Origin of the sequence: Confluentibacter sediminis (genome assembly GCF_003258355.1) — a bacterium.
Taxonomy (GTDB): Bacteria; Bacteroidota; Bacteroidia; order Flavobacteriales; family Flavobacteriaceae; genus Confluentibacter; species Confluentibacter sediminis.
Genome location: NZ_QKPO01000027.1, coordinates 1 through 50,289, shown reverse-complemented (window position 1 = coordinate 50,289; position 50,289 = coordinate 1). Strand labels below are relative to the sequence as shown.

42 protein-coding genes, 1 tRNA gene and 1 pseudogene are annotated in these 50,289 nt (G+C 32.4%); 22 read left to right on the top strand and 22 right to left on the bottom strand.

The annotated features are described in order from the left end of the window. The first annotated feature begins 64 nt into the window (after window positions 1-64). On the top strand, window positions 65-589 hold the full coding sequence (locus DKT72_RS17220) for a hypothetical protein (protein WP_162623357.1): 525 nt from the start codon (window positions 65-67) through the stop codon (window positions 587-589). 41 nt (window positions 590-630) lie between these two features. Further along, the gene (locus DKT72_RS17215) at window positions 631-948 is read left to right on the top strand and encodes an ABC transporter permease (protein ID WP_162623356.1); all 318 of its coding nucleotides are present in this window, start codon (window positions 631-633) and stop codon (window positions 946-948) included. Window positions 949-1,225: 277 nt separating this feature from the next. Here the strand turns inward: DKT72_RS17215 and DKT72_RS18890 are convergent. From DKT72_RS18890 to DKT72_RS17185, 5 genes and pseudogenes are all read right to left on the bottom strand, one after another. Further along, a pseudogene (locus DKT72_RS18890) lies at window positions 1,226-2,024 on the bottom strand (IS982 family transposase); the annotation flags it as partial. Between the two features lie 133 nt (window positions 2,025-2,157). Beyond that, on the bottom strand, window positions 2,158-3,435 hold the full coding sequence (locus DKT72_RS17200; RefSeq protein ID WP_111309986.1) for a glycosyltransferase family 4 protein: 1,278 nt from the start codon (window positions 3,433-3,435) through the stop codon (window positions 2,158-2,160). Then, the gene (locus DKT72_RS17195) at window positions 3,422-5,275 is read right to left on the bottom strand and encodes an ABC transporter ATP-binding protein (RefSeq protein ID WP_111309985.1); all 1,854 of its coding nucleotides are present in this window, start codon (window positions 5,273-5,275) and stop codon (window positions 3,422-3,424) included. The genes DKT72_RS17200 and DKT72_RS17195 overlap by 14 nt, the downstream gene beginning before the upstream one ends. A gap of 30 nt (window positions 5,276-5,305) precedes the next feature. Next, a complete protein-coding gene (locus DKT72_RS17190) occupies window positions 5,306-6,415 on the bottom strand; it encodes a glycosyltransferase family 4 protein (protein ID WP_111309984.1) in 1,110 nt (369 codons plus the stop codon). Between the two features lie 415 nt (window positions 6,416-6,830). After that, window positions 6,831-6,904, bottom strand: a tRNA-Arg gene (locus tag DKT72_RS17185). 475 nt (window positions 6,905-7,379) lie between these two features. On the opposite strand from DKT72_RS17185, the gene DKT72_RS17180 reads away from it, so the two are divergent. From DKT72_RS17180 to DKT72_RS17135, 10 genes are all read left to right on the top strand, one after another. Then, a complete protein-coding gene (locus DKT72_RS17180) occupies window positions 7,380-7,790 on the top strand; it encodes a response regulator (protein WP_111309983.1) in 411 nt (136 codons plus the stop codon). Window position 7,791: 1 nt separating this feature from the next. After that, the gene (locus DKT72_RS17175; protein ID WP_111309982.1) at window positions 7,792-8,331 is read left to right on the top strand and encodes a heme NO-binding domain-containing protein; all 540 of its coding nucleotides are present in this window, start codon (window positions 7,792-7,794) and stop codon (window positions 8,329-8,331) included. Beyond that, window positions 8,331-10,307, top strand: coding sequence for a PAS domain S-box protein (locus DKT72_RS17170; RefSeq protein WP_111309981.1), 1,977 nt, complete (start codon window positions 8,331-8,333; stop codon window positions 10,305-10,307). The genes DKT72_RS17175 and DKT72_RS17170 overlap by 1 nt, the downstream gene beginning before the upstream one ends. A 2-nt stretch (window positions 10,308-10,309) precedes the next feature. Then, a complete protein-coding gene (locus tag DKT72_RS17165) occupies window positions 10,310-11,443 on the top strand; it encodes an FIST signal transduction protein (protein ID WP_111309980.1) in 1,134 nt (377 codons plus the stop codon). Then, on the top strand, window positions 11,443-12,504 hold the full coding sequence (locus tag DKT72_RS17160) for a sensor histidine kinase (RefSeq protein WP_111309979.1): 1,062 nt from the start codon (window positions 11,443-11,445) through the stop codon (window positions 12,502-12,504). Before DKT72_RS17165 ends, DKT72_RS17160 begins: the two co-directional genes overlap by 1 nt. Next, window positions 12,488-12,811, top strand: a complete 324-nt coding sequence (locus DKT72_RS17155; RefSeq protein ID WP_111309978.1) for an Hpt domain-containing protein — start codon at window positions 12,488-12,490, stop codon at window positions 12,809-12,811. The genes DKT72_RS17160 and DKT72_RS17155 overlap by 17 nt, the downstream gene beginning before the upstream one ends. Window positions 12,812-12,817: 6 nt before the next feature. Continuing rightward, window positions 12,818-13,531, top strand: a complete 714-nt coding sequence (locus DKT72_RS17150; protein ID WP_111309977.1) for a LytR/AlgR family response regulator transcription factor — start codon at window positions 12,818-12,820, stop codon at window positions 13,529-13,531. A gap of 108 nt (window positions 13,532-13,639) precedes the next feature. Further along, window positions 13,640-16,408, top strand: a complete 2,769-nt coding sequence (locus DKT72_RS17145; protein WP_111309976.1) for a T9SS type A sorting domain-containing protein — start codon at window positions 13,640-13,642, stop codon at window positions 16,406-16,408. A gap of 227 nt (window positions 16,409-16,635) precedes the next feature. Next, complete coding sequence (locus DKT72_RS17140) at window positions 16,636-17,103, top strand: DinB family protein (RefSeq protein ID WP_111309975.1); 468 nt, start codon at window positions 16,636-16,638, stop codon at window positions 17,101-17,103. Window positions 17,104-17,352: 249 nt separating this feature from the next. Further along, the gene (locus DKT72_RS17135; protein WP_111309974.1) at window positions 17,353-18,336 is read left to right on the top strand and encodes an NADP-dependent oxidoreductase; all 984 of its coding nucleotides are present in this window, start codon (window positions 17,353-17,355) and stop codon (window positions 18,334-18,336) included. Window positions 18,337-18,432: 96 nt separating this feature from the next. Here DKT72_RS17135 and DKT72_RS18625 read toward each other — a convergent pair whose 3' ends face one another. Further along, window positions 18,433-18,561 (bottom strand): hypothetical protein, encoded by a 129-nt coding sequence (locus tag DKT72_RS18625; RefSeq protein ID WP_262510084.1) that lies wholly within the window; start codon window positions 18,559-18,561, stop codon window positions 18,433-18,435. A 248-nt stretch (window positions 18,562-18,809) separates the two neighbouring features. Here DKT72_RS18625 and DKT72_RS17130 point away from each other — a divergent pair, with 248 nt between their 5' ends. The 4 genes from DKT72_RS17130 to DKT72_RS17120 all read left to right on the top strand — a co-directional run bounded on the left by DKT72_RS17130 (window position 18,810) and on the right by DKT72_RS17120 (window position 23,391). Then, the gene (locus DKT72_RS17130; protein WP_111309973.1) at window positions 18,810-21,950 is read left to right on the top strand and encodes a PAS domain S-box protein; all 3,141 of its coding nucleotides are present in this window, start codon (window positions 18,810-18,812) and stop codon (window positions 21,948-21,950) included. Beyond that, on the top strand, window positions 21,947-22,108 hold the full coding sequence (locus tag DKT72_RS18415) for a response regulator (RefSeq protein WP_220628149.1): 162 nt from the start codon (window positions 21,947-21,949) through the stop codon (window positions 22,106-22,108). Before DKT72_RS17130 ends, DKT72_RS18415 begins: the two co-directional genes overlap by 4 nt. Before the next feature lie 33 nt (window positions 22,109-22,141). Next, window positions 22,142-22,348 carry a hypothetical protein gene (locus DKT72_RS18760; protein ID WP_220628148.1) on the top strand — a complete coding sequence of 69 codons (207 nt, stop codon included), beginning with the start codon at window positions 22,142-22,144 and terminating at the stop codon, window positions 22,346-22,348. Between the two features lie 122 nt (window positions 22,349-22,470). After that, complete coding sequence (locus DKT72_RS17120; protein WP_111309972.1) at window positions 22,471-23,391, top strand: leucine-rich repeat domain-containing protein; 921 nt, start codon at window positions 22,471-22,473, stop codon at window positions 23,389-23,391. A 176-nt stretch (window positions 23,392-23,567) separates the two neighbouring features. Here DKT72_RS17120 and DKT72_RS18910 read toward each other — a convergent pair whose 3' ends face one another. Next, complete coding sequence (locus DKT72_RS18910; protein WP_502243704.1) at window positions 23,568-23,828, bottom strand: hypothetical protein; 261 nt, start codon at window positions 23,826-23,828, stop codon at window positions 23,568-23,570. A gap of 172 nt (window positions 23,829-24,000) precedes the next feature. Continuing rightward, the gene (locus tag DKT72_RS17115) at window positions 24,001-26,052 is read right to left on the bottom strand and encodes a tetratricopeptide repeat protein (RefSeq protein WP_235841754.1); all 2,052 of its coding nucleotides are present in this window, start codon (window positions 26,050-26,052) and stop codon (window positions 24,001-24,003) included. Between the two features lie 154 nt (window positions 26,053-26,206). Here DKT72_RS17115 and DKT72_RS17110 point away from each other — a divergent pair, with 154 nt between their 5' ends. The 3 genes from DKT72_RS17110 (at window position 26,207) to DKT72_RS17100 (ending at window position 29,107) form a co-directional block, all read left to right on the top strand. Continuing rightward, complete coding sequence (locus DKT72_RS17110; protein ID WP_111309971.1) at window positions 26,207-26,485, top strand: STAS domain-containing protein; 279 nt, start codon at window positions 26,207-26,209, stop codon at window positions 26,483-26,485. A gap of 31 nt (window positions 26,486-26,516) precedes the next feature. Then, window positions 26,517-27,767: an oligosaccharide flippase family protein gene (locus DKT72_RS17105; protein WP_111309970.1), complete on the top strand. Its 1,251-nt coding sequence runs from the start codon at window positions 26,517-26,519 to the stop codon at window positions 27,765-27,767. A 122-nt stretch (window positions 27,768-27,889) separates the two neighbouring features. Then, the gene (locus tag DKT72_RS17100) at window positions 27,890-29,107 is read left to right on the top strand and encodes a glycosyltransferase (RefSeq protein WP_111309969.1); all 1,218 of its coding nucleotides are present in this window, start codon (window positions 27,890-27,892) and stop codon (window positions 29,105-29,107) included. Here the strand turns inward: DKT72_RS17100 and DKT72_RS17095 are convergent. Genes DKT72_RS17095 through DKT72_RS17085 form a run of 3 tightly spaced genes read right to left on the bottom strand, consistent with a single transcriptional unit; the run spans window position 29,097 to window position 34,899 of the window. Further along, on the bottom strand, window positions 29,097-30,614 hold the full coding sequence (locus DKT72_RS17095; protein ID WP_111309968.1) for a cellulase family glycosylhydrolase: 1,518 nt from the start codon (window positions 30,612-30,614) through the stop codon (window positions 29,097-29,099). The genes DKT72_RS17100 and DKT72_RS17095 overlap by 11 nt on opposite strands. Beyond that, a complete protein-coding gene (locus DKT72_RS17090) occupies window positions 30,611-31,810 on the bottom strand; it encodes a hypothetical protein (protein ID WP_111309967.1) in 1,200 nt (399 codons plus the stop codon). The genes DKT72_RS17095 and DKT72_RS17090 overlap by 4 nt, the downstream gene beginning before the upstream one ends. Then, complete coding sequence (locus DKT72_RS17085; RefSeq protein ID WP_111309966.1) at window positions 31,810-34,899, bottom strand: putative glycosyltransferase family protein; 3,090 nt, start codon at window positions 34,897-34,899, stop codon at window positions 31,810-31,812. The genes DKT72_RS17090 and DKT72_RS17085 overlap by 1 nt, the downstream gene beginning before the upstream one ends. Window positions 34,900-35,078: 179 nt before the next feature. Between DKT72_RS17085 and DKT72_RS17080 the strand changes: the two genes are divergently transcribed. Continuing rightward, the gene (locus DKT72_RS17080; protein WP_111309965.1) at window positions 35,079-36,281 is read left to right on the top strand and encodes a response regulator; all 1,203 of its coding nucleotides are present in this window, start codon (window positions 35,079-35,081) and stop codon (window positions 36,279-36,281) included. A gap of 410 nt (window positions 36,282-36,691) precedes the next feature. On the opposite strand, the gene DKT72_RS17075 is transcribed toward DKT72_RS17080, so the two are convergent. The 11 genes from DKT72_RS17075 to DKT72_RS17025 all read right to left on the bottom strand — a co-directional run bounded on the left by DKT72_RS17075 (window position 36,692) and on the right by DKT72_RS17025 (window position 46,351). After that, window positions 36,692-36,928 (bottom strand): Arm DNA-binding domain-containing protein, encoded by a 237-nt coding sequence (locus DKT72_RS17075; RefSeq protein WP_111309964.1) that lies wholly within the window; start codon window positions 36,926-36,928, stop codon window positions 36,692-36,694. 557 nt (window positions 36,929-37,485) lie between these two features. Beyond that, window positions 37,486-38,349, bottom strand: a complete 864-nt coding sequence (locus DKT72_RS17070) for a hypothetical protein (RefSeq protein WP_111309963.1) — start codon at window positions 38,347-38,349, stop codon at window positions 37,486-37,488. A gap of 133 nt (window positions 38,350-38,482) precedes the next feature. Beyond that, window positions 38,483-38,974, bottom strand: coding sequence for a DUF3592 domain-containing protein (locus DKT72_RS17065; protein WP_111309962.1), 492 nt, complete (start codon window positions 38,972-38,974; stop codon window positions 38,483-38,485). 9 nt (window positions 38,975-38,983) lie between these two features. Beyond that, window positions 38,984-42,049, bottom strand: coding sequence for a hypothetical protein (locus tag DKT72_RS17060; protein ID WP_111309961.1), 3,066 nt, complete (start codon window positions 42,047-42,049; stop codon window positions 38,984-38,986). Window positions 42,050-42,060: 11 nt separating this feature from the next. Next, window positions 42,061-42,627 carry a hypothetical protein gene (locus DKT72_RS17055; protein WP_162623355.1) on the bottom strand — a complete coding sequence of 189 codons (567 nt, stop codon included), beginning with the start codon at window positions 42,625-42,627 and terminating at the stop codon, window positions 42,061-42,063. A gap of 11 nt (window positions 42,628-42,638) precedes the next feature. Next, complete coding sequence (locus DKT72_RS17050; RefSeq protein ID WP_111309959.1) at window positions 42,639-43,001, bottom strand: DUF4870 domain-containing protein; 363 nt, start codon at window positions 42,999-43,001, stop codon at window positions 42,639-42,641. A 15-nt stretch (window positions 43,002-43,016) separates the two neighbouring features. Continuing rightward, window positions 43,017-43,634: a hypothetical protein gene (locus DKT72_RS17045; RefSeq protein ID WP_111309958.1), complete on the bottom strand. Its 618-nt coding sequence runs from the start codon at window positions 43,632-43,634 to the stop codon at window positions 43,017-43,019. A gap of 3 nt (window positions 43,635-43,637) precedes the next feature. Beyond that, window positions 43,638-44,162, bottom strand: a complete 525-nt coding sequence (locus DKT72_RS17040) for a hypothetical protein (protein WP_111309957.1) — start codon at window positions 44,160-44,162, stop codon at window positions 43,638-43,640. Between the two features lie 68 nt (window positions 44,163-44,230). Further along, window positions 44,231-44,965, bottom strand: a complete 735-nt coding sequence (locus tag DKT72_RS17035) for a hypothetical protein (protein WP_111309956.1) — start codon at window positions 44,963-44,965, stop codon at window positions 44,231-44,233. Window positions 44,966-44,970: 5 nt separating this feature from the next. Then, window positions 44,971-45,531 carry a hypothetical protein gene (locus tag DKT72_RS17030; protein ID WP_111309955.1) on the bottom strand — a complete coding sequence of 187 codons (561 nt, stop codon included), beginning with the start codon at window positions 45,529-45,531 and terminating at the stop codon, window positions 44,971-44,973. A gap of 13 nt (window positions 45,532-45,544) precedes the next feature. Continuing rightward, window positions 45,545-46,351 carry a DUF4412 domain-containing protein gene (locus tag DKT72_RS17025; protein ID WP_111309954.1) on the bottom strand — a complete coding sequence of 269 codons (807 nt, stop codon included), beginning with the start codon at window positions 46,349-46,351 and terminating at the stop codon, window positions 45,545-45,547. 232 nt (window positions 46,352-46,583) lie between these two features. Here DKT72_RS17025 and DKT72_RS17020 point away from each other — a divergent pair, with 232 nt between their 5' ends. Further along, on the top strand, window positions 46,584-48,611 hold the full coding sequence (locus DKT72_RS17020; RefSeq protein WP_111309953.1) for a histidine kinase: 2,028 nt from the start codon (window positions 46,584-46,586) through the stop codon (window positions 48,609-48,611). Window positions 48,612-48,614: 3 nt separating this feature from the next. Next, entirely contained in the window at window positions 48,615-49,373 is a 759-nt protein-coding gene (locus DKT72_RS17015; RefSeq protein ID WP_111309952.1) for a LytR/AlgR family response regulator transcription factor, read from the top strand. Window positions 49,374-50,289: the final 916 nt, after the last annotated feature.

Here is a 50,289-nt window from a genome sequence, read left to right as displayed (position 1 = left end):
TTTATGAGCTCATATGTCATTAATTTGTAGAAAATCTATAGATTTATAGAAATAAATGGGGTTTGTGAGCAAACTCCCGTTGGGTGTAATTAAATTATTTGATTTTTATGAAATTAAAATAAAAGAAGACCGAAACTTTTCTGAGATTTATGCAACCGATGCTAAAGAAGCTGTTATTTTAAACGAAACGGCCGTTAAGGTTTTGGAATTAGAAAACCCTATAGGTAAAAAAACAAATTTGGGAACTATTATTGGCATTGTTAAAGATTTTAATTTTGAAACACTGCAAAATTCTATAAGACCCATAATCTTTAAAGTTTATAAAGAAGAAGAAGGCAACTCTATAATAATTTCATATGATTCTAATAAAAAGGATAAAGCAACATTAATAGTCAAAACCTTACTTGGCAATCAAAATGAAGGTTTAGCAAATATTTTTGATCCTACTTATAGTGATTTGGAAATGATAAATTTTATGGGCAGCATGGAGAATGCTCGCAAACGATATTTTGATCCGGATTATTTAGAGACTGTAAAAGACACTTTTTATGGGAAAGAAAAAACATTTCAAAAAACCATCTTTTACTAACCGCTATAGCTATATTAATTACAGTGCTTGGTTTAATTGGCATGTCACTATTTAAAACCCAGCAGCAAACTAAAGAAATTGGTATTCGCAAAGTAAATGGAGGAACCATTAAAGAAATTTTAATGATGCTAAATTTAGATATTATTAAATGGGCTGTTATTGCATTTATTATTGCCTGCCCAATGGCTTATTATGCGATTAAAAAGTGGTTAGAGAATTTTGTCTACAAGACCAGTATAGATTGGTGGGTTTTTGCCATTGCTGTCATTATCTCATTAATTATCGCCTTACTAACGGTTAGCTGGCAAACCTATAAAGCGGCTATTAGTAACCCAGTTGAAAGCTTAAGAGATGAATAAATAATTAAGAATATGTTTTACAATATAAAATCAGTCTACAAAAATTCAATCAATTAAAAGCCCTATAGTTTTTTAAAAATTTTCCGTTAAATCCCAGGACATAGCTTAAATATTCCTTTCATAGCTTTCAGTTTCTGATATTAATTTCACTATTATTTAAATAAAATAAACTTTTTATTTATTCTTCTATAGAGGTCTTAAAATTAGATACATTTACCTATAAAAGTATAGATAAAAAGAAGGATTTTAAATGATTTTTTTGTTTTTCTTAATAGCGATTTATTAAATTAACGTGAATAATGTTTAAGCTGCCCCGATGTATAGTATGCTCTATTTTACAGATGTTCTCAAGTTCGTCGTTTAAAGATTCTACCAAATCCCTCTTCCTTAATAGGATAGAATCCACATCAGAAAGGTTTTGCTTTTTCATGTTCTTCCTTACTTTAGTAATAAGCTGAATACCTTCTTGAAATAAAAGCTCAGAAAGGACTTGTGATATATAGCCTTTATCCCCAAACAATTTACCAAAGACTTCTTTTGCCATGGCGGTCATAAGCTCAATGTTCCTGTCATCCACATTACCCTTGGTAAGGTAAAAGGATAAAAGTTCTCCTTTGTCGTTAATGATCAAATGGAGTTTGAAGCCGAAGAACCAGCTCATTGTGAATTTTCCTTTTTCTGCTATATTCTTGAATACTCTGCTCTGTTTCTCTCTTTTGATATGGCATACCCTGATAAGGGTAGAATCAATATAATTGACCCCTCTTGATTTGCCCAACCCCTCAGCAGCACTCCTTCTTGGCGCTCCATAAAACGTTCATAGCTCACCAGATTAAGGAACAGCCCATTTAAATGCTCGCAAACATATTGCAGGTAAAATGTTTAAAGTTTGTAAACTGCCCAAAATAAAAAAGCAGATAGATACTTATCATCTCAGAATCTGATAATTTGCCCTTTCTATTTCGCCTTTTAACCTGTGTGTCCACTAATTTTGGATGATTTTCCATGTTTTGATTGGATTCTCGCTGAAAATCGTCCAAGTTCACAAAGAATTCTGTAACTTTGCCCCTAAACATTTAAGCATTTTACACTATTAAAATGATGAATATCAGATATTAATACAAATTAAAACACTCTTTTTCTTATCCATTATTCCATTATTCACGTTAAATTATCAAAAAAAATCCGGACGTATGTTTTTTGACACATTCATTCAACAAACCATTTTACCTTTTTTAGGTTTCTAATGTTATCTTTTAAAAATAGGATCATTCTGATAAGTATGTTTTTTTTCATTCTTCTAATTTCTCTTTGAAGATGTTTGATATCTATTGTGGCGAGTTGCAACTGATTTAATAAGTATTCTTTTTGCTTTTCATTAACTTCCAATCCTTCACAATTCTCATAAATATGATTTATCCGCTCTTTCATTATAGCGCCCACAGAATAAAATGATAATTTTTCTCGAACAGAGAGCCTAGCATTTATGGCTTTCTCTTTTCTTAAATCTGCATTATAATAAACCTCTTTTAATGTATCAACTGCAGATAGAATATCAGGATGGGCCCAAATGGTGTTTGAGGAAAAATTACTATCAGGGTTTTTAATCATTCCAAGTTCATAATCCACCAAAAAACTATTACTGTCATCCATGAATTCTGTATTCCCTGAATAATTAGTGGCTATGGTAGGTTTGCCTAAATACATAGCTTCAGCCAAAGTCAGTCCAAACCCTTCAGAGTGGTGCATTGAAACATAACAATCACAATCATTTATTAAGTGATTTAAGCTATTTTTATCTAGTTCCTTATCAATAATCTTAATATTATCGTGACCAGAAATAGATTGATGTAATTTCTTCTTAGTCGATTTGAATTGCTGGCCTCCAACGGTTTTTATGATGAGTTCCACATGATCATTCGTGCCAAAAGCTTTTATAAAAGCCTCAATTAAAAAGAAGGGGTTTTTTCTTTCCATAGAACTATGATAGCTAAAAACAAATAAAAAGCTAAACCTTTTCTCATCAAAAACAATATAGGCTTTTTCGCTTTGTTTAGGTTTAAGACTTAATTCCACTGGATGGGGAACGATTAGTATCGGCCCCTGATATACCTTTTTAAAAATATCTTTACAATAGGTGGAAGCTGTCCATATTTCATTGAACAGATTTATAGTTGCTTTAAATTTTGAAGGTATATTTTCTGATTCCCACATTAAAAAAAGAATGGAATACGAATTGTTAAAAAATTCGGGATCAATGACCCTGAAAAATGTATCAAGATCATTCATGCCTACTTGTACTAAATTAACAGCATAATTGAAGTTGTAATCATAATTAACACCCTTCTTAATTTTTTCATAATTTATAATATTAACAGGTATATCGAGTTTTTTAGCGGCTTTAATATTCAATTTTACAGCTTCTCCTAAACCAAATATGCTCTCTGTATAGCCAACTATATTAAGTCCTTTTTCAGATGTTTTCATGGTATACCTGATTTACTTCTAAAGATTGTAATGAAACCAAATGTGCATAAGTTCCATTCATGTTCAATAATTCTTCATGAGTACCTTGTTCCACAATGCGACCTCTCTTCATAACCACAATAAGATCGGCATTCTGAATAGTAGAAAGTCTATGGGCAATTACTAAAGACGTCCGGTTTTCCATCATATTCTCGAGTGCATTTTGTACCAATTTCTCGGATTCTGTATCTAAGGCTGAAGTTGCTTCATCTAGAATCATAATCGGAGGGTTTTTCATGACGGCTCTAGCTATGGCTATGCGTTGGCGTTGCCCTCCAGATAGCAAAGAGCCTCCATCACCTACATTATTTTGGTATTTGTTGGGAAATTCAGAAATAAAATTATGAGCATTTGCTACTTTTGCGGCAGCTATAATTTTTTCTTCCTTAGGTTCATCTATACCTAAGGATATATTGTTGGCTAGAGTATCATTAAATAAAATGGAGTCTTGAGCCACGATACCCATTTGTGCTCTTAAGGACTTGGTAGTAACATCTTTTATATTAATACCGTCAAACGTAATACTGCCTTCATGCACATCGTAAAAACGGGTCATTAAATTTGCTAAAGTAGATTTTCCACTTCCAGATTCACCCACTAAAGCTATAGTTTTTCCTTTAGGAATAGTAAGGTTAAAATCTTTCAAAACATAATCTTCCTTGTATTTAAAGGATACATTAGTAAACTTTATTTCTTGTTTAAATTCATTAATTACTTGAGCATTTTCTTTATCTTTTAAGGGATTTTCTGCATCTAAAATAAACGCAACGCGTTCATAAGCAGCATTCCCTCCCTGCAAGGCATGATTGGCTTTAGTTATAGCTTTGGCAGGGGTTAAAATTTGATATGCAAGACCCATATAAGCTATAAAAGCACCGCCACTCAAAGAGCCATCAATGAGCACTAACGAGCCTCCGTAAACCAACAATACTGAAATGACTAGAATCCCTAGAAACTCACTTGCAGGAGCAGAGAGGCTCATTTTTTTACCGATTGAGTTATTGAGCATATTAATGTTTTCCGTAAAATCCTTGAACTTTTTTGAAAAATAGCTCTCTGAAGTGAAATTTTTAATGATTTTTATACCTCCCAATGTTTCTTCTATATTGGACAATAAATGTCCTTCCATAGCAAAAATATCTCCAGATTGACTTTTAATATTTTTACTTACTTTAGAAATTAAGAATCCAGAAATTGGAATAAAAAAGAGTACAAAAAGGGTTAATTTCCAACTGATTGCAAACATACCTCCCAGAGTGAAAAGAATGGTTAAAGGTTCTCTAACCATCATTAAAACACCCATGAACGAGACTTTTATTGTATTGATATCCGAAGTCATACGAGCAATAAGGTCTCCCTTACGTTCATTGGCAAAAAAACCTACATTCAAACTTATAATTTTGTCGTAAACATCTTGTCTCAAATCTTTTAAAATACCATTATTCAAATAAGTCATGTATAATATGGATAGATAACTAAAAATATTTTTAAGTAAAAATGTACTCAAGACGAAGCAGACAACAATTATTAATGTGATTAAAGGACCTTGAGAATCATTTTTGGTTGTTATAAAATAATTAAGGTAATCTTCGAAATAACTTAAATCAAAATCTTTAATACCATGAAAAACGGGCTTTTCTTTTAATTTTTCCCCTTCATCGAACAGAATTTTTATCATGGGCAAAAGGGAAAGCATGGAAATTGAGGAAAAAAGGGCATACAAAATATTAAACAGGATGCTTAACATTTGATATTTTTTATAGGGTATAAGGTATTTAAAAAACCTTTTGAAGTTTTTCATCTATTAAGTATTGATTATAATAAATTGGTATTATTTTTCTAAAATGTTTTCATAAACACGTACATAATCTTTGGCCGCTTTTTCCCATGTGAACTGTTGGGAGCGATTGACATACGCCGATTTGAACACATCTTTATTGTCTTCAAATTTGGACATCCCTGCTTCAAAAACATGGGCCATATCTTCCGCATCGAAATTATCCCAATAAAAAGAATGAGGTCCCCCTATCTCTGGCAAAGACGTTTTATTTGAAAGGAATATGGGTTTACCAAAAGTCATAGCCTCTAGCACAGGAAGCCCAAAACCTTCTCGTAAAGAGGGAAAAGCAAAGGCAACGCAATTTTTATAATAGAATATTTTATCCCATTCTGCAATATTTCCTAATAAAACAACTCTATTTTCTAACTTATAATGCTGTATTTTTTCTTTGAGAATCTCAGTATACGTGGTTTTCAATTTGCCCGCTATAATGAGAACTACATCCTTTAAAAACCTCAACATTTCTATTAATGTATGGAAGTTCTTTTTTTCAACTATTTGTCCAATTGAAAAAATAAATGGTTTATTTGGAATATACTTAGGATGATTATTCTCTAAGTTATTTATCAAACTATTATTAAAATTATTTCCATTATATATCACATATTCAGGGATGTCAGGAATATGAAAATGAGCATGTGTCTGTTGCTTGGCATATTCTGAAACATATACAATAGAAGCGCTCCTTTGAATTTTGCTTTTAAGCTGATTTATCCTAAAATCCAGTCGTTTTCCTGACTCTTCTTCTAAAAAATTCACATCATGTACTGTTAATAAATATGGGATTTCCTTTGAAGCAGGTTCTATTTTTGTATTCTGATTTACAGAATGCCACAGACTGAAATTTTTCCTTATTCTAAAAAGAGGATATCTTGTTATAGGCAAATACTTATTAAAGGAGATTTGGCTTCTTAACTCGTCTTTGACTTGATTATTATTACAATTTAGAATGATGTCATGGTCTTTTAAAAATTCAGTTTCATGACTTAAGGCTTTTGCCAAATTAAAATTGAATTGTCCAAAACCACTGTGTAAGTTTTTTAAATTGTGTGTTTCTAGAAAAATGGTTTTAGAGGAACTTGTTTTTTTTGTAGATATCATTTTTTTCTTTTTTCATAGGTTTTACTAATAAGTTTCAAGTGTTTGGATCATTTTAATTTACCTAACATTGAAAATATTAATATACATTGTAGATGAAAAAAAGAAAAAAGGTTGCTTTCTTTATTTTGAAATTATTGAAGACTTTGAATAATTAACGGTCGTTAAAATATGTTTGATTCTGATAAGACTGGAATAAAATTTTATATACCATTTAAAAACAGACTAAAAATAATGAATCAAAAAGTGGAAATCCAAAACTTAATTTTTACCTCTGGGCTATACTATACAAAATAAATGGCAAAGTCCAAGACCAATAAAATAAATTCTATTTTCTCTAAGATTCCTCTAATATCACAGTATCTATCGAAAATAAAAAGCGGAGAACCGATTAATATTAATCAATTCTCCGCTTGTGTGAGCCCTAAAGGATTCGAACCTTTGACCGCCTCCTTAGAAGGGAGGTGCTCTATCCAACTGAGCTAAGAGCCCCTAACTCAAAAAATGTGGGTGTGGCAGATAGCCCTCACAAAACATATATTTTTAACAATCAGATAGTTACAAAATCATTTGCTTTTTGGCAACCGAATAAGTAACTTATTTGTTAAGAACTTTTGTTTTTATTTGCCCTTATTTTAAGAACGGTGCAAATATAATTTAGTATTATTTATAAAACAAGATAAATTAATATGAATTGCAACATAATTTTATATCTAAATTATTTTTTAAATAAATCTTAGAATTAAGTAGTTTTATATCAGCACGGAATGGTTAAAATTATTCTCATTATTCTCAAACTAAATTATTTTTTTTAGAGGTTTTATAAATATTTGTCTCGCCCATTACTATTGGTCTATACTTTCCTACCACTCGACTACACATAAAGTACAATCAACCGAAATAGAAATTTCAAATTAAGTATATATTGCTAATTTTAAATGATATTTTGCACAAATGCTGTATTGAAATGAAAACACTGACCATATTATTGATTGAAGACGATATGATTGAAGTAATGAAATTAAATAGAACAATTTCGTCACTTCAACTTAACCATAAAATTATTGAGGCGATTAATGGCGAAGAAGCGTTAAAAATTTTAGAAAAAAAAGATGAATTACCTGACATAATTTTACTAGATTTAAACATGCCAAAAATTAATGGCATTGAGTTTTTAGGTATTTTAAAAAATGACCCTATTTTAAAATACATACCAACCATCATTTTAACAACTTCAAATAATCAAAGAGATTTGTTGGAGTGTTATAAAATAGGAATTGCTGGATATGTTTTAAAACCTTTAAAATATGAAGAGTATGTTTCTAAAATTGAAAAACTTTTAGCTTATTGGAGCATCAACGAACTAAAACAAATTTAACATGAAAGGTATTGTTTTTACTGAATTTTTAGATTTAGTTGAAGATAAATTTGGTTTGGAAATGGTTGATAAAATCATTAACCAGTCCAAATTAGAATCCCATGGGGCATATACCTCCATTGGTACTTACAAATTTTCAGAAATGCTTCAACTGCTACAGCATTTAAGTGAAAACACTTCCATATCAATTGATGATCTATTACTTGTGTATGCAGAACATTTTTTTCATGTTTTAGAAAAAAGCTACCCTGGGCTTTTCGCTATTTACCACGACCCTATTGAGATGCTTTCTTCCATAGAAAACCATATTCATGTTGAAGTTAGGAAAATTTATCCAGATGCAGAATTACCAACTTTTGAAGTTCTTGAAAAAACGCACAATTCATTAATTATGATTTACAAATCGAGCAGAGCCATGCATCATTTTGGATTGGGATTAATGAACAAAACGTTTGAACATTTTAATTGTACAGCCACAATAAAATTGGAAAAAATCAAAGAAGATGGCACAGAAGTGAGGTTTATAATTCATAAAAATTAATGAGTCAACATAAAATTGACATATTAGAACGTGCACTAGCTCGCGAAAAAGCGGCTAGAAAACAAGCTGAAAAAATATTGGAAGATAAAGCTGCTGAATTATATGATACTAAACATAAGTTAGAAAAATCGTATTCAGAACTACAAGCTTTATTAAACAAAACAGATTCCCAACTACAAGGTGTTTTTGAAAACATTGTAGATGCCTATGTCATCATCGATCTTTTTGGATACATCCTTAAAATGAATGACGCAGCCGTTTCCCTCCTTGGTTTCAAACATAATAAAGAGAATTTCAACTTGATGAATATGGTTCCCCCTAATGAGGTTGAACGTGTTCAAGAAACCTTCAAAAAACTTTTCAAAGAAGGTGCTGTAACAAATTTCCATGTTAATATTATAACTAAAACCAATCAAAACTTGTTGGTTCACATCAATGCCAGTGTTATTTACGATCAAGGTATAGCTGTAGCAGCGCAAGGCATCGTAAGAGACATCACAAAAGAGAAAGAAGCCGAAAGACAATTAATTGAATCTGAAAACAGATTAGCAATTTTAATTCAAAATTTAGAAAGCGGTGTACTATTAGAAGATGAAAATCGAAAAATAGTACTGACCAACACTAAATTTTGTGAACTATTTAATATCCCTGTAAGTCCGGATTTTTTAGTTGGACAAGATTGCTCTCATTCTGCCGAACAAAGTAAATCACTTTTTGAAGACCCAGAGGGTTTTGTTAGTAGAATTAATGACATTGTGAAAATCAAAAAAAAGGTTTTAAGTGATGAGGTAAAAATGGTTAATGGTACTATTTTAGAACGCGATTATATCCCTATTTATGAAAAAAACACATACAAAGGACATTTATGGAAATATACAGATGTAACCCTTAATAGAAACTATAGAAAAAGTTTAGAGACACAAAAAGAAAAATACGGTAACATTATTGCCAACATGGATTTGGGTTTGATTGAGGTTGACAATGATAATAAGATATTATTGACAAACCAAAGTTTTTGTGAAATGTCTGGATACTCGGAAAAAGAACTGATAGGCAAAATTGGGAGTGACTTATTCCCTATCGAAGAAGATCGTGGAAAGTTAAATGATGAAATGGAAAATCGTAAAAAAGGTCAATCAAACTCATACGAAATAAAAATAAAAACAAAAAAAGGTGAGATTCGCCATTGGCTCATCAGTGTTGCTCCAAATTATAATCTTAAAGGTGAGATGGTAGGAGCCATAGCTATCAGTTTAGATATTACAGACATTAAAAATCTGGAGCTTCAAAAAGAAAGATTATTAGGGCAACTAGCTAAAAGTAATGATGAATTACAAGAATATGCTCATATTGTTTCACATGATTTAAAATCACCTTTGCGAAGTATTAATGCCTTGGTGAGCTGGCTAAAGGAAGATAATAAAGATAAATTAGATAAGACTAGCCTGCAAAATTTCAACCTTATTGAGGAAACCGTTGAAAAAATGGAACAACTCATATCCGATATTTTAATGTATTCCAGTATTAGTTCTGATGAAAATAATAAAGAGGCTGTTAATTTAAATGAGGTTGTGACAGACTTAATTAAAATGCTATATACACCGGAATTTATAACAATAAACATCATTAAACCTTTGCCGGAAATTAACGGCTATAAAACAAAATTACAGCAGGTATTTCAAAACTTGATATGCAACGCTATCAAGTTTATGGATAAAGAAAATGGTATTATAAATATTTCCGTTGAAGACTTTGATGATTATTATCAATTCTCCATTCAAGATAATGGCATAGGCATTGAAGAACAATTTCACGATAAAATATTTAAAGTGTTTCATTCACTTAAAAAAAGTAAGGATTCCACAGGAATAGGCTTATCTATTGTTCAAAAAATTGTTCAATTGCATGAAGGAAAAATATGGTTGGAAAGTAAAATAAATCAAGGAACTACTTTTTATTTTACATTAAAAAAATAATTATGAAAACAGTACAGTTAACAAAGAAGAAAGGTGGAAATTGGCACTATATTGGTGATAATATCACGTTAGAGAAACCTTTAGTATTAGTTTTTGGCAACCGATATTTACTGGAAGACACTTCTATTTTCGAAGAAGTTAAAGATTTATTCCCAGATGGTCATTTAGTTTTTGGCTCATCCTGTGCCGACATTACCTCAAAATCGGTTTATGAAGATAGTATTACCATTACTGCCATTGAATTTGAAAAAAGCAGTTTTTTAATAAAAACCAGAAACGTTTTAAACGCTGATTGTAATAGCTTTAAAACTGGTAACGACTTAATAAAACAATTTCCGAGTGAAGGTTTAAAATATGTTTTTGTGGTTTCTGAAGGTAGTTTTATTAATGGTAGCCAATTAACCAAAGGTATGAATAATGCTACTACGGATAATTTATTAATAACAGGTGCTTTATGTGGTGATTCTGAACGCTTTGAAAAAACGCTAGCATCTTATAACGAAAACCCCAAACAGGGTGAAATTGTAGCTATTGGTTTTTATGGCGACTCATTGGAAATCACGTTTTCCATTTATGGTGGTTGGACGCCTTTTGGACCTGAACGTATTGTAACAAAATCTGAAGGAAATGTGCTGCATGAATTGGATAACCTTCCTGCCTTAGATATTTATAAAAAATATTTAGGTGATAAATCCAAAGAATTACCAGGCGCAGCCCTTTTGTATCCATTAAATGTGAAAAACATTAATGAAGAACAATCTATAGTACGCTCAATTTTAAATATAGATGAAGCTCATAATACCATGATTTTAGCTGGTGATATTCCAGAAAATTCAAAAGTACAATTAATGATGACCAATGTGGATAATATTGCTAATGCTTCTGAAAGAGCCGCAAAACAAGCATTGGAATTAAGAGAAAACAAACCCCAACTGGCCATGCTAGTGAGTTGTATTGGAAGAAAATTGGTTTTGGACCAGCGTGTAGAAGAAGAAATAGAGGAAGTTATTGAAGTTATTGGAAAAGACACTACGGTAAGCGGTTTTTATTCATATGGTGAGATAGCACCCTTTCATGGCGAAATATCCTGTCAATTACACAACCAAACCATGACTGTAACATTGATAAGCGAATAATGAATTCATTATTAAAAAGACAAATCCGCAAATACTTAAAAGAAAATGCGATTCCTCCTGAATTAGAGCCTTTTATTGATGCTGTAAATAGATCTTATGACAATTATGACGAACAATTTATTATGCTTCAACGAGCCATGTCAATTAGTTCTGAAGAATTATCGATCGCCAATGAAAAACTTCAAATGGAAGCTAAAGAACAGCAACAGCTTATTGACAAATTAAAAAGCGTGGTAAATACTTTAAAGATATATGATTTATCAGAAAAAAAACAAACTGATATTAAAGAACTAAGTAGCTTACACTTGGTCAATTTATTAGACAGTCAGACTAAAGATATTCTAGAAATAAATGTACAACAAGAGAAGGTCTTAAATAAACTAGCCCAACAAAACCAAGAGTTAAGTGATTATGCCCACATGGTGTCGCATGATTTAAAATCACCTTTACGAAGTATCGATGCTTTAACAATATGGCTTAAAGAAGATTACAATAACATCTTTGATGAAAGAGGACAAGAGAATATCAAACTCATTCGGAATAACGTTGAAAAAATGGATACCTTAATTAATGGCATTCTAGAATATTCTACCATCAATGAAAATGATTCTGAATATTACGAAGTTGACTTAGATAGACTAACAGATGAATTATTGAAAATAATGCATATTCCATCTCATATTTCTGTAATTAAACATGAAAAATTACCAACCGTAATGGGTAATAAACACCGATTACAACAACTTTTTCAAAACATTATAGACAACGCCATAAAATATAATGACAAAGAAAAAGGAATTATTGAGATTGGTTTTAAAAACAACACCGATTTATGGGAATTCTATATAAAAGACAATGGCAAGGGCATTGAAAAAGTTTATTTTGATAAGATTTTTCAAACCTTTCAAAAATTAGAAAACAATCCAAACTCTTCAGGTATAGGATTATCCATCGTAAAAAAAATAGTCACTTTATACGGTGGCACTATTTGGTTGGAATCTGAAATAAACCAAGGTTCCACATTCTATTTTACACTTAAAAACAATGATCGAACAACCTAACTTATCCTATATCCATAGCCTTTCAGGAGGTGATAAAACCTTTGAAGACAAGCTAATCGCCATCATAAAAACGGAGTTTCCTGAAGAAAAAATGGCTTATGAAAAAAGTATTCAATCTAATGATTTTAAGAATGCAGCAGAAAATATACACAAACTTAAACATAAAATTAGTATTTTAGGGCTTGAGAAGAGTTATGAAGTGGCAACAGAATTTGAAAATAACCTTAACGACAACAACGATTGTTCGCTTAAAGGTGATTTTGATGCCATTATGCAAAGCATAACCAATTATTTAAACACGCTTTAAAAATTTATGAATTGTATTATAATAGACGATGAATCAACTGCAAGAACAATTATTTCCCAACTTTGTTCCCAAATCCCAAGTTTGAATGTTGTTGCCGAATTCCCTAATGCCATACAAGCTATTAAATATCTGAATCAAAACAGTGTGGATCTTATTTTTTTGGACATACACATGCCCGATTTTACAGGTTTTGATTTTATTCAAACCCTATCCAATCCACCAAAAACCATTCTCACTACTTCAGACGCCAACTTCGCCATCGAGGCTTTTGAATACGATTGCATTGTAGACTATTTGGTAAAACCGATTCTGTTACCCCGATTTGAAAAGGCTATTCAAAAAGCAGAAAAAAGTGATTTAAAAATAACGTCTTCAACAAGCAATTCCGAAAAAGAAGTGTCATCATCAGGAAACTATTTATATGTAAATATTGACAGACGATTAATAAAAATAGATATTCCCAGTATTTATTTAGTGGAAGCCAAAGGCGATTATATTCTTATAAAAACCGAAGATAAAAACCATACGGTACATTCCACCTTAAAAAAAATTGAAGACAAATTACCTGACCATTTGTTTTTAAAAGTACACCGTTCCTTCATCATTAATATTCAAAAAATTATTGATATTGAAGACAATAGCGTATTAATCAAAAAAGATGTGATTCCTGTAAGTCGCTCTAACCGACCAGAACTTATGAAACGTTTAAACTTATTGTAAACGTTCAACATTCTTAGAATTCCATTGGTCTACAGTTAATTTTCATCTATCGAAAATTAAAATTCAAGCTCTTATCGTATCATATTTTTGTGGTATAAATAATGTACCATGAGTAAAATTATACGTTTTATAGCCCTTATAATAGCATTACATAGTGGAGCACAAAACCAATCCATAGTGCTAAAAGCTCCAGATAACTGGTCATCTCTTATCAAACTTAATGGATTTGATCCTAATGATGATCAACAATCCAATGCTGATACTGATTTTGTAGGCAACGCAACCTATGCTTTAATGGAAACCCAAAAGCAAACAGTAAATTTTACTGATGGCATCACAGACGATGTCTATTATTTTAGAGTTCGTATGGGACAAAGCAATCCCAACACCTCATTTTATTTTGGTATTGATATTTCTGGTGACTTAATTGCAGATATTTTTATTGAAGCAAACGTTAAAGCCCAAACGCCCTTCGTGTCTCTTCATATGAGAGATTATTCCAAATCCGGTATAACTCCATCTCAGACTGCCTGGTTGAATGGTGCTCAGAATAACGAATTAATTTTAACAGCCAGACATGCTACAATTTCAGATTACAGTGCTGGAACAGATATTGATGGTGGCAATAGTGGAATCGATTATTGGATTGAATTTGGATTTACTGAAGATATCTTAAAAACCTTTGTGCTAAATAATTTTGGCTTATCTGTAGATGGCGATTCTATAATTGCTTTATATGCTTTTACATCTACCAGTCAAACATCCAATGGAGATGTTGCTGGTATTAATGATGCCATAGCTGGCGAATTAGATAAAACATGGGAAGAATTAGGTGTCATTATCCAAGGCTCGTTAAATCATATAGTTTCAGGAGTTATTGTAATACCTATAGTGTACAGCCAGACAACTGAAGATACAACACCTATTATAACTGGGACTTGGGGTGGTAACATGTTAGGAGATGATACACTTTCCGTTACCATAAACGAAAATATATATACTAAAGATAATGGCCTTGTCATTAATGGTTTGAATTGGAGTTTATCGATCCAAAATACCGAATTAGCCTATGGCACCTATGATGTCATGGCCAGTGTTTACAGAACTTCAACGAATCAAACCATAACAGACTCTACAAATTCCGAACTTTATATTGTTCCCATGGCGAGTTATGAATCTACAGTGACTTCTGGAAATGATGGTGGATTGGAAAGCAATGGAAACTTAGCAAGGCTTATTGCGAAACGAAATTTTAATCGCACCAAAAAAGGAGAAATATCCAATAAGAAGGATTCACAAAAACTTTATAAGAAAACAACAAACAAGTTATCAACAAGTGCTAAAACGCCAAGAACTTTAGAAGATTATTTACCAAGTTCAGGTTACACAGGGAAAGAAACAGCTTTTGTATCGAGTCCAGAAGATTTATTGGGGATTACTAATGCCGTTCAAATATTCTCGGTTGATTATTATCAAGCTGATGCCAGAATAGCAGTCATCTTTGCCACAGAAACAAGTGGCGGTATTTATGACCATTCTAAAATTATATGCGATCGTTTAAACAATTCGTATTTAGAAGATGCCTCCACATTTATAATTGGCGGACATCAAATAATTAGCACAAAACTAAAAAGAGCGAACAGAGAGATAGAATATACACTAAGTTTTTCCATTAAAAAAGGAGATGTAGAAAACCAATTGTTCAGCTTTTGGAATATCGGAGACTATCCAGTAGGCGATTACTATAATTTCCAAATATGGGGAGGCTCTTATATGCAACTCTTCTCATTATGCCACAGTGTTATAGAAAACCTCAATGCAGAAAAAAAATTATCAAGTATCAAAGTTAGCAATGCAGTGCCGTCTGTTTTTGTCCGCTATGGGTACTACTCAAACGGTGCTGTGCATCTAGATATCATTAATAAATCAAATGCCAAGTCTATGACCTTTGAAGGCAATATAACTTCAACAGAAGTGTCCAATAGGTTTAACATACATGAAACTATAGAATTAACAGGAAGCGTACACGAGACTTTAGCCATAGATACTGGCAGCTTATTTGATATTGGTCTCTCATTATCAACCTCAGAATCCAATCAAAAAGATGCACTTTATTTAGCAGATGGGCCTTGGGGATTAGACTATTTAAGTGATTACGCCACGGTAGATGTATTTCATGTAGAAAATAACCCTATAGTGTATGATGCTGATGTGTATGAAATTGAAAGACAGCCAACCGTTTCTGGATTAGTAAAAGGCAATGTGAATTTATTTAGACATTTATTGCCCGGGGACCTCACTTTAAGGGTGTCGGATTACAATGCCATTCAATTCAATATAGCCAACAATGAAGCGGTGGAATTGGTATTGATGCCCGAAGAATTAACCGATTGGAACAACCGTTTACGTTACACGATTCCCGCCAATAGCACTGACACATTTCATCGTATTCCTTTTAGTGATTTTAAGGATGCCAACGGAAAATCGGCCACCATAAGCAATATAAAAACAGTAGTGTTTTCTGTGATAAACGATTACACCAGCTACAAACCATATCGCATGACTATTAGTAATTTGGCTTTTTCAAACCAAACCACATTAAACACAAATACGATGGTAGCTTTACAAAAGAAAACAGGGTTAATAAATTATCCAAACCCCTTTAAAACCAATACCACTATAACATTAGCAAACAACACCAAATATGTAGACATCAGAGTGTTTGATATGCTAGGCAGAACCATAGATGTGCAACATATCACTAACAACAGCGACAAAGTAACTTACAACGCCCCTAACCTATCCAAAGGCATTTATAAATATATGTTGGTAAACGATATTAACCAAACCAACACCGGTACCTTTGTAATAGAGTGATTAATAGCAATTCATTTATTTTGGAAAAGGTAAAAAACATGGTTTTTCACCTTTTTTATTTATAAGAATGTGATTAAATTGCTTATGTCTATTAAATCCTAAAATAAGGATATAGCTTGTAACAAAAAGCATTATTATATCTAGTCTTTGGAATGGTATAAGTGATTCAATAATTCATAGAACTTAAATGGCTGTAATGTGACACTATATTCTCGAAAACAAATAAAATGAACCAATCTGAACTCATAATTTTAAATTTTACAGAGATAAGGAGAAGAAGTATAAAACTTTGGAACGGACTACCTGAGAAATATTATAATTGGAAACCTGACGGAAAAGCAATGAGTGCGTCAGAAATGATAAGACACGTTTTGGAAGCTGATTATGGTTGGAATATTATTATTAATCAAGGAGATATGACTAATTATAAAACACCTTGGAAAAACCGACTATTCATAAACCTAAAAAATGAACTTGAATTTGCTGAACCTTTTAGACAACGATTTTTAGAAAGTGTTAGACAATTTTCAGATAAGGAATTAAATGAAACCGAAATCGTTCACCCAGGAAATGGAGACAAGAAAATCCTTGCAACATATTTACTACGGATTGGGTATCACGAATCTGTTCACGCAGGACAGTTCTTGTCGTATTTAAGAACAATGAAAATTGATATACCAAAAATATGGGATTGAAAAAAAAGTCTACAGCCAACACTGGTGATTTATAGATATGTTGGGCATCGTTCTACAAGAACCACAAAACCAATGAAATTAACACTAAGACTATGATAAGTCCATTGGATACGTTATAAAAAGCAATATATTGCATATATAAACGATATAACTACAATGGTATGGGTACTTATTGTGTTTATATGATTGTTATAAGTAATCATACCCTATTCTTAAAAAATATAAGAATTAATCAAAAAAAACATAAAAATGAAAGCATTACAACTATTAAAATATGGTGAGATTAAAGATAGCTTAACCTTTAATGAAGTTAGTAAACCATCCATACAAACAAACGATGTACTTATTGAAGTGAAGGCTGCTGCCATTAACCCAATAGATAAACTTATAATTCTAGGAAACCTTCAAGGTATGCTTCCAATTCCACTTCCGAGTACCATTGCCTATGATGTTAGTGGAATTGTAGTCGAAAAAGGAGAAGAAGTAAGCGATTTTGAAATTGGAGACCTGGTTTATTCAAGAGTACCTCAAGAACAAATGGGTACAATAGCAGAATATGTAGCAGTAAGTAGTATTGCTGTTTCAAAAAAACCTGAAAATATTTCTTTCGAAGAAGCTGCAAGTTTACCATTAGCAGGACTTACTGCTTTACAATCATTGGAATATGCTGGGATAAAAGAAAACGATAAGGTTCTTATTCACGCAGGTTCAGGAGGTGTTGGTAGTTTAGCCATTCAATATGCCAAGACAAAAGGAGCCTATGTATACACTACTACAAGTACAAACAATATAAAGTGGGTTAAAGAACTTGGGGCAGACCGAGTAATTGATTACAAAACAGAAGACTATAAAACTATCGTAAAAGACGCAGATGTTGTTTTTAACACACTTGGAGAGGACTATGCTTTAGAAGCCTTTCAGGTCATTAAGCAAGGAGGAAAAGTTGTAAGCATTATCGGTGCTTTTGATGAAGAGACTGCAAAAATGTTCGGGATTGCTGACTACAAATTACCAGAAGAATTAGCTAAACTAATTAATGCTAAAGACGCGACTTACAAATATATTTTCATGCAACCTAATGGAGCACATTTAAGTAAAATCAAATCATTGGTTGAAGATAAAAAAATCAAACCAATTATTGATACAGTTTATCTTTTCTCTGAGAGTATTGAGGCATTTACGCATCTTGCTTCAGGAAGAGCAAAAGGTAAGATTGTAATAAAGATTAAATAAGCTACTTACAACACCGATAGCCGTTGCATGAGCCCATAATTTTGTAAAAACCGCCCTTAAAAAGGACGTTTGTTGTTTTTGAATGTGGCTTAAAATCTAAATGGATATGGGCAATGTCGGAAAGCTGCATGCACCTGTTTGCCTGTCTGATGCCAATAATATTGCCTTTTTTAAGCCTATAAACTGTGTATAGGCTCTACCATAACTTTGGCTTTTGGTTTTCATATAATGTCCTTATGGCTGTTCAAACAGGTGATGTTACACACCTGCCCGCTCTTTGAAGTCTGTGATGTGCTTTGTGAAGTTTCAACTTCGCAAAACCATTAAAATTAACAATAAGGCTATTATAAGTCCATTGGATACCTTATTAAAAAGTAATATATTGCATACATAAACGATATAAATACAATTAAAATAGGTATTTAGTGTGGTTATATGATTGTTCACAAAAATTTTGAAAACAAAATCAACTTATGGAAGATCCCAAAATGCCAAAAGATGAGTCGAAACGACTAAAAGAACTGGAAAGTTATCAATTGATTGGAATTGCCGAAGATGAAGATTATGACTTTATAACTTCTATGGCTGCTCAAATCTGCGGTACAAAAATATCTTTGATTAGTCTGATCAATAAAGACAAGCAGTGGTTTCTTTCTCACCACGGCTTGGAGGTTCGTGAAACGCCTAAAAAATTTGCCTTTTGCGCACACGCCATCAATACGCCGAATGAACCATTCATAGTAGAGGATGCCAGTAAAGATGAGCGGTTTCATGACAATCCTTTAACCGTTGGAGATCCGTATGTTATTTTCTATGCAGGTATTCCCCTTATCACATCTAACGGCTATCCCCTAGGAACACTTTGCGTAATTGATGACACACCCAAAAAGCTCAACAAGTCGCAGTTGGACCAGCTTAAAAAATTAGCGAGGCAAACCGTAAAGATTTTTGAAGCTAGAAAAAAAAGTTTTGAGCTAGATATCCTGAATGAAGAGCTTGAGAAAAAGAATGTGTTACTCCAAGATACCCAAGAAGCGAATAATCTAGGAATGTGGGAAATGGACATTGCCACAGATCAAGTTATATGGAGTGACATCATTTATAACATACACGAAGTACCTAAGGACTTCAACCCTAACAAGACAAGCGGATTAGAGTTTTACCACCCTGATTACAAACCTCTAATTTCAGAGGCCGTGAAAGAATGCAGTGTAAATGGCAAACCTTATGACTTAGTATGCCGAATGATCACCGCTAAAGAAAATCTGATTTGGGTCAGAGCTACAGGGAGAAAAGTTGGCAATAAGCTCATAGGTAGTTTTCAGGATATTACTGAGATAAAACACAATGAAATAAGATTCAAATCGGTAATACAAGGCACCGATGTTGGCACGTGGGAATGGAAAGTACAAACGGGTGAAACCATGTTTAATTCGAGGTGGGCTGAAATTGTGGGATACACCCTAGAAGAGCTTGCTCCAATCAGTATAGAAACTTGGATGAAATTAGCTCATCCAGATGATCTGGAAGAATCCAATCGTAGACTAAATGCTTGTTTTGAGAAAAAGGTAGACTACTATGAGTTTGAAGCACGCATGAAGCACAAAGCTGGGCACTGGGTATGGGTATATGATAGGGGCAAAGTATTTGAATGGACCAAAGACGGAAAACCCTTGATGATGTATGGTACCCATCAGGATATTACAGAAAGAAAGCAAAGAGAAGAAAGGTTACGAATCAGTGAAGAAGCTTTTAGAGGAAATTTTGAAAATGCTGCCATTGGAATGGCTTTGTTGGATGAAAAAGGGAAATGGCTAAAGACGAATATAAAGGTTAGCGAAATAATTGGATATTCAGAAGAAGAGCTTTTGGAGCTTACTTTTCAAGACATTACACATCCTGATGATTTAAATTCTGACTTAGCACTTTTAACTGAACTTATTGAAGGGAAAAGAGATCATTATCAAATAGAGAAAAGATATTTCCATAAAGATGGGCATGTAGTTGATGTCCTATTGGCAGTATCTATGGTAAAAAATGAACAAGGTAAAGTAGTCTATTTTATTTCGCAAATTATAGATATCTCTCAAAGCAAAAAGCTCCTACTAGACATCAATTACCAAAAAGACCTGTTGTCGGCTTTATACAATTTGTCCCCGATAGGAATCGCCTTAAATGAATATGAAACTGGCAAATTTTTAGATGTAAATAATAAACTACTTGAACCAACAGGCTACAACAAAGAGGAGTTTTTATCCCTTAGTTACTGGGATACCACGCCCAAGGAGTATGAGCCATTCGAAACTACTGCAATTCAGCAAATGGAAAGCAAAGGAAGCTATGATAAATTTGAAAAAGAATACATTCGTAAAGATGGCTCACGTTATCCTATAGCTCTTCAGGGAGTGGTGATAAAAGACTCCAATGGAAGAAAACTGATCTGGTCATTTATTAGAGATATCAGTCAAGAAAAAGAGGCGGAAAGAAAACTGCAACATGCTATCTCAAGTTTGCAGGCCATATTGAATGCAAGTAAACAAGTTTCGATTATTGCCACCGATACTGAAGGTACAATTACTTTGTTCAACTCTGGTGCCGAAAAATTACTAGGTTATAAAGCTGAAGAATTGGTTGGCAACCACAATCCACAGTTAATTCACCATCGTGAAGAGGTAGAAAACCGCAGCATTGAATTGTTTGAAAAATACAAAAAAGAAATAAAAGGTTTTGAAGCCTTTGTTTATGAAGCTAAAATTGGTGAACCAATCACTAAAGAATGGACCTATATAAGAAAAGATGGTACAAGTTTCCCTGTTTTACTTTCTATTAATATTATTCTTGATCACGATGATATAGTGGGCTATTTGTGCGTAGGTACAGATATTAGTGAATTAAAAAAAGTGGAAAAAGAGATCAAGTCACTGCTCGACATTACGAATGAGCAGAATGGAAGACTCCGAAATTTTGCTCATATTGTATCTCACAATCTGCGTTCGCACAGTGGTGGTATTTCTGGAATTCTTGATTTAATTCAAATGGAACATCCAGATATATTGAAGAATGAATTATTTGAACTTCTTATCTTAGGAGTCGAAAATCTAAATCAGACCGTACATGATTTGACAGAAATTGTAAAAGTGAATTTAACGAAGTCTGATGTTTCAAAAATAAATATCCATGAAGTCATTCAAAAAAATATCGAAAGCCTAAATATACAAATAAAGAAAGCACAATTTGAAGCCATCAATAATGTAGATAAGGACTTAACCGTCAAAGGTGTTCCTGCATACCTTGATAGTATTGTGCTAAATATGATTACAAATGCCATAAAATATAGAAGTGAACAAAGAGTGAGTTATTTGAAGATTTATGCAGAAGTAGATATTGAACAATCAATGATCACTTTATTTTTTGAAGATAATGGATTAGGTATAGATCTGAAAAAATACGGTGAAAAACTCTTTGGTATGTACAAAACATTTCATCATCATGATGACTCTAGAGGAGTGGGATTATTTATTACAAAAAATCAAATTGAAAGTATGGGTGGCAAAATAGAAGTAGAAAGTGAAGTAAACGTGGGTACAACATTTAAAATATCAATACCAAAATGAAAAAAATAGATTTAGCGTGTATTGTGGAAGATGACCCAATGCATTTATTTATAACCAAGAAGTATATTGAACTATCAGGATTTGTTGAAAAAATATTAGTTTGTAAAAATGGAAAAGAGGCATATGATACCCTAAAAGCTATGTTTCTGAATAGTTAAAAATTACCTCAAATTATATTTCTGGACTTAAACATGCCTATTTGGGATGGGTGGCAGTTTCTGGATGAATTCACTAAAATACCTATAGAGCAAAAAGTTACTATTTACATTTTAACCAGTTCAAATAGTGACGTAGACTTTAAAAAAGCTGAACAGTATAGTTTAAAGAGTAACTACTTAGTCAAACCAATAAATCAAAGTCAACTGAAAAGTATTTTAGCAGAACTTGTCAACAATTAATTCTATGAATCAACTCAAGCAAGGTTTGCTAACAATAATTTCGTAGAAACCCTAAAGAAGCATATCATTTAATGTAACAATTTATACTTAAATCCGTCTTTTAAGAGAATAAAAAAACATAAATGAAGAATCCCTTAAGCAGAAGTAAAATCTACCAATCAATAATTGTTTTGACATTATCTCTCATTGTTTCATGTTCAAGTAACAATGAATCCTCAAACACGATAAATGATATTTATTTAACTATTCCAGATGTACATTTTGAAACAAAATTATTAGAACAAGGCATAGATTCAGACGGTATTCTTAACCAGCAAATGTTAAAGTCGGATGCCGAAGCAGTAAAACGCTTAGATTTGAACCTCTCTTCAAACTTTGGGGAGATCAATGATTTGAAAGGAATTGAAGGGTTTGTAAACTTAACATTATTGTCTGCAGCTGGACAGAAAATTAAAGAGGTCGATTTAAGTTTTAACACTAAGTTAGATACTTTATTTCTTAATGGAAACCATCTAACCAATATTGATATTAGCAACAACCCAAATTTAATTTTATTGGATATTCAATCAAATGAACTTAGTACAATTAATGGGCTTTCAAAATCGACAAATTTGAAAAAGGCAAATTTATCCTTTAATAACTTTGAAGAAATTAGTATTGAAAATGAATCTATTGAAGTATTACTGATTAGTCATAACTTATTAAAAACTATTAACACCGATGCTGCTTTAAAACTAAAAGATGTGCTATTAACACTTAATCAACTTACAACAGTAGACTTCAGCTCTAATACATTGTTAGAGACTTTGGTGATTTCAGGCAATAAGCTTCAAAATATAAATCTTGAATATAATACTAATTTAACGCATTTATATAGTTCAAGTAATTTACTTACTACCCTCGATGTAACCAATAATCAAGAATTAATAGATTTGAGAGTGGATAGAAATCCTAATTTAACTTGTATTAAAATCCTAAGCGGTCAGGAAATACCAACTGTAACAGTATCTGATTATCAAGAATTAAATACAATTTGTTATTAAGACAAATTAGTGTATTTAAAAACATATTGCTAAGCCGGTAGCCGTTTCACAACCTCATAGTTTTTTAAAATACGATATAAAAAGGCCTCTTTTAAGGGCATTTGTTGTTTTTGAATGTGCTTACAATCTAAATGGAAGATGATGATATGGATTTATAATAATGTCGACAACAGCATTTAACGGTAAAGAACAAGGCGCAAACCTGCCGCCTCACTTTTACCATGATTTTCTATGAATTTCAGGTACTTTTTAAAGTTGTGAGATTTTGCCCAAACATTCCCGACGGATCGGACAATCGATCGGACAATCGATACATACTTTCTTAATAACTCAAAAAATCCAGAATATTCAAACGCATACTGAAATAGCTCCATGAGCTTACAGTCACTGATAATATTTTCTAAATACCCCACCAAGCACAGTTTGAAGAACACCATAGTATCAATGCTCTTTTGCCCACTGCTGCCCTACTATCCTTTGGTCTCATCACATAGAAATTCCAATTGCAGGTGCCTTTTTAAGCCATGGTAGAAATTCTGCCACGGAACACCAACACTTAACTAAAAAGTGTTGAATAATTTCTCTTGATAATACTTTTGCCTTGCATCCCTACAAAGGCGACTTCCCCAAATACCATTTAAATCGCACGCCCACTTCTGTAAAGGTAAACCCAGCAGCTGTGGCAGAGGCAATATTACTTCGGTTTCCGTAAACGTTTAACAAAGTACGTTCAGAGAATTTATACCCTAATTTTCCTTGAATTCTATAGGTACTTTGTTTGGCGTTGCTTTCGATAAATTGAAACCCTGTTGCTGCGGTTAATTCGTAAAACCATTCGTTTGGTTTGGTAATGACCTCATCTTTAATCAAATTCATAAACACCTCGCCAGCATTGAATTTTTCTGGACTAAAATAAATAGTCGGCACTTGGGTTTTAAAGGTTATATACTGGTAATTTACCCCGCCTTTTAACGATGGTTTGCTAAGCATGTTATAATATAACGAGGTAAACAATAGATTTCTGGCATTGTCATCATTTTGCACCGTGTAATAGTATTGTGTAAACCAACCCAAATTAAAATTGGTACTTAGGTTGTAGTTGGCGTAAAAGTTATTCATTACAATTTCTCTGTCTAATAACTCAGCATTAAAACTTTGTATTTCGCGTTTATAGCCAACATCCAAGACCTGCAATTTAAAGGGCTTGATGTTAAACGACACATCGGTTAATAATTGGGTATAATCCTCAGTATTGGCTTTAGCTGCTATAACTCCAAGTTGTCCGTTAAAAATTATATTGGGTAACAGTTGGTAACCCAACCCAAAAAACAGATGGTTTGAAGACGCCTTGTTATTGGTCACCGAATTTTTAGTAGTTCTATATCCATAACCGCCTAACAATTTAAACTTGATAGACAGTGGCACTTCGGTTTGTGCTTGAAATGTATAAGCTTCGTTATTACCATTATCAAAAGAATAGGCTGTTTTGGTGTCTAAAAAAGGCATAAAACTGGTGTTTAAATTGTTTATAAAGTTGATAGCATCTTTTTGATTGTTGTAGAACCGCAAGGTGTTTTCGGCCGACGTATAGGCATCCTCATAATACCCCAAGGCTTTTAAGGCATTCGCTTTTCCTAAATTTCCATCGAACGAGCTACTATCGTTCACTAAAATACGATTGTAATCTTCCAAACTCTTTTTAAAGTCGCTTTTATAAATGTTTAAAGTCGCACGTAATGCCAACAACCAATTCTCGTTAGGCTTGGTTTCCATTAAATTAGAAATAAGGGCATTGGCTATTTTAAATTTTTTATTCCAAATTAGGGCTTGCATGTAACGTTCAGTTGTGGGTTGCACCATAGCAGGATCTGTATCGGTATTTAAACTTTCAAAAGCTTGTTCACTTAGTTTTAAAGCTTCTTTTTCCTTGCCCTTTAAATGTGATACCAAAGCCAAACCATTTAAAGCGACCAGTTTGTTTTCTGGATTTTCAGCTAGCAGATTATAAATAGCTCTTGCATCTTCTAACCGATTGGCTATTAAATACAAGTTGGCCAAATTGATTAAGGTGTCTTTATCATTATTAAAAAGCGTTAAATTTTCCATTAAAAGGCGTTCTGCTTCCTTATAATTCCGTGCTTGCTGATTTTGGTACGCATAGCCCAAATACATGTATTTTTTAGAGGTTAATGCATTAACGTTTCCTGGAGATACGGCCAATGCGGTATTAACATACTCCAACGCTGTATCATATATTTTAAGATTGGACAAAGTATTGGCATATCCCAAAAGTGCAGGAAAGCTTTCGCTATTTTCTTTAACCAGGTCTTCATAATAGGTTTTGGCATCTGCATAGTTTTTATTCCAAAGTAAAGATTCGGCATAATTTAGTTTAATCTCAAAATCGGTTGGATATTCTTTAAGAAGATCAGTGAATATAGTGACTGCCTTTTCTGAATTTCCTAAAAGGCCCATGGCACGACCATAACATAATCTAGCTGTTTTATTAGTCGGGTAGTCTTTTAAGATATGTTGGAAAAACGTTGCAGCCTCTTGGTACTTCCCCGTTTCTAGATAGGTAAAGCCTTCTTGCATATCTTGGGAATATACAATGATAGACATAAAAAAGGCTAGTAATTGAAGGTGATTTTTAAAGGTCATAATATGGGTTATTTACTACATGCAAGTTAGTCAATACAATCCAATCATTCATCTACAGCAAAGCGCCACTCACCGAAATCTGAATGTCATCTGTTGAATGTTGGAAGATATTTGTGTCAGAAATCAAAAGGATATTAATTAAAAAATAAAAATCATGACACTAAAAATTAAAAAACAAGACACCATTTTTAATGTAGAAGGACACATCAATACAACTACTGTAGAACAGTTTAAAAATCATTTAGAATTTTTATTACTGTACACAAAATCAGTAACCATTAATATAGACAAGGTTAAAGAGATAGATAAAAATGGTATGAAAGCGTTTCATGACCTATATGCGACTGCTTTAATTTACAATAAGAAGTTTGAAATTATAGGCTACGGTTGTAAAGACATTTATGAAGACATCCAACATCATTATGCTGCCTAAATAATCATTGCCAAATCTTAAAAACGAAACCATGCAGGCTTTATCTATTTTAAATACAAAAAAATTATCTCCAGAACAACTTTTCATGCTAAGTGTATTGTCTGTAAACGGAGGGAATTATTTATACAATCTTATTTTAGGTAGAGTATTGGGTCCGGCACAATTTGCAGATGCCGCAGTATTGATTACTTTTTTATTGGTATTATCGTTTGTGGCCATGACGTTTCAATTGGTGACTGCAAAATTTTCAGTGCTTTTTGAAAATAGCATGTTCAATAACTTCATTTCTAGAGTGTATAAAAATGCGTTATTGGTTGGCGTGAGTTTTGGAGTTTTAATCATTGTATTCTCTAATCAACTGCAACAGATTTTTAATACCTCCTCGTCAAGTATGTTTGTGGTTTTTGGTATTGGGGTGCCTCTATACTTTTTAATGAGTGTGAACAGAGGCGTTTTTCAAGGAAAAAAGGAATTTAAGCTACTTTCAATCACTTATCAAGGGGAAATGTTGAGCAGACTTTTGGTCACTTTAGGATTGATTTTCCTTTTCAATCTTCAATCTTCAATTGTTATTGCATTTGGAATTTTAATCTCCTTTGTATTTGGGTTGGTACCTTTTAAAACAGAACATATATCATTAAAAAGAACATTTATTGATGCAAATCAAACTAAGAATATTAGAAACTTTTTTATTCTCACGTCTTTTTATGAGCTTACCCAAATCATTATTAATAATAGTGACATCTTATTGGTAAAACATTATTTTGAATCGTACGAAGCTGGTTTATATGCCTCTCTAGCTTTAATTGGACGCATCGTTTATTTTATCGCTTGGATGTTTGTCATGCTGTTATTACCAACAGTCGTTAAGCTGAAAAAAGAAGGCAAAGACACAACATCTATTTTATTTAAATATGTGGGTTACATAGCTATAATAGCTATTACAATCGTGATGGGATGTGCTATAGCCCCCAAATTAGCCATTACCCTATTGTTTGGAGATAGCTATTTGGCTATGGCACCATTATTATGGAAATATGCTTTAGCGACTGGTATGTTTGCAGTGTCTAACATTTTCGCTTATTACTATTTGTCTTTAGATAAGTACGTTCCAGTGATTATTTCGGGTGTATTCGGCATGTTACAAATGCTTTTAGTTGTATTCTTTCACCAAAGTTTGGAACAAGTGGTGCACATGCAGATCATCGCCATGATCTCACTACTCGTCATTCAAATGATTTTCTTCAAAATACAATCCAATAAAAGCGTACAAACAAGTTAATCTAAAGGAATTTACCATTCATCTACACAAAAAAGTACCCTAACTAAAGTTGACCTTAAATTAAAGTTATAAAGCCCAAATTTGTAATGTAAATAAGTCATAAACATTAAAACCTAATCGTCATGAAACTAGCAATCGTCACAGCATATCCACCAAGCAAAGTCACTTTAAACGAATATGCGTATCATTTAGTGAAACACTTCAGACAAAAAGAAACTATCAATGAATTAGTATTATTAACAGATACTACAGAAGGAGAAAAAGATATCACATTCAAAGAAGATGGTTGTATAATAACCGTAAAAGAATGTTGGACATTTAATAGTTACGCCAACATAATATATGTTACTAGAGCCATTAACCAAGTAAAACCCGACGCTGTGTTATTCAATCTACAGTTCATGAAGTTTGGTGATAAAAAAATTGCTGCGGCGTTAGGCTTGATGTTGCCATTGGTTTGCAAGCTGAAAAATATACCTAATATTGTTTTACTACATAACATTTTAGAAGAAGTAGATTTAGGAAGTGCCGGATTTACATCCAATAAATTAATGCAAAAACTTTATGGTTTTATAGGTACTACCTTGACTAAATTAATTTTACAAGCAGATACCGTTGCCGTAACCATTGAAAAATATGTAGATGTTTTAGAAACTAAATACAGAGCAAAAAACATAAAGTTAATCCCTCACGGCACTTTTGAAATACCAAAAGAACCAGATTATAAAGTACCTACTGAACCCATGCAAATTATGGCTTTTGGAAAGTTTGGAACTTATAAAAAAGTAGAAGGTATGATTGAAGCGGTAGAGATGGTTAGAAAGTCTACCGGATTGAATTTAGAAGTAGTGATTGCCGGAACCGACAACCCAAATGTATTAGGTTATTTAGCAAAAGTTGAAGCAGATTATAAACATGTACCGCAAGTACGTTTTACAGGCTACGTGGAAGAACATGAAGTGCCTACCCTATTTAATGAAAGCGCCGTGGTGGTTTTCCCATACACATCAACTACAGGAAGTTCTGGCGTATTGCATCAGGCAGGAAGTTATGGTAAAGCCGTGGTAATGCCAGATTTGGGAGATTTAGCACATTTAGTTAAAGATGAAGGATATCAAGGTGAATTTTTCGAACCAACTTCAGTGGAAAGTTTAGCAAAAGCCATTGAAAACATCATCACAAACGAAGCGTACAGAATAGAATTGGGGAAAGCTAATTATAAAGCGGCTACGGCATTGCCAATGAGTGAAATTACTGATATGTACTTAGATACTTTTTATAACATTATTGTTGAAAAATCCAATTTAAGTCAGGTACTAATAAAAGAAGCTATTCTTTAGAAATATACTTATAAGCGGGCTTAGTCTCTCCTTTTTGGTTGATAAAACCAAAATGTTCTTGAGCCCGTTTTCTCCAAGGAAGTCTACCTACGACTTCCTTTGGTATTTTAGTAAAATCGTATAAGGTCCAAGACATAAATTGCAAGTTGTTATGTGCAATGATATCTTGGGCTTTTTTGTGGTAATTGGCTTGATCTTCCTCTGAACTTCCAAAAGGTTTCCATATCCCTTTATAAGAAGACATTCCGAATTCTTGCATCACTAAAGGCTTGCTGGGAATGTCTTTTTTTAATGTTTTAATCACGGTATCTAAATCGTCTAATTTTTCATAATAATGAAAAGAAACAAAGTCTACCTTATCTTTTAAAATAGTAGCACTTTGTGCATTAGACCATCCAATGGTTACAGGATGGTTGGCATCAACCGATGTGACTAAAGTTATCATGTTGTCCAGCCAAGCTGTCACCAAATTTTCGCCCCTAGAATCAAAATCTAAATTGGGTTCGTTTTTAATATCCCACGCCAATAAGGCTTTATGGTTTTTTAATGAGGACACTATTATTTCTGCATGGCGTTGATTGAGTGTCCAATTTAAAACCGAATAATCCCCATAAAAATCAAAAAGTGTCACCATGACTTTTAATTGATTTTTTTTAGCTATATCCAATACTTGCTTCAGTTTTTGAAGTTTTTCAGGGTTTACATTGGCTTTCCCAAAATCATCATAAGGAACAAAAATACGGATGCTATTCAATCCAGATTCTTTTATCAGTTTAAAATCTTTGGATAGAATTTCGGTATCAAACTCATTACCAAACATATCCCAAGGCGTCGCTTGAGGATAATAGTTAATGCCTTTTATATTGGTTATTACATTTTTTTCAAGCACTACCGGATTTTTATAATCGCCACTCTGTTCCTTAACCATGTGCCTAATACGCCAAAAACCATCTTCTAAGAGTAAAATGATTTTATAAGTAGATGTTTCGGTAGTTTCTAAAATGAGTGTTTTATTGTCATAAACACGTTTGTATTCAACAACATTGGTGTCGGTCATTACGACTAATTGCCCATCTTCACTAAAAAAATCTAATGTAAGATGATGCTCTAATGTCGTGCCTTCAACCGAAATATTATTCTTAGAATTCGCTTCAACAAAATCGGTAATATTTTTTCTGGCATTCTCTGTAAAATAATCATCAATACCTTCGGTGGTATTGGTTTTATAAGCAATCTGTTTGACGTACCAAGCATCTAAATAATCATTTTCAATGGCGTTTAATGTTTGCTCATCCATGAGCCTGCCTTCATTATTTAAAACGTCCCATTTTAATCTTGGCAGGTATTGATCTATTTTTTTTATTTCAGTATGCAACATGGTGCTTCGGTCTGCACCAGTATTTAAATACGTGTATAGACTACTCAGTCCAAATAAAACAAAGGCTATAATGGCGATATAAGAAAGTACTAAAATACTTCGTAATATGTTCTTATTAATGTGCATCATAGTTTTATTTTCGAATATGTTTTTTCAATTCCAGCCACTTTAATTTTAAAGCTATAGGTGCTATTCGGAAGGTCATTAGTATTTAATTTGAAAGTTGCAAAACCTCCATAGGAGCTTTTATAAAGTGTTTTCAACTCTTTATTGTTTTCATAAACAGAAATGGATATTTCCAAACCATCTGGAATCATTTGATTCATAAAGCTTTTTAAAGGACCAACCGTTATTTTTCTGTTATCTTCAGAAAACGCTACTTCAAAATCTGAAATAACCTTTTTATAGACCAAGCTTATTTCATTACTTTCTGCCATGCCTTCCACAAAGGCTTTTACTCTCCAATAATCTTCGTGATCTGGATGAATCATTTTAGCCGTTGCAATGCCGTTAATCGTTGTCCCTGATGTTTTTAAAATATTATGGGAAGCGTTGGCTATAAAAAATTCCACATAAGTACCATCGCTTACTATATTGCCATAGCGATCTTTTATAATAGACGTTGAAAAGGTAGTTATTTGATTTCCGTCGGCATAATGATGATTTTGTTGATATGATATGGTAAAATTGGTTGGAATCGCTGGCATGACATTCACTGTATATTCTTTGGAATCAGTGTCTAAACATTCAGATGCTATTAATATGCGACCTGTTTTGTTCTCTGAATATATGTTCTTATAGCTAATTCTGTTTTTCATTAATACGATATCTTCACTTTGATTTTCCAAAAACTGATGCTTCACAGTGACTTTTGTACTATCAGGTAACGGATTATCATAACTATCGGTGGGTATAACCACGAGCATCGCATAATCGGTACCTCCTACTTCTATACTTGGCGGTCCTAAATAAGTCTCCATAGTGGCAACTTCTAGTTTTGGATGTATAAATATTTCTCCTGAAAGAACAGCCGCATTGTTCAATAACTTCCAATAAATCACTCCTGTTTTTTTACTTATTGCGTTAGGAATTTTATAATTTAAAATACCTGATTTCAAAGTTGGTTTTATAATGCTAGAACCATAGCTATTACTGATGTAAAGATTTGGTTTCTCCTCATTATTGCTTGAAAATTGCAGCTCCATATCTTTGCCTGCCTCAAATTGAGTTTCTTTAGTAATGAAAATAAATTCATTAGTGCCCTCATCAATAAAAATCATTGATAATAATCCTAAAAAAAGCAAATATGTAAACTTTAATTTCATTAATTAGGGTTTCCTATATAAGTATTTATTTCAATTTTTATAAAACTGAAATTAGGATTATTGATGGGTTGTAAAACAGGGTGTGTTTGATTTATGATTCTATTTGGTACTATTTTATCTGAAATAGGTGCATTTGGCAAGCCATTGACAAAACAATTTTTCATATCGTCATTTATCACTAAAATAGTATCGTCCTTTAAAACTGGATATTCAAAAGATTGTTGGCGTTGTTGCCTAATGCCTTCAGGTATGAATTGATGGTCGACCCAAAGCATGGTTTTGTTTTTATCATAATACGTAACTATTAGCTGAGAAATGGTAATTTCTTCCAATCCGGAATTGAATAATTTTCCTTTAATCATATCTTTAGAAATCTCTAAGTGACTTAATGTGGCTCCTTTATATAAATCAGAACCCGATACATTTCCCGCCACTTGCAAATTAAACTTAGTGGGTTGCTCCTCAAATTCTACTGGAGTAAATTCATCGGGATTGAATGTTTTCGGGATAGAATCTTGGGTCTTAGACCAAGCAATGCCTTCAAAATTGATTTTAAACGAACTGACTTCTTTAGGCATTAACTTGTGTTTTACATGATATTTGGCATTATAAGTGGCCAATTCTTTATTATCATCATTATATAATGTGCCTTTTAAAACCACATCGGCAGGTACATTATCGATGTTTTGCACTTCGCCTATTAAAGCATAACTATCATTATATCTTACCAATTTAGCAGATAGAATCTCTAAAACAGGTTGCTTTAAAATATCCTCATGGTGCGTTTGCTCCGTCGTGATGCGGCGTCGCCCTTGATTAAAATATTTTGTAACATTATCTGAATACAATTGATCTGGTGGTAAGTCCAAATCAATAGCATCTGGTTGAATGTACCATTTACCATTCCATTTTAATAATGATTTGTAATCCGTTTTGCTTATTTTTTCTAAAGGTGTTATCCAATTAGTATGTACTTTGACCGTTGCTAAACTGTCTGATTGGGATATGACAATAATTTCAATGGCATCTAATTTTGCATAAGAACTCAGTAAGCCATCTGTTACCGAAATTTCTAGCATATATTGGGAGATGGACAAATTACTTTTTGGGTTTATCAAACTATGAGCCGTTTCAAATCGTTTAAAATCTAAAGCATCATAATACGCCATAACCGCATTTTCTGGGGAATGATGAGATTCATTTTTTATATAGAAAAGATAAATACCGTAACCCATAATAACAGCCAAAACAACAGTCCATATATGTGTTATTTTTAAAACAGGTTTGGGAAATTGTACATAGCTACTTTTAAAATTAAAAAATTCCGGCTCTTTTTTAGATTTAGATTTCAAAGCAATGACCCATAGCATTTGAACATTTAAAATAAAGGCAATTAAAACCGTTAAAAAAGGCATGATGCCCCATACTATTTTTTGCCATGTGGCCACATCGTCTTTGGGCAAAATAGAAGAAACAGGTGGCACGTTTAGTTTTTCCCAAACCTGAATACCATTTTCCAACTGCCTTAATCGTTGCCAACCACAGAAATATAAAATCGGATCGTAAAATTTATCGTTGGAGAAAATGTATTTGAAATTATATTTTTCTGGGGTTGTTAAAAATTGCTGTAAAGAACCTATACCTTCCACGCCTTTAAACTTCGAATTTTCTAAACGCTCAATAGGCCGTGTAGTCAATTCAGGAAGTCTTCTTGCTGAATGATAGTTACCATCCACACTCATAGCGTTTGTTTGTGCCGATAGCCATGCCATTTGGTCTCCAAAACCTAAAGTCATATACCGCCAATGGTCATGCTGATCTTGGTTTAAAAAATTAATAATCGGCAACATGTTTATTTGTTGTGGCTGCGAGGGTCTGAAATAGCCCAAACTCATAGTAAAAATCGTCATGAATAAAAACAATCCTGCGAGTATCCCTCCTATTAAACGGTGATAAATAGCGCCGAATTTATCTTGAATGAGCGTTTTTAAATCACCTTCTACAAACCGATACGCGAACTCTCCCAAAAGTGGCAAAGACATGATAGAAGCCCATAGCGTAAAACGATCCAATGTTAATATGTTAAAGGCATTTTCACCCAGAAACAATCTTGGTATGGGTGTGGTACCACCCGTTCCTAAAACCGTTAAAATAGTGATTGAAAATCCGAAAAACAAATAACGCTTGCTATAATATCTATAAAAAATATAAGGCAAAAGTATGAGTAAAATGCCCCAAGGGATTAAGAAAAAAACCAAACCAGAAGAGGTTACTTCCATAAAATTATCGCGGGAACCATGCGGAATGGGCACTTGGGTAATAGGATTATTTTTGGAGTTAATCCAATATGGTAAAATACAGACTACTATAATGCCCAAAGCACCAATTCCAAACGTAACAATACGCTTAAAGAGTTTAAAAAAACTGTTTAAAAACACCCTAATAGTTATCGCTTTATTAGAATCTACCTGCTCTCTAGAAACATCCATCAACACCATTCCGATTAAAGGAAAAATAAAAAACACCATTCCGAAGATGGGAGTGACATGATGTGAGGTTACAGTCACTGAAATTAATGACAGTGAGGTAAAAAGAAATTTAAGTCTACCTGTTTTTAACCATAAATATATTTCGGGTAGCGAATGCATCAATACAGAAATCCCAATAATACTAGGCAGCTGACCAAAAACATGTAAGGTTTCAACAAATGAGGATGAAAAAACGGCCAAAAGCGACGCATAGCCTGCTACCGTTCTATTCGCTGTTATAAGAAGAGCAAATCTATAAACGCCCGTAATAAAAAGTATAATACTAATTAATGCCACAGTAAATAACCCAAACTTTAGGCCTCCAACAAAAGAAAACGCCGCCATGGCTTGATGGACTAAAGGTGGGTAACTCATTACGGTAAAACCAGTATACCATTTATAATTCCATGGTTCAAACCAACTATTTGCATAATGATCTGCAAAAAACAAATGTATTAAGGCATCATAGGTCGTTTCTAAAGTAAAAAATATAGATGTACCATGAAATGCTATACCAATAAGTAAAGCGACCATTAAATATTTATTTGTTTTTTCTTTCATTTAATAATGAACGGCAATAGCTACATGTAAATATAAATAATTTAATTACTGTATCTTATTTAATTATCTACACAAAAATACCACTCGTCTAAACAAACCTATTGTTTTAACTAAGGATCGTTTTAAACATGTATTGTCTAATTACTTTTGTCCTGTAAATAATCACAAAAACTTAAATTATGAAGGTATTAGCCATAGATGATCAACAGTTAGTATTGTTACCATTACAAAAAAGATTAGTAGCATTGGGTTATGACGTTAAGATAGAAACAGATGCCACTAAAGGAATCGAATTATTTAATTCCTTTAATCCCGATTTAATAATTGTAGACATTAATATGCCTGGTATTTCAGGTTTAGACATTGTAAAGCATGTAAGAACTTCAAATAAGCCAACAACGCCCATCATGGTTTTGTCCGGCAATACAAATGACGCTATCATCACTGAAGGTTTCGATTTAGGCATTAATGATTATATGAAAAAGCCATTAAGCCTTAATGAAATTTGTGCACGAGTTAAAAGACTCATAGGCATTCCAACAAATGTTGATTTGGTAAATCCTTCAAACAACATAATTATTGAGCAACGTTGTGTCGGAGTCGTTATCCCATGTTACAATGAAGAAGAAAGACTTTTAAGTACGGAATTTACAGATTTTATAGAGAAACATTCTGGTTATCATCTATGTTTTGTCAATGATGGTAGCAAAGACAATACGCTTGAAGTTTTAAACAATTTAAGAAAAGGACGAGAAAACTTCATTACCGTTTACGATTGTGAAAAAAATGGTGGAAAAGCTGAGGCTGTAAGATTAGGAATGTTACATATGGCCAAACATGAAGACTTAGATTACATTGGTTTTTTAGATGCCGATTTATCTACAGATTTAGCCGACTTTGATGATTTAGTAACCACCATTGAAACCTCTAATTTTAAAATAGTGAGTGGTTCTAGAATTAGTAGAATGGGTGCCAATATAACAAAAGAGTCCGCAAGAAAAATTATTAGCTTAACTATCAATTTTATCATTAGAAAGATTTTAGGAATGGAATTTAAAGACACGCAATGTGGTGCCAAGATTTTCCATAAAGATGTTATCGAATTGTCGTTTGGTGAAAAATTTGTTACGAAATGGATTTTTGATGTAGAAATATTTAAAAGAATGGCTTTTTATTATACCACTGAGAAAGCGAAAAAATTAATATGCGAACAACCTTTAAAAAGATGGATACATGCGGATGGCTCAAAATTGTCCATGAAAGATTCTTTTAAGATTGTGGGGCAATTATTCCAAATAGCTTGGGTTTATAGACATAGGAAAACTGCAAATAATCAAGAATTTATAGAAGCACAGTTTGTCTTAAATCAAAAAGCGGCTTAACATTCTCAGACAATCCAAATCATCGAATTAACTCTTGGAATCATACTGATATTTTATAATAATAAATATAGAACTAAATCAAAGATGTGTTTTCAAACTTAACTATATCGGTCCAAACATACATCCTGTGCTTATAACAATGGAGGTTTCGACAAAACCTTAGAAGTTTTAAAATCCTTCAAGGAAGGTTTCAAAGCAAATTAGCTGTTGTTAATATTAAGAAAACTAAGGCGGGATTTAGCTATAAAAGCAGAAGCTAAATATTTATCAAGTCCTGAGGATATGAAACATATTGGATATCTCAATTTACATTCATTTTGAATTTCTATACAATAGCTAACTTTTTAGAAACCCTAAAATAAAAATTAATCAAGGTACAAGTCTTGTTCCAATTTTAAGTCTTGGCAGCATTAAAAAAGGCTACTGTTTACCTCCTCTAAATAATTGTTAAGGATTCTTGTGTTTTGGTTAGTACCTCTAGACCTTCCCTTATGGGCATTCCAATCGGAAATGGGTACTTTTCGTTTTAAACTAATGGTTGCCCTTTTACCATTGACCGTGATTCGCGCATAAATAGAGGCTTGGTTTTCTTTAACTCTGGAAAAATCTGCCCAGAACAGAATACTGAATGTTGTTGTCGTTTTCATGATTTCATCATTAAGTTAATAATTGTTCTATTACCAGATGAAAGTCAAATCACTTTAAAGATACATTTAATATCACGACAAATTACTCGATTTTAACAATTCGGTCAACACTTTTTAAAAAATTAATTTGTTATCCGATTTGTTGACCTTTTTAACAGTAAGTATTCTTTGTATTCTTATGATATTCTTAAAAATGCAAAAACCTGTAAATCATACGATTAACAGGTTTTTGATATTGATTGATATACTATTTTGTCGGGGTGGCAGGTAGCCGTTTCCTAACATATATTTTTAATATTCAAATAGTTACATGTTCATTTACTTCTTAATAACAGAATAGGCAACTTATTTGTTAAGAACTTTTGTTTTGATTTGCCCTTATTTTAAGAACGGTGCAAATATAATTTAGTATTATTTATAAAACAAGATAAATTAATATGAATTTGATTAAAATAATTAGTATTTTTTTAATAGTAACCCAACAATGTAAATACCAAAATTATATTGTATAAAAAATATGGTTTTATAAAACGAAAGATTTTAAGATGGACTAAGATTTAAAAATATTGCCCTATCCATTGACATGTTGGGATTCCATTAACAGAGGTTATAGACACTTTATCAGGAAATGATGCTATGTCATTTGATTTTTTTTTATGAATATGTTCAATCCTATATTCAACAAAATTAAAACCTGATTTTAGGTTTAAATTATAGGTATAGGTAATTTTCGCATTACCTTCATCGAGTATACGTACTTGGGTACAATTGGTATTATATTGAAAATCTGAAGCTACATAAACAAGTTTATAGTAGGAACCTAAAATAGGACTCGCATAAAACGGATCGTCAATCCAAGGAATTAAGTCTTCATCTGAAACAGCATAAATATCGCCTACAAAACGATTTTCTTTGGTCCAAAGTGATATGATGCCTGACTCATGCGATAAGACATTATCTTTTTCCTCAATAATAGCTAAATCTTTATCACATAGCGAAGATATACCGTCTCGTATTTTTGATGATTCTTGTGATGTATTTTTAAGTGCTATAGGAAAATCAAAATTGATATCTCCCGATTTAGCCATAGTTCCAATTTTTATAGGCTTTTTCATTCCTAGAGGAATTACCATAATGGCAACTTCCAATTCCCCAAATTCGTAATTTTCTAGTTTTGGTTTAGAGTTTGTATAGTTAATCTTTTGTTTTACATTTACTTTTCCTTCCTCTTTTTTTGCTTTTTTTCGAGCTTCTTCTTGGTCATTTATTTGTTGTAGCTCTTTAAACATAGCCGTATTCATAATGCTATCTTGCATTTTTTTTGCTTTTTCTATTATTTTTTGCTGTTCTGCTGTTTGTGAAAAGCTCACAAATCCTAAAAAAAATATAAGTATTAGAGAAAGTATTTGGAATGGTTTCATAATTTTAGTTTTTGTTTTCAAAGCTTCTAAGCGTTGGGTTAATGTGTCTATAAGTTATTGTTGTTTGAGAAAAGCTTAACTAGATTACCTATGCCTGTTTTTGAGTGTAATGTTATTTTCATAATTATCATTTTTAGCTAAATAATTGAAATAGTTTTTCTGTAATTTCTGTAAAAAGTTCTTGATCAAAAAAAGCGATGTATCCAAATAAAAAAAATATAACTGTTAGTAAAATAGATACTAGCACCCCATCTTTTCTTCCAGGTTCTATTACTGACGTGCTGTGTTTATTCGGATTATAATAAACCTCAACTTCTTGACCTTCAGAATACTTTTTTTCAAATTCTCTTGCGCTTTTTCTTTCATAGTGATTTGAATTTGTAAAAAAGATCCTTTTATTTTTATATTCTTTTCCTTGTATTTGGTAACAGTACTCCAAAAACATTTCTCTTGAACTTACATAATTATAGACGGTTACAATATTTCCTTTTACTTTGGGCCATAATTTAGATTTATTGGCCAAAGACAATATATAGAGCGTATTAAATAATAATGGCAACATGACCACCATTAAAATGAGTCCTGCTATTTGCATATGGGTGAATCCAAAAATTAAAAGCTCCATCTATTAATATTATTTTTTCCAACTAAAAGGATTTGTATCTATTCCCATCATACCTATAAGGGCATCTAATCCACCAGTGATGGCGCCAGCATCTCCTCCTAATCCAAATGCAATAGTCTTATAAACATTATATGCCAATTCCATTAAGGCAACCCTAATTTTATAGTCCATACCAGATGCGTCCATTACAACGATTGTTTCACAAACTATAGCATATAATTTTGTTAATGTCACTCCATAGACCGCAACAATAGCTAGGGCAGTAGCCCCAACGGAATTAAGTGCACCACTTTTTTGTATAATGGATATATAGATGGACATAACTGCCATTATTCTTGATAATTGTTCAATGACATCCTCGTTAGATCCACCACCAGTGCCATCTTTTAAAACACCGTATAATTCCCCTTGTTTGTTAATTTGCCAAAAAGCTTTACTAACGCCTGATGAATCAAATAGTTTATAATTACCATCTCCTCGGTATATGCGTTCATACCAAAAGTAGTGGTCTAATTGATTACGATCTTCACTGGCAAACCAATTATCAACAATAGCCTTTGTTCTTTCAATAAGCACTTTATCTTTTAGATCGCTAAGCGTGCTACTATTAAAAAGATAGGCTTCACGAATGGCTAGTTGTGCTGTTTTTTTAAGGTTGATTTTAAAAGCATTCTCATTACCGCTAGTGAAACTTACATAATTGGAAGTAGGCAAAAAATCGAAAGATTGTTTGACTTTTTTGTCCTCAATATGAAGTTGCTGCTTACAAACGCCAACTCGTATTCCTGATGCAAATGTGAAGGTGCTATTGGTAATACCATCATCAATAGGTGCCATTAATGGGACTATATTTGGATGATATTGAAACCCTCCTTTTTCAAATTCAGATTTTGCTTTCGTAATATCATCCTCTAAAAGCGCTTCTCCCCAATCGCGTGTAGATAATTTATACTTTAATAGATCTACTAGCGAGGTTGCCATCGTTGGCCCTTCACCTTCAAAATAAAAAGTTGTACCTCCAAGTACGAGACTTTTAACATCTAAAAAATGGATATTAGTAGGTTTTTGATTGTTTTGAGTGAGGGGGTCCCAACCTGCCAATACACGTTTTATATGTGAATTCCCGACTTTTAAATCAAGATACATTCCTATTATTCCTTGATTCACACTCTCTACATCTGCATTTTCGAGAAATTCATAATTACATTTTGCTTCGAGCCTTGTATCATCCATTTGCAAAACAGTTTCATGCATCTTCTCATCGCTAGCATAAAATGTAAAAGTATATGGCGGAACGTCCATGGCATTAACAAAAGCCACTAACTTATCTAGGGCAGATTTCTGGTCTGTAGCATTAAAGACTTTTCCATTAGTAATGTCTGCCATTTTTTTAAACGTCTCTTTTTTAAATATGGATGTACTTTTATTAACATTCAAAATAATGGCTGGCGGTCCACTTTTATAGATTTCTAGATCTTTTTCGTTAAAAGCATCTTCATTATCACCATCAGTTGCAAAAACAATAAGGTCATAATTGGTTTTAGATGCTTTGAGTAACCAAGTAAATAATTCGGATTTTGTACTCCATTTATCAACAATTGCAGCAGGAAATTTTGATTGAATATTCTCTTTAAGGGTTGCTACGAAAACATCCATTTTTTCACCAAAAAATTCTTTAGGCATACTAAATGAAGCATCGTATAGCATGAGGATTTTAGGCGTTGGCCTGTTAGATTCCATTAAAACTTGAATGGGCTGGTTATTATCTATAAACTTGAAATCACTAGCCTGCAAGCCTTCCACGATTTTACCTGAAATATCTGTGGGTCTCACTTCCATTTTTACCAATGGTTTATTTACAGGAATAACTTTTAATGCTACTTGATTTATGGTTTTAACAAGCTGAGAGTTTGAAGTATTTATAAGAATGGGAGATTCTTCATTATCTGGAAGTATTATTTTTTCGCCTTCCAACGTAAAAGGATCTGCAATAAATGAATGCTGTTGCATGGTTTCAAGTGTTGCATCAAAATTTTGGTAAGCGAGTGATGGCGTGAAGATGCGTAAATTACCGATTGGTGTTACAGCACTTTGCTCTAAACTTAAACCATTGAGGCAAGCAAAATGGATTTGACTTCCTATTAATTCTCTTGATTTCCAAGTTCCAGAAATCATATCGATTTCTTTTTCAGGGTGTATAGCTTCTCTATAAGAAATTTTTATTTCTACGGTTTCCTCGTTTAGTTTAACTGGATTCGCTTCTGAAATAGGCCCTTTGTTTTTTAATTCACCAAACGGAATGCTTGCATCAAATAAATGTGCATATTTTGTAACACCGTCTATTTGAAACTCTACGGTTGGTGTACGGTAATTATCCCATCTAAAATCAAAGTTAGATCTGTTTAAATTCTCTTTATCAGGAATAAAACCCCATAATTTTTCTGCTAATGCATTTGTTTTTTTAAAATCTGGATCTATAACGGGAATTTTATAATCAATGTCATCCTCAATTTGTAATTCTCTTTTCCATTGATTCCATTGCTTTTTGGAAACCTCAACATTAAATTTTCGTTGAATGGGACGAAGAAAGAACGGCATAGCTTCTTTTGGCGTAATCGTTGTTCGTTCAAAAACTACTTTAGAAGTAATCCCAGCGTCCGTAAACATTTGATTTAGCAATTCAGCCTTTTCTCTTGGTGTTGCTAGTCCATAGCGCAGTGCTCCCTTAATACCCCATTTAAATTGTGTGCCAATATACCCAATGGTATTATTATTTGCTGGCATCAAATAAATCTCATCCCTCACAAAATTAAACATGGCTTCGGGATTTTTAGACGCTACTAATGATTTCATGCGACCTTCTAAATAATCAGGGCAAGTTTGTAGAGCCATGAGCATTTCTTCCCAAACCTTATAAGGCACTTTTCCAGAACCTACAAACATGTTTTCATCAGACTGACATCCTAAAAATGATAGAGGAAGGTTTGCTGCCATATAACACAAGGCTATTTGCTGCATAAACTCCCTTCGAGAATTAGAACTTGTTGTATGCGGTTGCTTTTTGGTTGGTTGCATTTATAAAGCGTTTATTTGAAATTTTTCAAAGCATTCAAATCAAAAGCCTCCCAAAGCTCATCAGGATTCATAGTTTTACCGCTTAGATTAACATACCATCTGTTATTATGCAGAAAAACAATATCACTTTGGTTTCTGTTGGCCCTATAAGTGTTTATCGTTTTAATAGCATCCCGTTTTTGATTACTGTATTTGATATCGTCAACATCATGCTTTTTAATATTGTAAGCAGTGCCAAACATAGTTGCCATACCAGAATTTTTACCTGCGCAATCATGTATTGCAAGTGTTATTTTTCCATTTCCATACTCAGCATAACCTTGTTGGTTTATTATCTCTACCTCATCATCCAATGCTAAGCCTCTTATTGATTTTGGAAATACTTCTTTAAATTCGGCTTCAGTTAATAGTGTTGTTTTAGATAACAGCTCTTTTAAATCTTTAGAATCAATGGACAACTCCTTTTCGTGTTCTTCAACTTGGGTGTTGTTACCCGCAGAACTATCGGTTTTTTTTGAATCATTTCCGCAAGACACGCTGAATACGACTAAAATTAATATTAGAATAATACGCTTCATGATTTTACTGATTATATATTTTTTAACCACTCTATGTATTTTTTACCTAAAATGGGTACTGGCTTTTCTTTTTCATTCATAGCATTTATTAATCCCACGATCCACATATAGAGCAATACAAAAAAACCAAAGAAGTCTATAATCCACCCTAATATTGGAACCATTCCAATAATTCCTAATGATAACCCTGTTAGTGCTAGCCCGAGAGATTGTTTTATATGATAGCTAGCAAAGGTGTTTTTCTTATCGTTGTTCATTACAAAGGCAATAATTAAACCTATAATGGTTATGTAAGAAATTATAGCTATCATTTTACCGTCTTTTATAATAGCTTCGTTAGATACTTTTACCGTGTTGTTTTCTGTTGTTTCCATAGTTGTTTTTAATTATTAATTCATGTTATTCGTTCTAAAATCATAAACATTAAAATTGTCTAGTACAATTTTTCCTTCCATTGGAAATAATTCTTTCTTAAGCGTTGAGCCAGAAGAAAAACCATTGCCACTAAATGTGACAACCAGTTTATTTTCAGATAATTCTTCTAAAGAAACCGTTCCAGTATAAAGTACTTTTGAATCGCCTTGCATAGGTTGCTCACTAGGAATAACAACTTCTAGCCTGCTTTGGGTTTTTACCTTATATGCTTCTTCTATTTCTAATGCTGAGGTTTGCTGAGATATCGTAATTGGTATATGCTTTAGTAAATCTGGTGCATACATATTGACCAATACAGATTTTTTGTTTACATCATTAATTCTAAACTGAATGCCATTGTCTAGAAAGGTTACGTCGGTGGTTAATTTTTGGTCAAAGGTGTTCATATTGAATGGTTGACCATCAATTTGTGCTTCTACCATTCCTGTTATTATTTTCCTTTCTTGCTCTTTTTTAACAGGTGTTGGCAAAACACTGGTTTTAACATCTTGATTTTCATTCTTTTTGGTTTCATTTTTACATGATACTATAAGAATTATAAACAAAACAAAGCTGATTATTTTTTTCATCATCTTTTAATTCTTAAAGTTTTTCAATAGATTTATATCAAATACATTCCAAAGTTCATCAGGACTCATGCCTTCTCCTTTCAACACAAAGTACCATCTATTATGGTAAACAAAACTGATTTCACTACTTTTACTATGTTTTCTATAGTTGTTAATGGTTTTAATACCATGACGTTCTTTGTTCTCGTGTGTAGCATATTCATCTTCCAATAGTTTTATGTCGTAAGCCATATAAAGGGTTTCTTGCAATCCTTTATGTTTTTCTGAACAGTCGGTTATTACTAGCTCAATTTTATCGTCTCCGTATGTTCCCACTGCCATTTGGTTTTCACTGAAAAACTTATCATCCAACGGTAATCCGTTTATTGAATTAGGGAATGCTTCTTTAAATTGGGCTTTGGTATAAGGTGTGTTTTTTGAATCTTGTTGTACAATGTTTTGAGTATCTTGTTGCGAGTCGTTTTGTGATTTTGTTTCCTGTTTACAGGCTATAAAACAAGAAATGATGGCTATGGTAATGATTCTTTTCATTTGTTAAAATTTATTTGTTCTCTAATTTTTAAAACTTGTTAAAGAGTACATTTTGTATAGTATTCTTTCTATTTAACAACGACCCATTGAACATCGTCAGGAAGACTGTCTATACTTATTATTTCGGTTTTAGAGGGTATTATTTTTCCGTTTGTGTCTGTAAAGACTTCGGTAATATCGTATTTGATAATGTTCCATCCTTTTTGTAATTTTAAATTTAAGATGGTTACATTATTATAATTTTCATCATCATTACCTGTATATGTTGGCATGGTGCATTCTGCCTTGGCGGATGCTTCTTCTTCCAAAAAAAACCATTGTAAATAATAGCCTTTGGCGCTATTTTTTTCTCCATAAGAGTACAGCCAATTGGCAATGTCTGGATTGCTTACGGCAAACATTACAGATTCATCCCACTCCTCATCTTTTACTGTAACTTGTAGTTCTGGAATTCCTGCAACTTGAACTTCACCATTATCATATTCAACATATAAACCTGAACATTCAAAAGTTGTAGCTACGGTTTTGAATTCAATTTCCCAACCCTCTGGCTCTTTTGTGTTTTCAGCCTTTTCTTTAATAGTTGCCAAATAATTCTCATTTAAAGGAATCTTAAAATGACCTTCTTGATCTATAGTTCCAATTTCAATCGTTCCTTTTGAAATCATATCGTAGGACACAAGAGAACCTCCATCTGCAGTGTAATTTGAAATTGTTCCTTCAATAAACTCTTGTGCGTGAACCGAAAAGACCAATAAGATGCTTGCAACAACTATTATAGAATTGTGTATTCGTGTTTTCATTTGATTTAGTTTAGTTTATTGAGTTTCTGTAAATCTTCTTTTTTTATATATTTCCACAATAAATCTGGATGTTCTGAACCTTCAATAACCAACTTAAAGCGGTTATTATAAGTAAACTCTATATTATAGCGATTGATTTTTGGTTGAAGGAATGCAATGGTTTTATGCCCATCACGTTCCTTTTTTATGTATTCAGTTCCCTCAGGACCTTTTAATTCTGAATTATAAGACAATTCAAAATTTTTTATAACAGCACTGTTTTTAATACCATCTGCAAGTGAATAATTAAATGTGTTACTAAAATCACCATAACTTGCTGTTGCCAAAGCTTCTGAAGCCAATACAAAAATATTGTAACGTTTGTGCGATCCTAAATACTCTGGAAAGAAATTGTTGAATTGTGTTTTTGTTAAAAGCTGATCTTTGTTTAAATTATCAGCTTTTTGTTTGTCCAGTTCTACTTGTTGATTTTTATTAGATGTATCCTTCGCTTTGGTTTGAACCTCATTTTTACATGAAAGAATCATGGTAAAAACACTAAAAAATATTATGGTTAATTTTTTCATGGTATAATTTTAATTACATGAATTTATAATCGGACTTCTTTATGTCTTTTGAAATTTTTTCAAGACCAACACATTCCATTTTAGCATCCAGCTTTTTGTTTTTTAATCCTTTCATATCCATAGAAATCATGAGTATTTTATCTTTTGGATCAAAATAATCTTTGAGTTGAACAGGAATTTTTGTTTGCTGATTTTTGTAAATATCATCAAAGCTCACTTCCGCTTCATTGGTAAAATACATAACCATTTCATACTCATCATTAGTAGCTTTAACACCTTTGCAATGATAACCGTTAATGGTTTTATCTGGCAATTGCGTAAAATTGAAACTGGCAGATGTATCTTTAGCCTCTTCTAAATCTAAATCGTCTGGCATTTTATTTACCATAGCCATATTATTACCTTGAGTTTGCATAAATATGGTGGTTACTTTATTTTTATTATCCATAACAGTAAACATGTTTTCCATAGTAGCCGAGGTAAAACCAAAATAGGCAGCTCCGGGTTTTAAATAATAATCAAATACCATATCACCTTCTTTGCTGGTCATTTTCAATGAATATTTCCAAGAAAAATCATAAGAACTTGCAATTAAATTTGGATCTGCCTTTTCCTTTCCGCCACCAAAGGGATTCATATTAAAAGCCTTATCCATAGACTTCGATGTTTTTTCTGCTGCTTTATTGGCAGTTTTTTCAACAATGGTATTTTCAACTTTTTGTTCTACTCTTTTTTGAAGTTTTTTTAGGAATTGAGCTTCGACTGTTTGAATAAGTGCAAAACAAACAACCAGTGACATAAGTATTTTATTCGTTTTCATTGTAATGATTTTACAGAATTAATGAGAACAAACCTATCCATTGAAATCGTTAAAAAAAAGCGACATTTAGAATCTGGCTAGTTTAAATTAGAATTTGGAAAAGAAGTGTAAATTGCTGAATCCTAAACGAAAACAGCTGAATTCTAAAATGAGAGATGTACTTAAAGATTAGATGTGTAACTTAGCTTAATGATGAAAAACTGGGAATTGTATCTGTAAATTAGTTTTATAAATGAAGAAAATAATATTCATTCTATATTTTTTAATATTGAAAACAGGCTTGCTATCGGCTCAGATAGTAGCAGATTCTATTGTGTCATACTTGCCATTAGTTAACCAAACAGAAGTGATGGCACTATCTACAGGCAATGAAGTTTCTTTTGAGGACATACAAAAAAATAAAAATTGGAAGCCTTATGATTCTACCTACACAACCACTCCCAAGATAGCGATTTGGCTAAAATTCAAGATTAAAAATAAATCTAAACACACCCTCAAAGTATATGTTTTAAACGACGACAATTACATAACTATTTATATGCAAAATGGTACAGTATTTAAAGAATCTAAAAACGGATATCTGGCTTCATTAAGTGAACGAGCCAACAAAAACGAGTCTTACTTTACCGAAATTACGCTATCTCCATTTCATGAATCTTTATGTTTTATAAAATTAAGTAGCGAATATCAATTAGTTAACCCAAACTATCCTGTAATTTACTCCCGACTCAACTATTTAAATGCTACTTACATTAATACAAAATGGGAGGCGAAATCAATTGGGTTTATTTATTTTTATTTGGTTTCACTGTTTAGCATTTTTGTTTTTGCTTGGGCTTTTTGGTTACGATTGCGTCAAAAATTATATTTCTATTATTTAGGGTATCTCTTTTTTCAAATTGTTTTTGGTCTTACGGTTCTTGCGACTACCACAGCTACTGTTGGTAATATTTTTCTTTACTTTCCTCATATATCGCTCATGTTGTCAGAACCCGTTCAATTTGTGTTTATTGGTTTCTATATCTTTTTTATTTTAAATTTGCTGGAAATTCAAAAGTATGATAAAACCCTTTCTAAAGTGCTTTACTTTTTTGGAATGTTCTGTTTTTTTTATGCCATATCTCGCTTAATTTTTAATTATTATTGGAGAGATTTAGAATTAGGGAATGCCATTTTTACCACTGTGCGGTTAATCGTATTACCGCTTAATTTTGTATTGATTTTTTGGATAATATATAAAGTAAAGCATCCGCTAATCAAATATTTTATTGTAGGTAATTCGTTCTTTTTTATAGGTTCTATTCTATCATCTTATGTAGCTTATTCAAATCTTTTTCTCAAGGAAGGCAGCATTTTTAATTTCCCGCATTCTCCTAACATAATTTTTCAGGCAAGCTTATTAATTGAGGTTTTATGTTTTTCTATTGCTATTGGCGAGAATATTTTTTTATTGCAAAAAGAAAAAGCACAGACCAGTAAAAAACTCATAGCACAATTACAAAAAAACCAAGTTTTACAAGAAAATATGCACCTAGAACTGGACAAAAAAATAAACGAAAAAACCGAAGAGTTGTTGCAACTGTATTCTCAAATGGAAAAACAGAAAGAAAAAGAAATAAAAAATTCATTTTCTCAAAGACTTAAGGAAATGGAGATGTTGGCTTTGCGTTCCCAGATGAATCCTCACTTTGTTTTTAACAGCCTAAACTCCTTAAAAAATTTGATTATGAATTCTTATGTTGATGATGCTGTGACCTATCTAGACAATTTTTCAATTCTACTCCGAGGAATTTTACAAAATAGTAGTAAAAATGTTATTACGGTAGAGGAAGAACTGGAAATATTAGAACTTTATTTATCTTTAGAAAGAAACCGTATAGGAGAGAGTTTTAATTATAGTATTATATTATCTTCAAAAGAAGAACTCTCTCAATATACCATTCCTCCTCTTTTACTTCAACCCTTCGTAGAAAATGCCATTTGGCATGGTCTTAACCCAAGTAGAAAACCAGAAAAAAAATTAAATATTATTTTTGATACCACCCAAAATTTAAAAATAACGATAGAAGATAATGGTATTGGACGACAAGCAAGTGAAAATATAGAAAAACTTCATAAATCTATGGGTACTAGCATTACCAAAGAAAGATTATCATTATACAATCATATTAACGACTCTAAAATGCATCTAAATATTATAGACCTTGAAGAAAACGGTATTCCGCAAGGAACCAAAATCATTTTAACATATAATTACTAATCCATGGCAAACATTATTATTATCGATGACGAAATGCACTGCTCTAATGTATTGGACAGCCTTATAAAAAAAGTTCATTCTGACTATATCGTTACTGGTATTTTTACAGACCCAATACAAGGTTTAGAATATATAAAAAATAACCCGCCAGATTTATTGTTTTTAGATATTGAGATGCCAAACCTGAACGGTTTTTCTTTGTTAGATAAAATTTTACCAGTAGATTTTGATATTATTTTCACAACAGCTTATGACCAATATGCCATTCGTGCCTTTCAGTACTGTGCAATCAACTATTTATTGAAACCCATTACCGAAAAAAATATAGTAAGAGCTCTTTCTGGTTGGGAGAAAAGAAGAAAAAAAACCAGTAATGAGCAATGGCAATTGTTACAAAAAAATCTATACAGTTCTACAAAAGAACGTTCTAAAATTGCACTTCCAACTGGTGCGGGCTATAGTATTGTTGAAATTAAAAATATTGTTCGTTGCCAGTCAGATAACAACTATACCAATTTCTTTTTAAAAGATGAAAATAAAATTCTTATAAGCCGTACCTTAAAAGAAATAGACGAAATCCTTGTTGAACATGGTTTTTTAAGAATACATCAATCGCATTTAATCAATCCTCAATTTGTAAAGGGAATATTAAGACAAGATGGTGGTAGTTTAATCATGTATGATAACGCAGAAATACCTGTATCGAGACAAAAAAGAACACAAATCAACGAAATTTTACGATCAATGCTTAGGTTTAAGTAGCAGCTTCCTATCCAATAAAATTATATTATCTTTTTTGGATTCTTCAATTATAAATACTCAAAATGTTTATTCGATTCATAAACATCCAAAGTTTAAATTATTTTAGTTGCGATAATAAAATATGTATATAGCATAATTGCTATTGGACTACTATTCCTTCTTATAGATTTTACATTACTACTGTCATTATTTTTAACTTTTAAAATTTGTAAATTATAAGTTTTTCATTAGAAAAAAAGCAGCTGATTTTAAAAACAAAAGGGCAATACGCTAAAGCACATTACATTATTCTATACATTTATAACATGTTGTATTTCAGTTTATTATAAATATTTTGTTACATAAAAAAGGTTCCATAATTATGTTGACACCCTTAAAAACGCCTATAAAAACTAGGGTATAAAACGGAAAACAGTTGTGATTTTCAATCAAAAAATGGTTTTTATTATATTTATTACGAATTCAAAGCCCCCAACATCTATCGAGCTAATACTATGCAATGTTTTTGGGAGATCTAAATGCTTTTTACTGTAAAAAAAAGTCTATGTATAGGGCTTACGAGACTTTTTACTGTAAAAAGGAGATATGCGGCATTTGGCAAACACTACAACAGTTCAATATCCACTAAATCATACCAAAAGCCAGGGGTTTGCCGCAAATAAATGCGATTTTAATGGGGTTTCAAGAGGTTTTGCCGCAAATCTGAAATAAATAGAACTATCTGAAATTGGTAAATGACTGTTTTTAAGCGGAATATGAACCAGTAACATCGCGTAGCGTGTTACCCTCTTGCTTTAAAACTCGATAGGCAGAGCCTATCAAATTTTATAAACAACTATTTACCAAATCGAAAGTGATTTCATTAAAACAAGTTAATCTTTAATTTGTTTTAAACAATACCGTTTCAGACCAATCA

Bases quoted from the DNA above. Each gene is read 5' to 3' on its own strand.
- DKT72_RS17200 (WP_111309986.1), bottom strand. From the start codon at position 3,435: ATGAAAACATCTGAAAAAGGACTTAATATAGTTGGCTATACAGAGAGC.
- DKT72_RS18625 (WP_262510084.1), bottom strand. From the start codon at position 18,561: ATGAAAACCAAAAGCCAAAGTTATGGTAGAGCCTATACACAGTTTATA.
- DKT72_RS17145 (WP_111309976.1), top strand. From the start codon at position 13,640: ATGAGTAAAATTATACGTTTTATAGCCCTTATAATAGCATTACATAGT.
- DKT72_RS18415 (WP_220628149.1), top strand. From the start codon at position 21,947: ATGAAAAAAATAGATTTAGCGTGTATTGTGGAAGATGACCCAATGCAT.
- DKT72_RS17030 (WP_111309955.1), bottom strand. From the start codon at position 45,531: ATGAAAAAATTAACCATAATATTTTTTAGTGTTTTTACCATGATTCTT.
- DKT72_RS18760 (WP_220628148.1), top strand. From the start codon at position 22,142: ATGCCTATTTGGGATGGGTGGCAGTTTCTGGATGAATTCACTAAAATA.
- DKT72_RS17015 (WP_111309952.1), top strand. From the start codon at position 48,615: ATGGCAAACATTATTATTATCGATGACGAAATGCACTGCTCTAATGTA.
- DKT72_RS17130 (WP_111309973.1), top strand. From the start codon at position 18,810: ATGGAAGATCCCAAAATGCCAAAAGATGAGTCGAAACGACTAAAAGAA.
- DKT72_RS17070 (WP_111309963.1), bottom strand. From the start codon at position 38,349: ATGAAACCATTCCAAATACTTTCTCTAATACTTATATTTTTTTTAGGA.
- DKT72_RS17110 (WP_111309971.1), top strand. From the start codon at position 26,207: ATGACACTAAAAATTAAAAAACAAGACACCATTTTTAATGTAGAAGGA.
- DKT72_RS17025 (WP_111309954.1), bottom strand. From the start codon at position 46,351: ATGAAAACGAATAAAATACTTATGTCACTGGTTGTTTGTTTTGCACTT.
- DKT72_RS17075 (WP_111309964.1), bottom strand. From the start codon at position 36,928: ATGAAAACGACAACAACATTCAGTATTCTGTTCTGGGCAGATTTTTCC.
- DKT72_RS17155 (WP_111309978.1), top strand. From the start codon at position 12,488: ATGATCGAACAACCTAACTTATCCTATATCCATAGCCTTTCAGGAGGT.
- DKT72_RS17190 (WP_111309984.1), bottom strand. From the start codon at position 6,415: ATGATATCTACAAAAAAAACAAGTTCCTCTAAAACCATTTTTCTAGAA.
- DKT72_RS17020 (WP_111309953.1), top strand. From the start codon at position 46,584: ATGAAGAAAATAATATTCATTCTATATTTTTTAATATTGAAAACAGGC.
- DKT72_RS17160 (WP_111309979.1), top strand. From the start codon at position 11,443: ATGAATTCATTATTAAAAAGACAAATCCGCAAATACTTAAAAGAAAAT.
- DKT72_RS17045 (WP_111309958.1), bottom strand. From the start codon at position 43,634: ATGATGAAAAAAATAATCAGCTTTGTTTTGTTTATAATTCTTATAGTA.
- DKT72_RS17195 (WP_111309985.1), bottom strand. From the start codon at position 5,275: ATGAAAAACTTCAAAAGGTTTTTTAAATACCTTATACCCTATAAAAAA.
- DKT72_RS17065 (WP_111309962.1), bottom strand. From the start codon at position 38,974: ATGGAGCTTTTAATTTTTGGATTCACCCATATGCAAATAGCAGGACTC.
- DKT72_RS17035 (WP_111309956.1), bottom strand. From the start codon at position 44,965: ATGAAAACACGAATACACAATTCTATAATAGTTGTTGCAAGCATCTTA.
- DKT72_RS17170 (WP_111309981.1), top strand. From the start codon at position 8,331: ATGAGTCAACATAAAATTGACATATTAGAACGTGCACTAGCTCGCGAA.
- DKT72_RS17085 (WP_111309966.1), bottom strand. From the start codon at position 34,899: ATGAAAGAAAAAACAAATAAATATTTAATGGTCGCTTTACTTATTGGT.
- DKT72_RS17040 (WP_111309957.1), bottom strand. From the start codon at position 44,162: ATGAAAAGAATCATTACCATAGCCATCATTTCTTGTTTTATAGCCTGT.
- DKT72_RS17120 (WP_111309972.1), top strand. From the start codon at position 22,471: ATGAAGAATCCCTTAAGCAGAAGTAAAATCTACCAATCAATAATTGTT.
- DKT72_RS17080 (WP_111309965.1), top strand. From the start codon at position 35,079: ATGAAGGTATTAGCCATAGATGATCAACAGTTAGTATTGTTACCATTA.
- DKT72_RS18910 (WP_502243704.1), bottom strand. From the start codon at position 23,828: ATGGTGTTCTTCAAACTGTGCTTGGTGGGGTATTTAGAAAATATTATC.
- DKT72_RS17115 (WP_235841754.1), bottom strand. From the start codon at position 26,052: ATGACCTTTAAAAATCACCTTCAATTACTAGCCTTTTTTATGTCTATC.
- DKT72_RS17095 (WP_111309968.1), bottom strand. From the start codon at position 30,614: ATGATGCACATTAATAAGAACATATTACGAAGTATTTTAGTACTTTCT.
- DKT72_RS17060 (WP_111309961.1), bottom strand. From the start codon at position 42,049: ATGCAACCAACCAAAAAGCAACCGCATACAACAAGTTCTAATTCTCGA.
- DKT72_RS17105 (WP_111309970.1), top strand. From the start codon at position 26,517: ATGCAGGCTTTATCTATTTTAAATACAAAAAAATTATCTCCAGAACAA.
- DKT72_RS17140 (WP_111309975.1), top strand. From the start codon at position 16,636: ATGAACCAATCTGAACTCATAATTTTAAATTTTACAGAGATAAGGAGA.
- DKT72_RS17165 (WP_111309980.1), top strand. From the start codon at position 10,310: ATGAAAACAGTACAGTTAACAAAGAAGAAAGGTGGAAATTGGCACTAT.
- DKT72_RS17055 (WP_162623355.1), bottom strand. From the start codon at position 42,627: ATGAAGCGTATTATTCTAATATTAATTTTAGTCGTATTCAGCGTGTCT.
- DKT72_RS17180 (WP_111309983.1), top strand. From the start codon at position 7,380: ATGAAAACACTGACCATATTATTGATTGAAGACGATATGATTGAAGTA.
- DKT72_RS17090 (WP_111309967.1), bottom strand. From the start codon at position 31,810: ATGAAATTAAAGTTTACATATTTGCTTTTTTTAGGATTATTATCAATG.
- DKT72_RS17215 (WP_162623356.1), top strand. From the start codon at position 631: ATGTCACTATTTAAAACCCAGCAGCAAACTAAAGAAATTGGTATTCGC.
- DKT72_RS17175 (WP_111309982.1), top strand. From the start codon at position 7,792: ATGAAAGGTATTGTTTTTACTGAATTTTTAGATTTAGTTGAAGATAAA.
- DKT72_RS17050 (WP_111309959.1), bottom strand. From the start codon at position 43,001: ATGGAAACAACAGAAAACAACACGGTAAAAGTATCTAACGAAGCTATT.
- DKT72_RS17150 (WP_111309977.1), top strand. From the start codon at position 12,818: ATGAATTGTATTATAATAGACGATGAATCAACTGCAAGAACAATTATT.
- DKT72_RS17135 (WP_111309974.1), top strand. From the start codon at position 17,353: ATGAAAGCATTACAACTATTAAAATATGGTGAGATTAAAGATAGCTTA.
- DKT72_RS17100 (WP_111309969.1), top strand. From the start codon at position 27,890: ATGAAACTAGCAATCGTCACAGCATATCCACCAAGCAAAGTCACTTTA.